We start from the raw sequence: 56,576 nt of genomic DNA on the forward strand, positions 1-56,576 counted from the left end.
CGCATTCCCACGCTGAGCACGACGAACACCTCGATCGAGGAGATCTCGAGCAAGGTGCTGACCACGCTGGGGATCCATCGCGAGATGTTCTGAACGAGCCGTTCAGCGGTCCGGGCGGCAGCGCGCGCCGGAAAAACGTTCACGAGGAATGCTTACCGTAGGCCTACCGCGGCCATGCGTCAACGCTGCCGCGTGGCGCTTGTGCCGTGTAGCATCGGCTCCATATCGATGCCTATGTCCATGTCACTCGCTACCCGCCGCGCACGCATTCCCCGCCTCAGCCGCTTCGGCTGGCTGATGGGGCTGTACGCGGAAAACCACGTGCGCTTCGATCGGCTTTTTCCCTCGGCCCAACTGGCGGTCGGAACGTACCAGTCCAGCGTCGGCGACGGCCTGGACCTGCAGCTGGACGTGATCGAACGCCATCCGTACACCACCGAGCTGCGCCTGACGTACGCGTTGCGGGATCCGGTGACCGGCGAACAGGATCCTTCCGCGTTTTTGCGTGCCTACCACGATGCGCGCCAGCTGGAAGTCACCAACTGCTACGTGGGCCGTCGCTGGCAGGACGTCATTGGCATGTACCCGCCGGCGGCGGAGGTGCTCGACCACCGCACGCGGATGAATACGTTTCTCGGAAAGTGGCTCGAGTATCTAGCGGAGCGGGGACACGGTGTGGCAACATTGCGCCCCGTTGACGCCGGCACCAGCACCGGCGGTCACGACGAAAAAAATCTGGCAGCGAACGCTTGACGACATCGCTGAACGCCCGCTAGAATTTTCGTCTTTCCAGCAGCACGTGGGGCCATAGCTCAGCTGGGAGAGCGCCTGCATGGCATGCAGGAGGTCGCCGGTTCGATCCCGGCTGGCTCCACCATCTCTCCGGAGATGTTCGCTGCAAGTTGTTTCAAACCAGTTTTGTCCCCATCGTCTAGAGGCCTAGGACATTACCCTTTCACGGTAGCGACCGGGGTTCGAATCCCCGTGGGGACGCCAAACAGAACGACGCAGGGCTCCGGAAACGGGGCCCTGTTTCGTTTTGGGCGTTCGATGCGTCGGGCGATGTGAAGGCGCGTGACGGTCATTTCGCGCGATGCGAATTGGCGGGTTTGTTGCGCGCATGAATCGCATGCATCGCACACCGGGCGGGAGCCGCGGTGTTCGTGCGTCACTGCGGCGTGTGCGTTTCCGCCGACCCCATCGCCAGGTCATCGAGGATCGGGCATTCAGGGCGCTCGTCACCGTGGCAGCGCCGCGCGAGGTCCTGCAGCGTGCGCTGCATGGCCTGCATTTCCTCGATCTTCCGCGCCAGCTCGTCCACGTGCTGTTGCGCGACCCTCTTCACTTCCGCGCTCGCACGCGAACGGTCGTCCCACAGGCCCAGCAGGGCTTCGATCTGCTTGATCGAGAATCCGAGCGAACGCGCACGCCGGATGAAACCCAGCCGATGCACGTCGGTGTCGCGATAGAGACGGTAGCCGGCAAACGTGCGCCCGGCCGCGGGAATCAGGCCGATGCTCTCGTAATGCCGGATCATCTTGGCGTTGACGCCGCTGAGGCGGGCGGCATCGCCGATGTTGTGCAGGCCTTCCTGGCGGGCATCGGCGAGTTCGGGGCGTGCAGTGCGTGCCATGGGGCTACCTCCGGGTTGCAACGGCGGGCGAGGGCTGCCAGCGGCGCAGGAGCAGGGTATTGGACACCACGCTCACCGACGAGAACGCCATGGCCGCGCCGGCGATCACGGGATCCAGCAGGCCCAGGGCTGCCAGCGGAATGCCCACGATGTTGTAGACGAACGCCCAGAACAGGTTCTGGTGGATCTTGCGCGTGGTGCGACGCGAGATATCGATGGCGTCGGCGACCAGCCCCGGTTCCGGACGCATCAGCGTGATACCGGCGGCATGCATCGCCACGTCGGTACCCGTGCCCATCGCGATGCCGACATCGGCCGCGGCCAAGGCAGGCGCATCGTTGATGCCGTCGCCGACCATCGCCACGGCGCCGTCTCCGCGCAATTGCGCAATCGCATCGGCCTTGTCCTGCGGCAGCACGTTGGCGCGCACCTCACCGATGCCCACCTGTTCGGCAACCGCCCGCGCGGCGCCTTCGTTGTCGCCCGACATCATCACCGTGCGAACGCCCAGGCGATGCAGGCGCGCCATCGCCTCGCGCGCGCCGTCGCGCGGGCGATCGCGGAAGGCCAGCAGGCCCAGCAGGCGAGGCGCCGCGTGACCGGTTTCCTCGCCCACCCACGACACCGTGTGGCCGCTCGCGGCAAGCGCCTGGGCACGTGTCGCCAGCGGAGTGGGGTCGATGCCGGATTCGCGCATCAGGCGCTCGTTGCCGAGGACGAGGCGATGCCCATCGACCACCCCGCGCAGACCCCGGCCCGGAACGGAATGCACGTCGATCGCATCCGGCATCGGCGGCAACGTCGCTGCGGCCTGCACTACGGCTTTCGCCAGCGGATGTTCGCTGCCGCGTTGGACGGCCGCCGCCTGCGCGAGCAGTGTGTCGATGTCGCCGTCGACCGACACGCTTTCGGCGAGCACCGGGCGTCCTTCCGTGAGCGTGCCGGTCTTGTCGAAAACGACGGTCGCGACCTTGTGCGTGATTTCCAGCGCCTGCGCATCCTTGATGAGGATGCCGGCGCGCGCGGCCACACCGGTGCCGGCCATGATCGCGGTGGGCGTCGCCAGGCCCAGCGCGCACGGGCACGCGATCACCAGCACGGCCACGGCGTTGAGGATGGCCTGGTTCCAGTCGCCGCTGATCGCTCCCCAGGCCAACAGGGTCAGCACGGCGACGCCGACGACCACGGGCACGAATACCGCGCTCACGCGATCGACGACGCGCTGGATCGGCGCCTTCTTCGCCTGCGCGTCCTCGACCAGCCGGATGATGCGCGCCAGTGCGGACTCCGCGCCGATGGCCACGGTTTCGACCAGGATGCGTCCCTCGCCGTTGACGGCGCCGCCGGTGACGCGGTCGCCGTCGTTCTTCGCAACGGGCAGGGATTCGCCGGTGATCATCGACTCGTCCGCGTGCGTGCGTCCTTCGACGATGCGCCCATCGACCGGAAAGCGTTCGCCGGGGCGCACCACCACGATGTCGCCCACGCGAACCTGCGCGATCGGCAGGTCGATCTCATCGCCATCGCGGCGTACGCGCGCCGTGGCGGGGCGCAGCGCCTGCAGGGCGCGGATGGCCGCGGTGGTCTGCCGCTTGGCGCGGGTTTCCAGCCATTTCCCCAGCAGCACCAGGGTGATGACCACAGCGGAGGCTTCGAAATAGAGCGGCGCGGCGCCGTGGTGCGTCGGGGTGGCCAGCAGGTGGTAGACGCTCAGGCCGTAGCCCGCGCTGGTGCCCAGTGCGACCAGCAGGTCCATGTTGCCGGTGCGGGCCTTCAGCGCGCTCCAGCCGGCGCGGTAGAAGCGCGCGCCCAGCCAGAACTGCACCGGCGTGGCCAGCGCGAACTGCAACCAGGCCGGAAGCATCCAGTGACGGTCGAACGGCAGTGCCAGCATCGGCAGCACCAGCGGCAGCGACAGCACGATCGCCAGCAGCAGCCGCACGGTTTCGCGTTGGTCCGACGCGAGGCGGGATGGCTCCGTCGTGGCGCCGGAATCCGCGGCTTCGGCGGGCAAGGTCGCCCGATAGCCCGCAGCGATGACGGCGCGGATCAGGTCATCGTCGGCGACGCCGGCCAGCGCACGGACCTGGGCCCGCTCGGTGGCCAGGTTGACGCTGGCTTCCAACACGCCGGGAACCGCACGCAGGGCTTTCTCGACCCGGCCTGCGCACGACGCACAGGTCATGCCGCCGATGACCAGGCCCACGCTGCGTTCGGCTACGGAATAGCCGCTTTGGGCCACGGCCTGCGCCAGGGTGGGCAGGGCGACGGTGCCGTCGGTGCGGACTTCCGCGGTCTCGGTGGCCAGGTTCACGCTGACCGCGGTGACGCCGGGCACGGCGCGCAGGCCGCGTTCCACGCGTCCGACGCAGGAGGCGCAGCTCATGCCGCCGATGCCGAGGCGCAGCGGGGCGGGTTCGGTCGAAGTGGGGGAAAGCACGGAGGCCATGGCAACGTCCTGGTCGGGGTTTCGATGGCGACAAGGTGGACCTTCCCATGATGGGAAGGTCAACCCTGCGTTCCAACGCCTCGCCGCACGGCGCCGCCGGGAGGGCCTGCGCCGTCCGCGCGTCAGGGCGTGCCGTGGCGCGCGAACACCGTCGTGGTGCCGTCCAGGGCCACAAGTTCGACCGTGAAAGGCTGTGTCCGTCCGTCGGGCGACTCCATGCCCGGCGAACCGGCCGGCATGCCCGCGACGACCAGGCCCTTCGCCGCAGGCTTCTCAGCCAGCAGGCGTTTCACGTCCTCCAGGGGCACATGTCCCTCGAGGAAGTAACCGCCGATTTCCGCGGTATGGCACGAGCCCTTGCCGACCGGCACGCCCAGGCGTTCCTTGATCGGGTAGGGGTTCTCGACGTCGTGCACTTCGACCTCAAAGCCTGCATTGCGAGCGTGCTCGACCCACGCGCCACAGCAGCCGCAAGTCGGGCTCTTCGTGACACGCATGGAGGGGAAGGGCATGGCAGCGACTGCCTCCATGCGGGGAGTGGAATTCCTCATGTCGGCGCTGGATGGCGACGAACAGGCCGCGGTGGCGAACGCCAGCACCAGCGGCACGAAAAGGATGGCATGTCTCATTGCATCCTCCTCAGAACCACACGCGCAGGCCGGCGACGAAACGCGTGTCGCCGGCGTCCTCGCCGTGATCGCGTCGCAGGTCCGCCGTACTGCCGAAAGCGCGCTCGTGCACCACTCCCACGTACGGCGCGAACTGGCGCGTGAACTCGTAGCGCAATCGCAGGCCTGCTTCGCCGGCGGACAGACCGGAGCCCACGTCGCGCGCAGGATCCTCCTTGCCATACAGCGTGAGTTCCAGGCGGGGCTGAAGGATCAGACGCGAGGTCAGCAGCAGTTCGTATTCGGCTTCGACGGTGGCCGCTGTGCGCCCCGATTCGCCCACGTAGGCGGTCGCTGCGAGTTCGAACTTGTACGGCGCCAGCCCCTGTATGCCGAACGCGGCCCAGGTCTGGGAGTCGCCGGGCTTGAAGTCGTGTTTCACGCCGGCCATGACATCCCACCACGCCGACACGCTGCGCCCGTAGAGCGCTTCAAGATCGGCCGATTCGGTGGTGCCGCGCGCGCGTTCGCCTTCACTGCGCAACCACAGGCGGTTGAGGTCCGAACCGAACCACGCCTGCGCTTCCCAGGCTTCACCGCGACCATGGTCAAGGTCGACGGCCTCCAGGCGATCGAACAGCACGTATCGGTTCGAATCGCCGCCGTGTTGCATCGCGTGCGCAAGCTCGGGAAACGCCGCGGCGCGGTCCGCATCGGTGAGCGGCGGAATCGGCTCGCGTGGTGCGCTGGGCGTGCTGTTGCCGTGCCCCATGGACGCATGGTCCATCGCGCCGTGGTCCATCTTCGAATGGTCCATCTTCGAATGGTCGATCGGCGGCGTTTCGTCCGTTGCTGGCGCCTCGGACGGCCGAGGCTGACCGTGCTGGGCATGCGCATCGACGGGTGGCGACGGTGGCGTAGCCTGCGATGGATGGGCATGGTGATCGTGCTGCGCCCACGCAGGCGCGGCGACGATGGCCAGCGCAATCGCCAGTGCGTTGTGCGGAAGAGTCCGATGGTTCATGCGCGTTCCTCCACGCGCACTTCGCGCATCATCCCGGCTTCCATGTGATAGAGCAGGTGGCAGTGGTAGGCCCAGCGGCCCAGTGCATCGGCGCGCACACGGTAGGCGCGTTTCGTGCCCGGCGGCATGTCGACGGTGTGCTTGCGCAGATGGAATTGGCCGCGTTCGTCTTCCACATCGCTCCACATGCCGTGGAGGTGGATCGGGTGCGTCATCATCGTGTCGTTGACCAGCACGATGCGCATGCGCTCGCCGTAGTTCAGTCGCACCGGCTCGGCGTCCATGAATTTCTGCCCGTTGAAGGACCAGGCGAACTTCTCCATGTGTCCGGTCAGGTGCAGTTCGATCTCGCGCGTGGGCTCGCGGCCGTCCGGGTCGTCGAACAGGCTCTTCATCGCAGCGTAGGTGAGCACCGTGCGGCCATTGTCGCGAAGGCCGATGCCCGGATCGTCCAGCTTCGGCGCAGGCGACATCGTCTGCATGTCGACGAGTGGATTGCCCTGCTCGCTGGCGGGGTGCGACTGCATGCCGCCGCCATGACCCATCGATGCCATGTCGTGGCCCATGCTCGCGCCGCAGCTGCCTTCCATGCCCTTGCCGCCGTGCGCGCCGTGGTCCATGCCGCCGTGGCCCATGTCGTCCATGGTGAGGATGGGGCGCGGGTCGAGCGTGGGCAGCGGCGCTTCCAGGCCATGCCGGACGGCCAGCGTGCCGCGCGCGTAACCGGTGCGTCCCATGTCCTGGGCGAAGATCGCGTACGCGTCCTGGCCGGACGGTTCGACGATCACGTCGAAGGTCTCCGCGACCGCGATGCGGAATTCGTCCACGGTGACCGGGTGGATGTACTGGCCGTCGGCGGCGACCACCGTCATCTTCAGCCCCGGAATGCGCACGTCGAAGTACGTCATCGCCGAGCCGTTGATGAAACGCAGCAGGACTTTCTCCCCGCTGCGGAACAGGCCCGTCCAGTTGCCGGCCGGTGCCGCGCCATTGAGCAGGTAGGTGTAGGTATGCGAGTTGACGTCGGACAGATCGGTGGGCGTCATCCGCATCCGGCCCCATTGGCCGCGGTCTTTCAACGTCGCCGGCAGTCCGTCCTCGCGCGCGTCGCGCATGAAGTCGCCGACGGTACGTTTGTAGAAGTTGTCGTGCTCGGCCATCTTCTTCAGGCGCCGGAACAGCGCCGCCGGCGCCATGTCGGTCCAGTCCGACAGCAGGACGACGTGCTCGCGGTCATGATGGAAGGGCGCCGGCTCGCGCGGGTCGATCACGATGGCACCGTACAGCCCCGCCTGCTCCTGGAACAGCGAATGGCTGTGGTACCAGTAGGTGCCCGACTGGCGGATGTCGAATCGGTAGGTGAAGGTCTCGCCGGGGCCGATGCCGTCGAAACTCAGGCCGGGGACACCGTCCATGTTCGCGGGCAGCAGGATGCCGTGCCAGTGGATCGAACTCTGGACGGGCAGGCGGTTGGCCACATGCACGGTCACGGTATCGCCTTCGCGCCAGCGCAGGATCGGCGCGGGGAGCGACTGGTTGACGGTGACGGCCGGGCGTACGCGACCGGTGAGGTTCACCGGCGCGGCATCGATGGCGAGCTCGAAGCGTGTGCCCGAGAGCGTCGGCGGCGATGCGCTCGAGGGGTTGGCGGCCGCTGTGGCCGTGCGCCATGCACCGGCGCCGGCGGCGACGCCACCGGCCGCCAGTCCGGTGACGAAACGACGGCGCGAGGGCGAAGGCGCGCCGGGACGGAACGGATCGAATGTCATGAAGTACTCCGTGCGAAACGGTCGAAATGCATGGCTTCACCGCGTCTCGCGGCATGCCATGCGTCGGATCGACGGCACCGTGCGGTGCCCGCGGGGTACCTCAGGCGATCGGAGGTCGGAACAGGTTTGGCAGCAATGGCGGCACATGGGCGGCATGCATTTCGCGCGCGATGCCTGCGTGCATTGGCACCCCCGCCACCACGACTGCCATCGACGTCGCCGCGCTGGCGTGCTGCAGGCAATCGCAACTGCAACTTGGGGACTCACAGCAGTCTGCCGGTGCGGCGGGCGTGGCGCTGTGCGCAGTGCAGCCCGCGACATCGACGGATTCCCCGGTCGCCGGGATCTGGCCGGAGCCGTGACAAGGCTGGGCCGCGTGGTGCATCGACGACGACATTCCATGCGCCAGCGCCATCTGCGTCGCTGCGATGGCATAGCCCGATCCATTGAGGACCAGGGTCAGGCACAGCAGCAAACGGAGCACGAGCGCGCGGAGCGACATGCGACACAGTCTAACCGGTCCGCATCGCCACGGCCGGATTAACGGGACATGGCCGTGCGAGGGGGGCGGAAACTACCCTGAACGGGTAGCGATATAATCAACGCGTGCCTTCGGGCATGAGCGAAGCATTGGAACAGGATCGTTTCATCCCAGCATCAAGGAACCGCGCGTGGCTTTTCGCATCGTTCTCGCAGATGACCACCCCATCGTTTCTCGCGGCGTACGCATGCTGCTGGAACAGGCGTCGGGGCTGCGCGTGGTCGCCGAAGTCGCGTCGCCGGACGAACTGATGACCGTGCTGGCGGCCACGCCGTGCGACCTGCTGGTGACCGATTTCAACATGCCCGGCGAGCAGGCCGACGGCCTCAACCTGCTGCAGCTGCTGGGGCGTCGCTGGCCCGAGCTGCCCGTCGTGGTGCTCACACAGCTGGGCAATCCCGGAACGCTGGGCAACATCTCGCGCTTGTCCAACGTGCGCGGGGTGGTGAGCAAGGCCGATGCGGTCAAGGAGCTGCATGTGGCGATCAATGCAGCCGTCGCGAACCGCAATTACGTCAGCGCGTCGGTCAAACGCCAGCTGGACCTTTCCGGTGCCGATGCCTCCGATGCCACGGCAGCGCTGTCCAAGCGCGAGGCCGAGGTCATGCGCCTGTTCGCCTCCGGGCACACCGTCTCGGAGATCGCGCGGCAGCTCAATCGCAGCGTGAAGACCGTGAGCAGCCAGAAGGTCGAGGCCATGCGCAAGCTGGGCGTGACCAGCGATCTGGAACTGTATTCCTACGCACGCGAACACGGCCTCACGTTCTAGGTCACACCGACCATCACACGATCTCGCCGCCGGCGTGCGGCATCATGCGTGGCATGCGCTATCCGCTGGCCATCTTCGATTTCGACGGCACGCTCGCCGATTCGTTTCCCTTCTTCCTGCGGGCGCAGGCGACGCTGGCGCAACGTCACGGGTTCGCGCCTATCGAGGAAACGCGCATCCAGGCCATGCGACGCCTGGGGACGCGTGAGATCCTGCGCCAGGCAGCCATTCCGCACTGGAAGCTGCCCATCGTCGCCACCGACTTCATCCGGCTGATGCGCGCCGGACCGCCCGTTCCGTTGTTCGCTGGCATCGGCGATGCATTGCGCGAGCTGCGCGCCAAGGGCGTGCGGCTGATGGTGCTTACCTCCAATGCCGAGGACAACGTGCGCCGGTCGATGGGCGCGGAGCTGACGTCGCTGGTGGAAGCCATCGATGGCGGCGCTCACATGCTGGGCAAGCAGCGCCGCATCGCGCAGCTGTTGAAACGATCGCGTGCCGACGCCTCGTCGGCCATCTACATCGGCGACCAGCTCAGCGATGCCGAAGGCGCCCGTCGCGCCGGCGTGGCCTTCGGCGGCGTGGCATGGGGTTACGCGCATCCGGATGCCCTGCGCGAAGCGCGGCCCGAGGAGTTCTTCGACAGCGTCGCCGATCTTCTCCGCATCGCCAGTCCGCGCTGAGCGGAAACCGCGACGATCAGACCGGTGCGCCGGGTGATCGGGAACGGAACGCTTCCAGCTGGTCGATGAGTGCGTGCGGGTCCACCGGCTTGACCATGTGCGCATCGAAGCCGGAGCGCGCGGTCCGCTGCACATCCGCCTCCTGGCCCCAACCGGTGACGGCGATGATGCGGATGCCGCTTCCGCCGTTCATGGCGCGGATGCAGCGGCAGGTCTCGAACCCATCCATGCCCGGCATGCCCAGGTCGATCAACACCACGTCCGGCACCCGCTCCGACACGGCGGCCACGGCCGCGGCGCCGTCGTAGCAGGTGCGCACGTCGTGGCCGAGGCAACGAAGGAACTCGGCCAGCGAATCGGCGTTCTCGTGGTTGTCGTCGACGACCAGGATCGACGAACGCCCGTGAGCAAGGGGTACGGCCTGCGGAGTCGGTCCTGCGACCGCACCGCTGGCGATGCGCGGCAGGTACACGACGAACTCGCTGCCACGGCCGATGCCTTCACTGAGCGCCGCCACGCTGCCGCCGTGCATCGCCACCAGGCTGCGCACGATGGTGAGTCCGATGCCTAGTCCGCCCTGGGAATGACGGCGGCTGTGTTCGCTCTGGGTGAAACGATCGAACACGCGCTCGCGCATCTCCGAAGGCAGGCCGATGCCGTTGTCGCGCACGCAGATACGTACCTGCCCGTCCTCGGAAACGGCCTCGACCTGGATGCGCCCACCCGGCGGCGTGTACTTGGCCGCGTTGTTGAGCAGATTGGTGAAGACCTGCGCCAGTCGCACCGCGTCCACGTCGAGCAGCAGCGGTTCGGACTCGATGGACACGCGGACCTGGTGCCCGCCGGCCTGGATGAGCGGATGCGCGGTTTCCAGCGCCGTCGCGATGACCGAGCGAAGATCGACCGGCGCGCGGCGAAGCTCGATCTTGCCGCCGGTGATGCGCGAGACCTCCAGCAGATCGTCGACCAGATGGATCAGCTGGGCCAGTTGTCGTTCCATCATGCTGCGAAGGCGCCGGCCCTCCTCATCGTCGATGTCGCGCAGGCGCATGATCTGCAGGCAGTTGCTCAACGGCCCCAACGGATTGCGCAGCTCGTGGGCGAGGGTGGTGAGGAACTCGTCCTTGCGCGCGTCCTCTTCGCGCAGCGCGTCGCGGCTGGCCTCGATCGCACGGCGCGCCTGTACCTGCGCGGTAACCTCCTGGAAATAGCACACCACGCCGAATCCGCCGTCCGGCAACACGATGCGGTGTGCGCGCCAGTCGTAATACTCGGTCACGCCGCGGTCTGACTGGAAATCGGGGTATTCCAGCGCGATGAAAGGCTCGCCGGTGTGCAGGGTGCGGTGGAAGATGGCCAGCAGCTCGCGCGCGCGTTCCTGGCCCGAGAGGCCGCTGATCACCTCCGCGAAATCGCGCCCCACCGCATCGCCCAGCGCCGGACGCGCGATCGGATTGACGTGGCGGATGCGGAACGCGGAGTCGAGCAGGTAGATGCCCAGCGGCGCGGCCTCGAGCAGGGCATCGACCTGCGCGCTGTGATTGCGCAGGGTTTCCTCCGCATTGCGACGGTCGGTGACGTCGCGCGTGGTGCCGGCGATGGCCTCGACCTCGCCGTGCGCATTGAGCACCGGCACGAAGATGTAGTCATACATGCGCCGGCCGAACGTGCCATTGAACGGCACCTCGCCACGCACCGGCATGCGGGTGGCGATGACCTCCTCGATCTCGCGGTCGTGCATCTGCGCATGCCAGGGTTCGTACCCCAGTTCCAGGCAGGTCTTGCCGATCGCCTCGGCCCAGCTCTTGCCCCACATGCGCAGCAGCACGTCGTTGGCATAGATGAAGCGGTGCTCACGGTCGAAAACGTACGCCAGATCCGGCGTGTTGGTCAGGATCGCTTCGTACAGCCGATGCTGGCGCTCCGCTGCGGCCTCGCTGTCGCGCAGGGCGGCTTCCGACTGGCGTCGTTCGACCAGGTCGGCCGCGAGCCGCGCGAGCACGTCCAGCAGATCGAGTTCACGCTGCGAAGGGTGGTGCGCGCGCGACCAGTGCGTCGACAGCATCCCCACCAGGCGCCCGTCGCGCGTGCGCAGCGGCGTGGTCTGCACGGCACGGATGCCCGCGCGCGCATACACCTCTCGTTCGACCGGATCCTCGATGAAGGTGGAAATGTCGGGAACGATGATCCGCCGGCCTTCCCGCAGCGCGTCGCCGCACACGCAACCGGTATCCATGCGCACCTGCCGCCAGTGCGTGGCGGCTTCGTCGCTGAAGCCGCGGTTCACGTGTAGGTGTAGCAGTGGGCCGTCCTCGCGTCGTTCCAGCAGCTGGAAGCTTCCGAACTGCGAATGCATGAGGATGATCGCGGTATCGAGGATCTTGCACGACAGCGCGTACTCGTCGGGCTCGCGCACGATTTCGGCGCTGATCTCCTGCAGCAGACGCGCATCGGCCAGGTCCTCGGCCAGTTGCGCTTCGTTGTGGAGAACCCGCGAAACCGTGCGTTCGCGCTCCAGGATGATGCGGGCGACGTTGGCGCCGAAGTCGCAGATGCGCTGCACCCATGCATCGGACTCGCGCGCCTCGGACAGCGCCAGGACGAACCATCCGGCGGTATGTCCGTTCGGGTCCACCACGGGAGCGCAGTGTAGCGATCGGATCTCGTTGCGCGTGCACAGTTCGCGCAGGACGGGCGAGGGCAGGGTGTCCGTGGCAACGTCGGCGCAGGGTGCGATGTGCTCCACCGACAAACCCGCCAACGTCTCGCCAAAGGACATCGGCAGACCCGCGACGTGGACCGCCGCGATCCGGCGGCCGTCGCCGTCGGCGAGCACCACGCACGAGCGCGCATCCGGTTCCAGGTGCGTCACCGCCTCGCACAGGGCTTGCATGCACGGGTCGTGCGACAGGCCCGTGGCGATCATCTCCAGCAGGCGCGTCTGTTCGCGGGCCAGGTGCTCGGCGCGCTTGCGGTCGGTAATGTCCAGTGTGACGCCGGACAGATGGGCGCCATTGCCGTCGATGCGTCCACGGGTCTCGATCCAGTGCCAGGTGCGATCGGGCCAGCGGACGCGGTACTCGACGGCGAATTCGCCCGCATCGTCGATGGCGCGTTGTGCGGTCTGCTTGATGATCGGCCAGTCGGCGCGGAACACCGCCGCCTTCCACTCGGCGAACCCGAAGCCGGAGTCCGGTGGCAGGCCGAAGTGCGCCTTGCACGTGGCCGAACACTGCAATTGCGTGCCCGCCACATCCAGGTCCCACGCGCCGACCCGGCCGGCGTCCATCGCATAGCGCAGGCGCGCTTCCTGACCGCCGGTTCCGGTGGGCTCGATGGGCGCGGCGGTCTCGGGCAATCCGGTCGCGCTCACGGAACAGGACCCTCCGATCCGGAGGGGAGCAACCACAGGATGGTGAACCGCACCGCGTCGTTCAGCACTGGATCCTCGCGCGGCCCGCCATTGGTGGTGGGCGTCGCGCCTTTATATCGTGCCAATGCCGCGGCGTCCGTGAAGGCCCCCCGACGTGGCACGCCATATCTCAGTGGCGTTTGAGCATCGAATCGCGCGCGTGTTCGGCGCGCGATTCGACTACAACGTGGATCGAATGAACCGGATGCTCACTGCGGTTTCGCACTGGCGGACAGGCACGCCCACGGGTAGGGTGCGCGCCATGGGAACCCTGCACAGCCTCATGGACCGGCTTGCCAGGCGCGCGCAGCCGGAAGCGCCGGTCGTGAGCGTGGGCGCGCACGGGTTCAGCGTCGGCGACGCCTTCGTGTCGTGGCAGTCGGTCAGCGAGATCCGCGCCTTCAAGACCGACCGGATCACCGCCGATGAGGTTCTGTTCCACATCGAGGCAGCCGGACGGACCGTGGTGGTCAGTGAGACGTCGCCCGGTTTCGAGGCGCTGGAAGCGGCGATGATCGCGGTGTTTCCGTCGACCTCGGCGTGGCGCGCGGCCGTGATCCAGCCGCCGTTCCAGGCCAATCCGACCGTGCTCTATCGCAGGACCTGAAGCCTTCCACCTTCGTCGGAGGGTGGAACGGCGATCAGGCCGCCTTGCGCTTGCGTCCCTTCGCCGCGGGCGGCTTGTTCGAAAGACGCTGCGGCTCCCGGCTGGCGGCACCTTCCTCGCCGTGCAGCGTCATCAGCGACTGCATCAGCTGCTCGTCGGCGCTTGAGCACACGCCCAGCAGCACCACTTCCTCGCAGCCTTCGGCGGCCACGTATGCGTGGCCCATGTTGGAGTCGATGTAAACGGACTCGCCGGCTTCCAGCACGATGGGGTCGTAGAACTCGGTGTGGACCTCGGCGCGGCCTTCGAGCACGTAGATGTACTCCTCGCCCGAATGGCGGACCAGTTCGCCGAACTCCGCGATGCTCTTGGCGCGCACGCGCGTCACCACCGGGATCATGCGCTTGCGGCGCAGTTCCGGGCACAGATAGAAGTAATCGTAATTGGGCGTGGTGACGCGGATGGCGTCGTCCACCCGGCCGATGCTGCGGCGTGCGGTGACGGCTGGCTCGGTGGCGCCCGCGTCCTCGGCGAACAGTTCCGACATGCGGATGTTCAGGCGCTGGCTGAGCTGCAGCAGCTTGTCGTAGGTCAGGCTGAGGCGGTCGTGCTCCACCTTGGACAGGGTGGACAACGGGATCCCGCACCGCTCGCTCATCTCCTTGAGGGTCCAGTCGTTGCGCGCGCGCAGGGCGCGCAGCAGGCTTCCGATGGTGGGGTGTTGCGGGGTCATGCGCGGGGGCTCCTGCCGGTATGGGGGTCATGATCCGGGTTTGCCGGCAGCCTTGCCAGCCCGGTTGACAATTCTCCAATCAGGATCATTAATTGCCATAACGAAAACATGGACCAGTCCTGGGGGACACGTGGCACTTCACCGGAATGCTGTGTTGGCGGGGTTGATGGGCTTTGCGACGCTGGGGGCGCCCGCGTACGCCGCCCCGGGCCAGGAACTCAAACCGCAGGTGGCGGTGCCGCCGGTCGTGCCTGCTTCCGCGGCGTCGACCGCCGACCTGCCGGCGTCGGGGACGGCGCGCCTGACGCAGGCCGATGCCGAAGCCTGGCTCGACGGCTTCATGCCGTACGCCATGGCGCGCGGCGACATCGCCGGCGCGGTGGTGGTGGTCGTGAAGGACGGCCAGGTCCTGGTGCAGAAGGGCTACGGTTACTCCGACGTCGCCAAGCGCAAACCGGTGGACCCGGAAACCACGCTGTTCCGCCCGGGCTCGGTGTCCAAGCTGTTCACCTGGACCGCGGTGATGCAGCTGGTGGAGCAGGGCAAGCTCGACCTGGACCGCGACGTCAACGATTACCTCGACTTCAAGATCCCCGCGCGCGACGGCAAGCCCATCACGCTGCGCCAGGCGATGACGCACACCACCGGCCTGGAAGAGACCGCACGTGCGCTGATCACCTCCGATCCGAAGGAGGCGCTGGCGCTCGACGCCTACCTCAAGCACTGGGTGCCCACCCGCATCTACGACCCGGGCGTCACGCCCGCGTATTCGAACTACGCCACCAGCCTGGCCGGTTACATCGTCCAGCGGGTGTCGGGGCAGGGCTTCGACGACTACATCGAACAGCACCTGTTCCAGCCGCTGGGCATGAAGCACGCCAGCTTCCGCCAGCCGCTGCCGGCCGCGCTGCAGCCGCTGATGTCGCAGGGCTACAAGCTCGGTTCCGACGACAAGCCGCAGGGGTATGAAATCGTCAATTCCGCGCCGGCCGGCAGCCTCGCCGCCAGCGGTGCGGACATGGGGCGCTTCATGATCGCGCACCTGCAGAAGGGTGAGTTCCAGGGGAACCGCATCCTGCAGGCCGCCACCGCGGACAAGATGCACACCACCGCGCTGGACATCCTGCCGCCGCTGAACCGGATGGAGCTGGGCTTCTACGACTCCAACATCAACGGCCACCGCTCCATCGCGCACGCCGGCGACACGCAGTGGTTCCACAGCGCGCTGCACCTGTTCCCGGACGACAACGTGGGCCTGTTCGTGTCGGTCAACAGCTCGGGCAAGGAAGGCGCTCCAGGCGTCATCCGCACCGCGCTGTTCGAAGAGTTCGCCGACCGCTACTTCCCGGGTCCCGTCGCGGAAGGCAAGGTCGACGAGACCACCGCGAAGGAACACGCCGCGCAGATCGCCGGTCGTTACGACAACAGCCGCCGCTCCGAAACGGGCTTCGTCGCGCTGGCCTACCTGATGGGCCAGGTCACCGTGCAGGCCAACGAGGACGGCACCATCACCGTGCCGGCCCTGACCGGCGCCAACGGCCAGCCGAAGAAGTGGCGCGAGATCGCACCGTACGTGTGGCGCGATGTCATGGGCGGCGATCGCATCGCGGCGAAGGTGGTGGACGGCAAGGTCGTGCGCTTCAGCGCCGAGCCGATCTCGCCCTTCATGGTGTTCGATCGCACCCCAGCGTGGCGCTCGGGCGGGCTGCTGCTTCCGCTGCTCGGCGTGGCGCTGCTCGCGCTGCTGCTGACGGTGCTGGCATGGCCGGTCTCGGCGATGGTGCGCCGCCACTACGGTGTGTCGTATCCGTACAGCGGTCGTGATGCGCAGTGGCATCGGCGCATCCGCTGGACGTCGCTGGTCGTTTTCGTCACCACGGTGTTCGGCATCGGCCTGGTGCTGTGGATGATGGAAAGCCTGGAGATGCTCGGGCCGCGCAGCGACAACCTGGTGCATGCGATCCGCCTGCTGGCCGCGATCGTGCTGCCGCTGGGTGCGCTGGTGTCGCTGGGCAACGCGTGGGCCGTGCTGACCTCGCGTCGCAGCTGGAAGGCCAAGCTGTGGAGCGTGGTACTCGCGGCTTCGTGCCTGGTCATCCTGTGGGTGGGCTTCGTGTTCAACCTGATCGGGTTCAGCGCCAACTACTGACCGTGGCGCCCCTCGCGGGCGCCGTCGCACTCCGTCACACCGCCGACACTGCGGGGCCTCCATGGCCCCGCGGACTCCCGGCACTCGTCCTGGGAAAGCCGCATGAGCGCAGTACGTACCCTCCAGCTTGACGTCCGCAACGAACCGCTGCGGCTGGTCACTCCGTTCCGCATCTCCGGCCATGTCTTCCACGAGTCGCCCGTGACCGTGGTGACCCTGAGCGACGGCGTGGCACGCGGCCGCGGCGAGGCCGCCGGCGTGTACTACCTCAACGATCATCCCGCGACGATGCGCGAGACGATCGAGCAGCATCGTGCGGTGATCGAAGGCGGTATCGACCGCGAGCAGGCGCGTCGCCTGTTGCCGCCGGGCGGTGCGCGCAACGCGCTGGACTGTGCGCTGTGGGAGCTGGAAGCGCAGCGCACCGGCACTCCGGTGTGGAAGCTGGCCGGGCTGGATGCACCGCGGCCACTGATCACCACCTTCACGCTGGGCGCGGACGATCCGGCGGTGATGGCGCGCGGTGCGGTGCGTTACGACCACGCGCGTGCGATCAAGATCAAGCTCACGGGTGAAGTGGACCTGGACGGCGCCCGCGTACGTGCCGTGCGCGCGGCGCGACCGGATGTGTGGATCGGCGTGGACGCCAACCAGGGTTACGTGCCCGACACGCTGCAGCGCCTCATCCCGGTGCTGGTGGAATGCGGGGTGTCGCTGCTCGAACAGCCGTGCGCGCGGGGGCGCGAAGCGGACCTGGACGGCATCGACTGTCCGATTCCCATCGCCGCTGACGAAAGCGTGCAGGGGCTGGACGAAGTCGCGGCGCTGGTCGGCCGTTTCGACGTGGTGAACATCAAGCTGGACAAGTGCGGCGGCCTCACCGAAGGCCTGTTGATGGCCACCCGTGCGCGTGAGCTGGGTCTGCAGGTGATGGTGGGCAACATGATCGGCACCAGTTGGGCGATGGCGCCGGGTTTCGTGCTCGGCCAGCACTGCGACATCGTCGATCTCGACGGCGCGCAGTTCCTCACCCACGACCGGGAGCCGGGCGTGATCTACGCCGACGGCCATGTCCGCAGTCCCGACGCCGTGTGGGGTGGGGCGGCATGAACCCGCCCGTGAGCGGACGCGACCTGTGGGGCCAGCCGCGCGGCCTCACCGTGCTGTTCCTCACGCAGACGTGGGAGACGTTCTCCTACTACGGCATGCGGGCGCTGCTGGTCTATTACATGACCAAGCAGCTGCTGTTCGCACAGGAACAGGCCTCGATGATCTACGGCCTGTACACCGCGACGGTGTACTTCACGCCGATCGTCGGCGGCGTGATCTCCGATCGCTGGCTGGGTCGCCGCGCCGCGGTGATCATCGGCGGTTCGGTGATGGCGCTGGGCCATTTCCTGATGGCGTCGGAAAGCCTGTTCTTCTTCGCGCTGGCCGCCATCGCGCTGGGCAACGGGTTGTTCCTGCCCAGCCTGCCCAGCCAGATCGACGGCCTGTACGCCAAGGACGATCCGCGTCGCGGCTCGGCCTACAACGTGTACTACGTGGGCATCAACCTGGGCGGCCTGCTCGCGCCGCTCGTGTGCGGCACGCTGGGCGAGCTGTACGGCTGGCACTGGGGCTTCGGGGCCGCAGGCATCGGCATGCTGGCGGGTCTGGCGATCTACGTACTCGGCGGACGCCATCTGCCGGAGGACGTGCGGCGTCCACGGGGAAGCGTGGACGCCCGGCCCACAACGAGCGCATTGCCGGCGCATGCACTGCGCCAGCGAGTGATCGTGCTGGCGGCCATCGCGCTCATCGTGATGCTGTTCCGCGGTGCGTACGAACAGGTCGGCAACACCATCGCGCTGTGGTCCGACACGGGGGTCGACCGCGCGCTTGGTGGGTTCGTCATTCCGATGACCTGGTTCCAGGCCCTCAATCCGCTGCTGGTCATCTCGCTCACGCCGGTATTCGTCGCGCACTGGACGCGACAGGCGCGTCGCGGCGCCGAACCGCCGGCCGCTCGCAAGATGGCACTGGGCGCGCTGGGCGTGGGCAGTGCCTACGCGATGCTCGCGGTGGTCAGCGCGGTCGCGGCGCCGGGGCAGGCGCACTGGCTGTGGCTGGCGTTGTTCTTCGTGATGCTCACGGCGGGCGAGCTGTTCATCCTTCCCATCGGCCTGGGCCTGTTCGCGCGCCTGGCCCCCACCGGCCATGGCGCTACCACGATCGCCGCGTGGTTCTTCGCCACGTTCGGCGGAAGCCTGCTGGCCGGATTCCTGGGCACCGCATGGACCCGCGTCGGCCCGACCCGCTTCTTCGTCCTCATGACCGCCGTCGCGGCCACCGCCGCGCTGCTGCTGCGTCTGCTGGACGGGGCCACGCGGCGGATCGAGGCGCAGCACATCGAAGCCCGGCGGCAGGACCAACAGAACACCGTCGCGACCGGATGTTGCGAGGCAGATTGACAATTCTCTGATTAGGATGATTATCGCCTGATCAGGAGATTTATGGCAGGGAAGGGAAAACGAAGGCCAGCTTTGGCCGCCATGCGGTACACCAATCGGGGAGAAAGGCATGAACCAGCATCGCGTGCGCGTCGCCGCCATCCGGCGACGTTCCTTGTCCTTGGCCATCGTGGCGAGCCTCGCCCTGGCCGCGCCCGCATTCGCGCAGGTCGCGGCCGACGCGCCGGTCGATGACGCCGCCGCACCTGCGGATGCCGCGTCCGACGGTTCGTCCCCGCAGCGTGCCCACGACCTTGGCGCCGTCATGGTCACGGCCAACAAGCGCGTGGAGAACATCCGCGAAGTCGCGTCCTCGATCAGCGTGCTGGGCAGCGAACAGCTGGAGAACATCGGCGCGACGCAGATGACCGATTACGCCAGCTATCTGCCGGGCCTGCAGGTGCAGTCCAACGGCTCGCCGGGCCAGTCGCAGGTCTCGATGCGCGGCATCGCGGCGATGTCATCCGGTTCCACCGTCGGCACCTACATCGACGAGACGCCGATTGGCTCCAACGGCATCTACCAGCAGGCCACGCTGTTCGCCCTGGACCTGTTCCCCTACGACATCGACCGCATCGAAGTGCTGCGCGGCCCGCAGGGAACGCTGTATGGCGCCGGTGCGATGGGCGGCCTGCTCAAGTACATGACGCGCCGGCCGGATGTGTCGCAGACCGAGTTCCGCATCGGCGGCGGCGTGTCCGATACCGAAGGGGCAGGCGACCTGGGCTGGAACTATCGCGTCGGCATGAACGTGCCGCTGGTGCAGGACAGCCTGGCGCTGCGCGCCAGTTATGCCAGCAACGAGATTGCCGGCTACGTCGACAACCTCGTCGACGGCCGCAAGGACATCAACGAAGGCGAGCAGACCAGCGCCCGCGCCGCGCTGCTGTGGCAGGGCGACGTGGCCAGCCTCGAGTTCTCCGTCATGCGGCAGGAGATCGACAGCGACAACAACGCCATCATCGCGCTGGACGCGGAAACGCATGAGCCGATCGCCGGCCTGAGCAACTACGTCTACGTGGACGAGCCGTTCGAGAAGAACCTCGACCACTATGCGCTGACCGCCAACTGGGACCTGGGCTTCGCCGATTTCGTGTCGGCAACGGGCTACTCCGACACCCACACCTTCATCCGCACCGACCAGACGCTGGCCTACGGCGAGTACACGCTGTTGCTGGGAATGCCCGACCCGGGCAGCGCCTACCTGGACTACACGCTCGACCTCAAGCAGATCACGCAGGAATTCCGCCTGACTTCGAAGTCCGGCCAGGCGTTCGAGTGGATGCTGGGCACGTTCTACTCCGATGAAGACGGCGACAACCACCAGTTCGTCGGCCTGAACCAGCTCGACGGCACGCCGCTGCCGGGCCTGCGCACGCTGGGCGAACTGTTCATCCCGAGCACGTACGAGGAAACCGCGGTCTTCGCCAACGGTTCCTACCGGTTCAACGACCGTTTCAAGCTCGGCGCCGGCGTGCGCTTCTCGCGTAACGAGCAGGACTTCGCGCAGATCGTCACCGACGGCCTGTTGCTGCCCATCGGCCGCGACGAGAACAGCTCCACCGAGAACGTGTTCACCTGGAGCATCACGCCGCAGTTCCAGATCAACAAGGACGTGATGGTCTACGCCAAGGCCGCCACCGGCTACCAGCCCGGCGGCCCCAACGTATTGGTCACGGGCCTGCCGCCCGTGGTCGATTCCTCGATGCTGACCAGCTACGAGATCGGCATGAAGTCGGCCTTCTCCGACGACCGCGTGCTCTTCGACCTGGTCGGGTACCAGATCGACTGGGAAGACATCCAGGTGGCCTCGCAGGTCAACGGTGTCAGCGGCCTGGTCAACGGCGGTGAAGCGACCAGTCGCGGCATCGAGGCGTCGTTGACGCTGCGTCCGATCGAAGGCCTGAGCCTGGGGCTCAACGCCGCCTACAACGACGCCAACCTCGACGAGGATTTTCCGACCATCATCGTCCCGGCCGGCGCTGCGCAGGTGGAACTCAACACCGGCCTGAAGGACGACCGCATGCCGTACGTGCCCGACCTGACGTGGTCGCTCACGGCCGACTACTACCTGCCGCTGGGCGGCGACTGGAGCGCCACCTTCGGCGGCGGCGTGCGCTGGGTGGACGACCGCACCAACGGCACCACGCAACGCCAGGTGGTGCGCCTGCTCGATCCGCCGACGGTGCTGGACACCGAAATCACCGAACCGCTGGTGATCGACAGCTACTACGCCGTCGACCTGTATGCCGCGTTCTCCAACGAGAACTGGACGCTGCGCGCCTACATGAAGAACGCCACCGACGAGCGCGCGTTCTCGACCATGAACGACATCACCAGCGCGGTGACCGGCGTGACGCACCACACGGCGGCCACACCGATCCAGCCGCGCACGTTCGGCCTGGAGGTCGACTACCGCTTCTGATGTGCATGCAACAGGTCGTCGATTCCGCCGGGGTGATTCGCTTGAAGTCCGAAGTCGTTCTACCGCAACCCTACCTGCTGTTCCTCGGCGACACGACCGAGCCCGGTTACGCGAAGACCGCCTTCGGTCTTCGCGACTGGGCCGGCGACCGCTGCCTGGGCGAGTACGCCTGCGACGGGGCCAGCGTCACCACCGGCCTGCCGTTCCTCACTCCGGAGGAGGCGGCCGCGTCTGGTGCGGAAGCGCTGGTGATCGGCGTGGCCAATGCGGGCGGGTTCATTCCGCCCGGCTGGATCCCCGCGCTGCTGCGGGCGATGGAGGCGGGGCTGGACCTCGTCGGTGGCATGCACGCACGCTTGCGCGACATCGAACCACTGCGCGAGGCTGCGCAGCGGCTTGGCCGGCGCCTGATCGACGTGCGCGAGCCACCGGCCGGTATCCCTGTCGCGTCCGGCCGTCGGCGTTCCGGCAAGCGCCTGCTCACCGTGGGCACCGACTGTGCGCTGGGCAAGAAGTACACGGCCCTGGCATTGGCGCGCGAGTTCACCTCGCGTGGCGTGGACGCGACGTTCCGAGCCACGGGGCAGACCGGCATCCTCATCGCGGGCGGTGGCATTCCGATGGACGCCGTGGTCGCGGATTTCGCCGCCGGTGCGGCGGAAATGCTCACGCCCGATGCGGACCCGGCGCACTGGGACGTGATCGAAGGGCAGGGGTCGCTGTTCCATCCGGCCTACGCCGGGGTCTCGCTGTCGCTGTTGCACGGCAGCCAGCCGGACGTGATCGTCGTGTGCCACGAACCGGGTCGCGACGCGACGCTGGGCTATCCCGACTATTCGCTGCCCGGCATCCAGGACACCATCGACCTCACGCTCGCGCTGGGCCGGCGCACGCAACCGAACATCCGCTGCGCCGGCGTCAGCCTCAACACCGCGCGGATGGACGCGGCCAGTGCGGAACGACTGATCGAAACCGAAGCCGGACGACTGGGTTGCCCCGTTGCCGATCCGTTGCGCGGCGGTCCGGCGCTGGAACGCCTGGTGGATGCATGCCTGGCCTGAACCTTCCCTCGCGCACACACGCGACGCCACACACAGGAGTGAACACCACGATGCCCGGACGTATCCATCCGCTGCGCAGCGCCGTGGCGCTGGCGCTCGCGCTGAGCGGCGGCGTTGCCTGCGCCGCACCGCCGGAGAACCTCGATGCGCGCGTGGAGCAGGTCATCCACGACATCGGCATTCCCGGCATGGCCGTCACCATCGTCGAGGACGGCAAGGTCGTGCATGCCAAGGGCTACGGCGTGCGGCGGCTGGGTTCGCCCGAGCCGGTGGATGCCGACACCATCTTCCCGACCGGTTCCACCGGCAAGGCCATCACCACCGCCGCGCTGGCGGTGCTGGTCGACGAAGGCAAGATCGGCTGGGACGACAAGGTCACCGACCACCTGCCGGGTTTCCAGATGTACGACCCGTGGGTCACGCGGGAGATGACCATCCGCGACCTGCTGGTCCATCGCAGCGGCCTGGGCCTGGGCGCGGGCGACCTGATGTTCGTCCCGCGCTCTTCGCTGAGCCGCGCCGAAACCGTGCGCCGCCTGCGTTACATCAAGCCGGCCACCAGCTTCCGCAGCGGCTATGCGTACGACAACGTGTTGTACGTCGTCGCAGGGCAGTTGATCGAAGCGGTGTCGGGCAAGACCTGGGAGCAGTTCGTGCGCGAACGCGTCCTGCGCCCGGCCGGCATGAACGTCTCCACCACCGACGACGCCAGCCGCTTCGCCACCGCCAACCGCGTGCAGCCGCACGCGCGCATGGACGGCGGCATGCGTGGCGTGGGCACCCAGGAGGTGCTGGACGAACGACGCAGCCTGGGCTCGAACGCGGCGCCGGCGGGCGGTGTGTCGTCCAGTGCGCACGACATGGGCCGCTGGCTTTCCATCCAGCTGGCGCACGGTGCGTTGCCGGAAGGCGGGCGCCTCTTCAGCGAGGAGAGCTCGGAGCAGATGTGGACACCGCAGGTGCTGATGCCGATCCACGGCTATCCGGGTCCGCTGGCCGCGACCACGCCGCAGTTCTCGGCCTACGCGCTGGGTTGGGACGTGCGCGATTACCGTGGGGTGAAGGTCATCGAGCACGGCGGCGCGGTGTTCGGCGTGCAGACGATGGTGGTGCTGATCCCGGAGAAGAACATCGGTTTCTCGCTGCAGATCAACTCCGAGGACGGCGTGGCGCTGCGCGGCCTGCAGTACGAACTGCTCGACCATTACCTGGACGCGCCGAAGCACGACTGGGTCTCCGACTTCGCCGCTTTCCGCGCGGGCAACGTCGACAAGGCCAAGGCCGCGCTGCGCGAGGCGAAGGTGGACGCGAAGCCCTCGCGTCCTTCGCTGACGCCGGCCCAGTACGCCGGACGTTACAGCGATCCGTGGTACGGCCCGATCGACATCACCGCCGACAAGGGGCGGATGCGCATCGACTTCAAGCAGACACCGGACATGGCCGGCACGCTCAGCCACTGGCAGTACGACACCTTCAAGGTGGCCTGGGACGACCGCAGCCTGGAGCCCGCCTATGTCACCTTCAACCTGGGTGCGGAAGGCAAGGTGGAGCGGGTGACGATGAAGCCCGTCTCACCGCTGGCGGATTTCAGCTACGACTACCAGGACCTGCTGTTCACGCCGGTGACGGCGAAGTAGGGCGGTCCCGTGCCGCGTTGACCTGCGAGGTCAACGCGGCCGGCTAAAGATTTCGATAGTCTCCCCGTGGCGGTGCAGGTTCACTGCACGATCCGGACAGGGCGCCTGGCGGTGCCCGTCCGTTCGCGACCACGGATGCCTTCTTCGGATGTCGGAATTCACCGTCAACCCCTTGCTGGACACCGGTACCGTCACGGTGAAGGACGTACGCTGCCGCGGCACCTGCCGCCATCGCAGTGCGGAGGAATGCGCGCGCGCCACGCACCTGGTGTTCCCGTATCGCGGGTTGTACCTGCGCCATGTGGGCAACGAGCAGTCCGTCGCCGATGCCAACCATGTGCTGTTCTTCAATGCCGGCGAGGGCTACCGCGTCAGCCATCCCATCGACGGTGGCGATTCGAGCTTCGTGCTGGCGGTGTCGCCGGAGTTGCTGCGCGAGCTGGCGCCGGCGGACCTGCTGCAACGCCCCGACGATCCCGCGTTCCGCACGCAATCGCTGCGCATCGATCCGCGCGCGCAGGCGCTGGTCGCGCTGCTGCGCCACAGCCTGGACCACGGCACCATCGAGCCACTGGAAGCCGAAAGCCTGGCGCTGACGCTGGTCTGCCGCAGCCTTGGCCCACGCACCACGCACGCCACCTCCGCCACGCATGTGCGGCGCCATCTGGTCGATCGGGTGAAGGTGCTGCTGGCGTCCGACCTGGGACGGCAATGGAAACTGGCCGAGATCGCAGCGGAGATCGGCGGGTCGCCGGTGTACCTCACGCAGGCCTTCCAGCAGGTGGAAGGCGTGCCGCTGCACCGCTACCACCTGCGACTGCGTCTGGCGCGTGCGCTGGACCTGCTGGCGCGGTGCGACGACATGTCCGCATTGGCGATGGACCTGGGATTCTCCAGCCACAGCCATTTCGCCGCCGCGTTCAAGCAGATGTACGGGCGCACGCCGTCCGAGTTCCGCGCCTCGGCGCTGGCCAAGAGCGCGTGACAGGTCGCTAAAGATTTCGACAGCCGGCCGCGCGCCGCGATGGTCTCCTGTGCCTGCCCGGATGTCGGGCCACAACAGGAGCGTGTCATGAGCGAGAAGACCTGCGCGGTGTGCGATTACCCGCTGGACGAGAATGCGGTGGCAGTGACCATCGGCGGCCGTGCCGTCGAGGTGTGCTGCGAAGAATGTGCGCAGAAGCTGCGTGAAGCGGAAGCGGGTGCCTGATGGACGCACGCACCCATACCAACGACTACAAGTCCGTGGCCACGCCGTCGGGAGTGATCGGTTACGTCGAGCGCGGCCAGGGACCGGTCGCACTGTTCGTCCACGGCGTGCTGCTCAATGGCTACCTCTGGCGCCATCAGCTGGATGCACTGGACGACGTACGTCGCTGCATCGCCGTCGACCTGCTGGCCCACGGACGAACGGAAGCTGCCGATGGGCAGGATGTCTCGGTCACGGCGAACGCACACATGCTGGCGCAGTTCCTCGATGCGCTGGGCATCGATCGCATCGATCTCGTCGGCAACGACAGCGGCGGCGGCATCTGCCAGATTTTCGCTGCGCTGTATCCGCAGCGACTGCGCAGTCTCACGCTGACCAACTGCGACGCCCATGACAACTGGCCGCCCGAAGCCTTCCAGGCGTTCGTCGCCATGGTGGCCGCCGGTGGCCTGCAGGGAACGTTGAAGGCGATGTGGTCCGACCACGACGTGTACCGGCAGGCCCTCGCGCCGGCGTACGAGCGCCCGGCGGACGTCAGCGACGACACCATCGCCACATACCTGCGTCCGTTCATCGAGTCCACGCGTCGTCTGCGCCAGCTGGAAGCGTTCGTCAACGCATTCGACTGCCGGCACACGCTGGCCATCGAAGATGGCCTGCGCCGCCTGCAGACACCGACGCTCATCGCCTGGGGCACCGACGACGTGTACTTCCCGGTGGAGTGGTCGAGCTGGCTGCAGCAGACCATCCCCGGCACGCGCCGGCGCATCGAGTTCGAAGGTGCGCGCATCTTCTTCCCGGAGGAACGGCCGTCCGAGTTCAACGATGCATTACGCGCGCACTGGCTCGCAGCCAGCACGGTGGAAGTGGACGAGGCGGCCCGCGAACAGGCGAACGCGTGAACGGCATGGGCACCGTGGAAGCGACGATGAAACCGGGCCCGATCGCCGTGTATGGCGCCTACGGCCACACCGGACGATTCATCGTCGACGAGCTGTTGCGGCGCGGCTGGACACCGATCCTGTCCGGTCGCGACGCAACGAAACTGGCCGCACAGGTCGCCCGCCACCGACATCTGGAAGGTCGTGTGGCGGGCATCGACGATCCCGCCTCGCTCGACCGCGCCGTCCACGGTGCCGTTGCGGTCATCAACGCGGCGGGGCCGTTCCTCGAGACGGGCGAGCCGGTGCTGGAGGCGGCGCTGCGGGCTGGCGCCCACTACTTCGACACCAGCGCCGAACAGTGCGCCGCGTGGTCGGTGTACGAACGCTTCGACGAACGTGCACGCGAGGCCGGCACCGTGGCGATGCCGTCGGTGGCGTTCTACGGCGCATTGGCGGAACTGCTCGTCATGGCGGCGATGGACGACTGGAGGGAAGCCGACGGCATCGACATCGCGGTCGGACTGGACAGCTGGCATCCCACACAGGGCACGCGCGTGACCGGCGAGCGCAACCATTGGCCGCGCTGGATCGTGCGCGACGGCTCGCTCCAGGTGGTGCCCAGTCCGCCGCTCACCCGAGCCTGGCGCTTTCCACCGCCGTTGGGCGAGCAGGAAGTGACCATGCTGCCGCTGTCGGAGATCGTCGCGATCGCGCGTCACGTGCGTTGCCCGCGTGTGCATTCGTACATGAACTCCGCGCCGCTGCGCGACCTGCGCGATCCTGCCACACCGACCCCGCAGGCCGTGGACGAACGGGGTCGCTCGGCACAGACATTCATCGTCGACGTGCACGTCCAGCGGGGCGCCGTCACACGTCGCGCCACGGTGCAGGGCCGCGACATCTACGCCGTCAGCGCGCCGTTGATCGTGGAGGCGATGGAGCGCGTGGTGACCGGAAGCGTGTCCGCCCGCGGCGCACGGTCCGCGGGGCAGCTGTTCGATGCACGTGCATTCCTGGCATCGCTGGCGCCGGAGCCCTTCGTGCTGGAAGTCGGAGCGTGACTGCCACGGATCACCCGTCGCTAACCGCGCCGTCGCTACAGTGCCGTCCTTGAAAACGCGTGTGGTAACGCGCTCAAGGAGAACGTGGATGAAGATCCTGATGGTGCTCACCTCGCATGACCGGCTCGGAAACACCGGCGAGAAGACCGGCTTCTGGTTGGAGGAATTCGCGGCGCCGTACTACGTGTTCACCGACGCCGGTGCGGACGTGGCGGTGGCCTCGCCGCAGGGCGGGCAGCCGCCGATCGATCCCAAGAGCGACGACCCCGCGAACCAGACGCCCGCGCAGGACCGCTTCAAGGCCGACACGGCGGCGCAGGCAGTCCTGGCGCATACCCATCGGCTGGATGCAGTGTCGGCCGATGACTTCGATGCGATCTTCTATCCCGGTGGGCATGGCCCGCTGTGGGATCTCGCGGAAGACGAGGCATCGAAGCGGCTCATCGAGGCGTTCTACGAGTCGGGCAAACCGGTGGCTGCCGTCTGCCATGGCCCCGCGGTACTGCGTCACGCCATGTACGAGGGCGCGCCGATCGTGAAGGGAAAGCGCGTCACCGGCTTCACCAATTCGGAGGAAGCCGCAGTGAAGCTGACCGATGTGGTACCGTTCCTGGTGGAGGACGAACTCAAGCGTCTGGGCGGAAAGTTCGAACGCGTGGACGACTGGCACAGCTTGGCGGTGGTCGATGGTCGCCTGATCACAGGGCAGAACCCGGCTTCGTCCGAAGCGACGGCGAAGGCGCTTCTGAAGGCGTTGGGCTGACATCACGCGGTCGGGTGCACGGCATCGATCCTTCACCCGGACCTCACCGGCCGGCGCGATGATGGCGCGGGCTTTTCAGGTGGATGCGTGCCGTGTCCCATTGCCAGCGCGATCGCAGCTCGCCGGAGGTACGCCACGTGGGTCGTGCGCTGATGTTGGGTGCACTGCTGGTCGTCGCCGGTTGTGCCACCACATCTTCACCACAGTTCGAGCGCTCATCCGCGCCGCATGCGCTGGAGCGGCCCGAGCGCATCCTGGTCTACGACTTCGCCGGCACCCGCGGCGATCTGCCGCCGGACTCGCCCATCACCGGCTACTTCGAACAGAGCGAGACCGCACAGTCCACGCAGGAGGTGGAGCTGGGCAGGCAGCTTGGGCGCCAGGTCGCGCAGCAGGTGATCACACGATTGCGCGAGGCCGGGATCGATGCCTATCCGGTCGGCGCGGGCCCCGTGCCGAAGGTGGGTGACGTGGTGCTGCGCGGCGAGTTCGTCTCGATCGTTCCGGGCAGCCGGACCATGCGCGTACTGGTGGGGTTCGGGGCCGGTCGAGGCGAGCTGACCACCGTGGTCGAAGCGTTCCAGATCACGGCCACCGGCCCGCGTTCGCTTGCGACCGCGCAGGCCGACACCCGCGGCGGCGCCTTGCCCGGCATCCTGCTGCCGCTGGGAGTGACCGGCGCCGCGGCAAGCACGGCGGCGGTATCGGGCACGTCGAATGTGCTGCAGGAGCGCGGCCCCGAATCCATTCGTGCTGCCGCGCAACGCACCGCCGACAGTATCGCTAGGGCAATCGTCGACCTTTATCGCGAGCGCGGTTGGCTGGGTTCCACCTGAGGCACCACGGCGCTCCGACGTCCGCGCACCGCACCGCCATGGGGAGCATCGCGATGCAAACGTCCGACCTGCCGCCGCCGCTGCGCCTGGCCGAATGCATGTGGCGGCCGCTTGCGACCGTGGGCGTGTTGCTGGGCACGCTGTTCTTCGCGGCCTCGCTGACGCCCAGCCTCATTCCACGCACGCCGATGATGCAGGGCGTGCTGGCCGGAACCTGCATGGCGGCCGGGTACGCACTGGGCGTGATGCTCTGCTGGGCCTGGCGATACCTGGAGCTGCCGTTGGCGCGCGAGGACCTGCGCAGGCGCGCGCGCAGGATCATCCACGGCCTCTGCCTGCTGCTGGCCCTCTGCGCGCTGTGGCGCGCGCCGCACTGGCAGAACATGGTCCGCGGCGTGTTCCACATGCCGATGGTCGGCCATGGGGTTTCGCTGCAGGTGGGTGTGATCGCGCTGGTGGTGTTCGTAGCCCTCCTGGCGTTCTCACGTTTTCTGCGGGCGATGGCAAGGCGCCTTTCGCGCCTGCTGGCGCGGGTGTTTCCGCGTCGCGTCGCGAACGCGCTAGGTGTACTGGGTGTGGTGCTGCTGGTCGTCGCGCTGACCAATCAGGTGGTGCTTCGCATCGCCATGCACCTCATCGATTCCTCGTTCCGCCAGGCCGACGCGTTGATACCGCCCGACACCGCGCCACCAACGGAATGGGACCGCAGTGGCGGACCGGATTCGCTCATCGCATGGGACAACCTTGGGCGCATGGGGCGGCGGTACGTCGCGTCCACGCCGACGGCCGAGGCCGTCGCCACGATGGCCGGTGCGCCTTCCCAGGCGCCATTGCGCGTGTACGCCGGACTGCCTTCGGCGCCCTCGGCAGAGGAGCGCGCGCAGCTGGCGCTGGCGGAACTCAAGCGCGTGGGCGGATTCTCGCGCGCGGCGCTGATCGTCATCACGCCGACCGGAACCGGATGGGTCGACCCGGCCGCGATCGAACCGGTCGAATACCTCTACCGCGGCGACATCGCCAGCGTCGCGATGCAGTACTCCTATCTGTCCAGCCCGCTGTCGCTGATCATCGAGCCCGAGTACGGCAGGGAAACCTCGCAGGCGCTGTTCCGGGCGGTCTACGGTTACTGGCGGACACTGCCCAGGGACAAGCGGCCGCGTCTGTACCTGCACGGCCTCAGCCTGGGCGCGATGAATTCGGAGCGCTCGCTCGATCTGTTCGACGTTCTCGGCGATCCGCCACACGGCGCGCTCTGGAGCGGGCCACCGTTCGCGGCGAGCCACTGGCGTGCGATCACGCTGGCGCGCAATGCCGGTACGCCGGCGTGGCTTCCGCAGTTCCGCGATGGCGCGTTCGTGCGCTTCATGAACCAGCACGGCTCACCCGTTCCGGCCGACGCCCCGTGGGGCGTGATGCGCATCATGTACCTGCAGTACGCGAGCGACGCGGTGACGTTCTTCGACTACCGCGATGCCTTCCGCTCGCCGATATGGCTGTATCCCACGCGCGGACCGGATGTCGCGCCGCAGATGCGCTGGTACCCGGTGGTGTCGATGGCGCAGCTGGCGCTGGACATGATCCTGGCCAACGAGGCGCCGATGGGCTACGGGCACGTGTACGCGCCCTCGCATTACGTCGACGCGTGGCTGCAGGTCACGGGCGTGGAGGGGTGGTCGCCGCAGGACCTGTCGCGGCTCAAACGCACGCTCGACGAACGCCGCGCCGCGGAACTGTCCGGCGACGAGAACGAAGGCGGCGGTTGAGGCCAGGCCTCAATCCGACGGCGTGTCCGGTGCTTCCGGCGGTGCGGCGTTGAGTTCGATGTAGTTGGCTTCGCGCAGCTCGCGTTTTGCGTCACGCAGCGCACGTCCATCGATGGGGCGGATGGATTCGATACGGCACGAGCTGCCGGTGGGCCCGGCTGCGGTACGTGGCACCACCCGGTCCATGCGGGCGGTCACCTGTCCCATCGTGTTGGTGATCGACAGGCGCGGCGACATCATCATGCCGGGGCAGCGCGAGCGCAGTTCCAGCAGATGGCCGCGATTGGAACTGGTCCAGATCACCAGCGACTGGTCGCCCAGCGCCGTCCAGTTGTGCATGCCGCCGATATGGTCCAGACGGAACGACAGGACCGGCGCGCCGGCGTGCTCGCGGTACAGCGCCAGCCGTTCCTGCGGGGTGAGGGTAGGGCCGGTCGCGCACGCCGCCAGCGCGGCGGCGAGCACCAGCCAGGACAGAGCGTTGCGCATGGTGTGGCCCGTCGTGGTTCGGGTGGGGAAAGGCACGCAGCGCGAGGGTGTCACCCCCGCGCCGGTGCGGTTGTAATCCAGTGCATCAGCGCGTCACGCGCGTCGTGGTGCCGTCGGAGGACACATGCACACGGTCGCCGACGCGGAAGTCGCGACTGGTGCCATCCTGCGTGACCGCGATGGTTCGGCCGGATTCCAGTTCGACCGTGATCTCGACACCCGCACGGCTGCCGCGCGCCATCGTGTTGCCTGCCGCGCCGCCCGCGGCCGCGCCCGCGACCGCACCGGCTGCATTCGCACGGCTGCTGCCGCCGATGGTGCTGCCTGCGATACCGCCGAGCACCGCGCCCGTGGCGGTGGCCACGCCGCGCGAATCGTTCTGGATGGTGACGTCTCGCAGCCCGCGGATGGTGCCCCATTCCACGGTGCGTGCCGTGCCTACTTCCGACCGGTTGAACGTACTGGGCGTGGAGTGCGTGGCGCACCCGGCTGCGGTGAGAACCCCAACGACGATCAACGCGGCTGCCTTGCTGTTCATCTCACGGTCTCCGTTGTCCATGGCGAATTCGCGTCGGACTCACAATCCGTAACGTCCGGCGACGAATCGGTGGATTACGCCTTCCACGGTGAAGTAGCGGTGAACCCGATCCTTCGTATCGATGACATGGACTTCACGCAACCGCGACACTGGCTGAACGACATTTCGCGCCAGTCGTGCGCGTGGCGAACGCGGTAAGGGCGCTGCTTCCGGCACCCGGATCCGACGGCAGGATGCGCAGCGTTCGCACGGGACGTATCGAGAGGACGGCGCCGTGACGGATCCCGCGATTCCCCTTGCACTGGCATCCTCGCGCAGTCGCAGCGGCTGGCGCCGCTGGGGGCTGACGGTCGCGATTGGTGCGCTGCTGGTTCCCCGTGCGCACGCTCAGGATTCGTTGATGGGCACCGTGCTGGACGAACCCGGCAGCGCGGGGCTTGGCTTCATGATCCGCGCCGAGTCCTCGCCGTACGTGGACGGCGACACGCGCGACGACTTCCTGCCGCTGTACCTCTACGAGGGCGAACGCTTCTTCCTGCGCGCCAACGAAGCCGGCGTGCGGGTATGGAACAACGAGACGATGGGCGTGGAAGGCTTCGTGGAACGCCGCCTGGAAGGGTATCCGGAAGACGAGGAGCCCTCGTCGCTGGATGGCATGCAGGTGCGCAATACCGGGGCGGACCTGGGCGCACGTTTCTACCTCGAACACGGCGCCTCACGCTGGGCGCTGGCCGTGCGGCACGACATCGCCAGTCTCTCGCACGGCACCGAAGCGCGGGCCGCCTACGCCTACACGGTGGAATCGGACCGGTGGCGCCTGCAACCGATCGCGATGGTGTCCTGGCGCAGCGGCGACCTCAACGACTACTACTACGGCGTCGCATCGTTCGAGGAGCGGCCCGATCGGCCCGCCTACGACGCGGGCGCGGGGTGGAACGCGACGCTCGCACTGTACGGAAAGTACCGGATCCTGAAGCACTGGAACCTGGTGGGCGGCGCGTACGTGACGAAGTTGTCCTCGGAAATCCGCAACAGCCCCGTGGTGGACGACGACCTGCAGTGGGGCGTGATGGCAGGCGCCGCCTATGACTTCGGCGACGGCCAGGTGCGCTGGGACGAGGACTCGGCACCCACCTACGTCAAGGTCTTCTACGGGCGCGACAGCGAAAGCGGCTGCCATCTGGTTCGTATCATGACGCTGCAGTGCGTGGGCCTGAACGACGAGGATCCGACCGACATCGTCGGCGTGCATGTGGGACGCCCCTTCGTTTCGCGCCTCAACGGCTGGCCACTGGACCTGATCGGGTACGTCGGATTGCTTCACCACGACGAGAAGGGCCTGCAGCCGGACGGCTGGCAGATCGATGCGTACATGAAGGGGTTCTATTACGGATTCCCCTGGAGCCATCGTGTCAACACGCGACTTGGATTCGGCATCGGCCTGTCGTACGCCGAGCGCGTTCCGTACACCGAGGTCACCGCGCAAGCCGAGCGCGAGCGCAACACGTCCAAGCTGCTCAACTACCTGGAGCCGAGCATCGACGTGAGCGTGGGCGACATCTTCGGCAGCGAGCGATGGCACGACGTGTACTTCGGCTTCGCCGTGTCGCACCGGTCCGGCATCTTCGCAAGCTCGCAGCTGCTGGGCACGGTGGACGGCGGTTCCAACTACATCTACGCGTATGTCGAAGCCGCGTTCTGAAGAACTTCGTACGCGATGACGATGCGACGCGCCCGGACGCCGCTCGTACCGCTGCTGGGCGCCTGCGGCGTGTTCGTGGTTCTCGCGGCCTTGTACCTGGGGCGATCGCTGTTCGCGCCGGTGTTCATCGCGGTCTTCATTGTCGCCGTGGTGTGGCCGCTGCAGCGCGAAGCGGAACGGCGCATGCCGCGCGTTCTGGCGATGGTGGTCACGGTGATGGCCACCGCCGCCGTCGTGGTGGTCATGGCCAGTCTGGTGATGTGGGGGCTCAACCGCGCGGCACAGTGGGCCATCGCCAATGCCGCCGGTTTCCACGCCCACTACCAGCGCATCGAAACCTGGCTGGAAGGACACGGCCTGTACCTGGCCAGCGAGTTCATCCACAACTTCGACCCGCGCTGGCTGTTCGCGATGGTGCAACGCCTGGGCGTGGGCCTGCAGCAGATCGCCAGCTTCCTGGTGATAGCGCTGGTGTTCGTGGTGCTGGGCCTGCTGGAAGTGGAATCCATGCGCCAGAAGCTGGTGCGCGCGGGGCGGCCCGACGTCATCGGCGCGTGCCGCGAGACCGCGTCGAAGTTCCAGCGCTACATGCTCATCCGCACGGTAATGAGCGCGGCGACGGGGTTGGCGGTGTGGGCACTGGCGTACGCGTTGGGACTGGATCTTGCGATGGAGTGGGGCACGATCGCCTTCGCGCTGAACTTCATTCCGTTCCTCGGCCCGTTGTTCGCGACCGTGCTGCCGACGTTGTTCGCACTCGTGCAGTTCGGCAATGGGATGGTTCCATTGGCGATCTTCGCCGGGCTCAATCTGGTGCAGTTCCTGTTGGGGAGCTATCTGGAACCGCGCATCGCCGGCCAGCGGCTGTCCATCTCGCCGTTCCTGGTGCTGTTCGCGGTGTTCCTGTGGAGCATGCTCTGGGGCATCGCCGGCGCGTTCATCGGCGTGCCCATCCTGATCGCGCTGAAAACCTTCGCCGAGCATCACCCCGCCACACGCGCATGGACGCCACTGCTGGCCGGCGAAACCACGGCCGAGCGCGCCCCGACCGATTGATTGTCACTCCCACGCCCAGGAGGGCCCCATGTACCGGATGATCCTGTGGATTGCGATCGGCATCGTGCTTGCGCTGGTGGCGGTCAACCGCATTCCCAGCTGGCCCACCGCACGCACGGAGGGTTCGGTCGAGAATTGCCCGGGCATGGACGAGCCGGTGACGCGCGCCGTCGCGCGGCAGGAGCTCGAACGCCGCCGCCGTGCGTTGCAGGGCGACGCAGGCGCCAGCGGAACGGACGCGGCACGGTTGTCGCAACGCACCGGCGAAGTCGCCGAGGCCCGTCGTGCAGGCGCCGTCTACAGCGCTACGCGGCAGAACGAACTGGCCGACTCGCGCTGCATCCTGGAGCTGCAGAAGATCGCCAGCGGTGAGCGCCTGCGTGCCGCGCGTGGCGAGTGGGTACGCGTGACCAGCCTGATCCTCATCATCAGCATCGGGTTGCTCATCGCACTGTATTTCGGTCGCATGGCGGCGCTGCGCCGTGGCTGGTTCCGGCGATGATCAGGCACGCGCGCTAGCGGTGGGCGCTGTCCTGCGCCGCCATCTGCGCGAACTGGCGGGCCACGTCCCGCGCCGCCGCCACCGTGCCGCCGCTCATGCGCACCTTCGCGTACGCCGCCGCGACGGGTGCCATCGCCGGCACCTGCTCCGGTGCGATGCCATCGGTCGCGAACAGCGTGGCATCCAGGACGTCCAGCACGTCTTCGGGGCGCTCCCTGGCGATCAGGTTGTGCGTGGTCAGTGCTACGTCGGACACCTGTTCCTTGCTCATGCGGAAACGGCCTGACGCGCGGGTGATGAGGGCATCCGCGCGTGGGATACGCGGCGCGTTGGCAGGCAACGTGCGCCCGGCTTCCTGGTTGAGCAGGCGATGACCTGCCGACATGCCGCGTTCCTGCGGCGACGTCAGCGTGCCCGAGTCGGTGCCGTGCCTCTGGTAGAGCGAGAAGAACAGGATCGCGGCGAGGGCGGCGATCACGATGATCACGAGGGTCTTCCGGTCGGCCGTGCCGTTGCCGGACACGGAAGATGACAGTGCGGCGAATGCCCGAGAGCGACGCATCATGGCGAGCCTCCTGGAGAGAAGATGGGCATCCTCATGGCTCAACCGGGTGCAGCGTTCCTGTCTGCACTGCCGCCGACGCAGGGATGGGGCTGATCAGCAGGATGGGGCAGGCCGGGCGCTGCAGCGGTCGCGATCCTGCCATGGAGAGTACGCGCACACTGTCCACGCGCGAACGCACGCGGCCATCCGCCTGGCTGATCTGGATGGCGCGCGCGTCGTCCAGGCCCGGGCAGGGTGACGCCATCTCCAACAGATAGCCGGCACCGCGCGAGGGCCAGATCGCCAGCGCCTGGTCGCCCAGCGCCTCCCAACGCAGGTTGCGCGCGTAGGGAAAGCTGGCCACGGGCGGCTCGGCGATACCGCGGTAGCGCGCCAGACGCTCGCGCGGGTCGCCCGGCGCATGCACACAGGCGCACAGCGCGGCCACGACCGCCACTGCCATCAGGCGGAACGCTGCGTCAGTTGCCTTTGCGCGCATGGGTACAGGCATCCGTCGAGCTGTCGTTGGCGACGCGACGAGAAGCGCCACGACGATCGTGCGGCATCGCGACGCACGGAGTTACTTAGCATGAGCGGGTGGCCGGACGTCTCCACCGATCCTTCACGGGTCCATGACGTGTGGCACGCCATCGTCCGCCTGCGCTGCGTCACCCACATTCGCCGACAGGATTTGCCGATGCCGCATGCCGCACACCGCGACCCTCCCATCGCCTCGCCGGCCACGGCGACGACGGCGGGCGAACGGTGAGGGGAGGGCATCCATGACGTACGCGGATTCGCACCTGCTGTCCTTCCTCAAGGACCTCGCGCTGATCCCGATGACCCTGTTGCCGATCATCAATCCGCTCAGCTCGGCCCCCGTCTTCGTGGCCGCGATCCGGCGCAACCCGCAGTCGGCGACGCGCCTGGCCCGGCAGATCGCCATCAACAGCTGGTTCGTCATCGTCACTTCGATGCTGATCGGCACATATGTCCTGCAGATCTTCGGAATCTCGCTGCCCACCGTGCGCCTGGCCGGTGGTCTGTTGGTCGCCGCGGCCGCCTGGCGCATGCTCGGATCGAACGACGAAGACGAGATGCGCAACGCCGCGGCCGACGAAGCGCGTGCACTGACGAACCAGCAGATCGTCAGCCGCAGCTTCTTCCCGATGACGTTTCCGCTGACGACGGGCCCGGGCACCATCGCCGCGGCCATCGCACTGGGCACCGAGTTCCCGATGACCTCGCCAGCGCTCTACCTGGCCGGCGCCGCCGTGTCGGCGGGTGGCGCCACGCTGGTCGCCATCGTCCTGTACTACATCTTCAAGAACGCCGCTGCGGTGCTGGGGAAGCTTGGACCCGTCGGCACGATGGTGATGGTTCGGCTGATGTCGTTCATCCTGTTGTGCATCGGCATCCAGATCATGTGGAACGGCTGGGCCGAGCTCAACGGCATCAAGGGATGACCCGCCTCAGAACGCCCTTCGAACGTTGATCCACGCCTCGGTGGAGCTGTAGTTGAACGTCACCGAGTTGCTCTGGTCGCGGATGTACAGCAACTCCGGCCGCAGCGACCACTTCGGTGCGAAGGTCCATATCAGTCCCGCGCCACCTTCGTAGAGGTTGTCCTCGCGCCGCAGAACCACGGCCTGGTCGAGTGCGTCGGGATGGAAGTGGACGGCGTCGGTGTTGAACGAGTCGCGCTCCCACCAGACGAAGAGGAAGCCGTCCAGCGAATCGTTGAAGGTGTAATCGAAGCTGGCCGTCGCACCGAAGACGTTGGACTCGCCGTCCGGCCGGCTGGTGGCGTAGTTGCGGCCGCCGTGCGCGGTCAGGGAGAAGCTGCCGGCACCACCGGCGAGCGAAGTGGACCAGCCCACCGAGGCGGTCGCGGTGGTGCGGCTGCGGTCGCGCAGCGGCCCCTCCGGGTACCTGCGCCGGCGCACGTCGAGTCCGAGCGTCAGCTGGTTGTCGGTGTTGAGGTTGCGCGTGTAGCTGGTGAAGCCGCTCACATCGTTGCGGTAGTCGCCATTGCCGCGATAGCTCACGCGCCCCCGCAGACCCAGCGCCAGATTGTTGTCGCCGAAGCTGTTGCTGCCTGCGATGCTCCAGCGAAGGTCGCGATCGTCGCGCGTGTCGCTGTCGTCGTAGATGCGGTGGCGGTAATCGAGCGTCCCATCGATGGCGTAGCCGTTCTCGAACGAGTGGTTGAATCCGCCGCTCGCGCGCAGGTTGTAGAAAGCATCACTTCCCCCATCGCCGAAAATCGCCGTCGAACGCGTCGAATTGACGCGATACACGCCAACCCCCAGCTCGGCATAGCCGAACGCCGTCGTGCTTCGACCTTCCTCCAGCGACTGGCGGGCCGCCTCGTCGTAGATCTGCACCTGCGACAACAGGTCGGGCGGAAGTCCATCGAATCGCAGCGCGATCTCGAACTGGTCCCGCGCCAGCGCGTACTGGTCCAGTGCGTAGTAGGCGCGACCCAACGCGAGATGGGCATCGGGCGAGTCGGGATTCAGCTCAAGGCTGCGGGCAAGCGCCGCGCGCGCCTTCTCGGCGTCGCCTGCGCCCAGCGCGGCACGACCGATCAGGTAATGGAACTGCGCGTCGCCCGAATGCGCCGCCTCCATCGGAGCCAGCACTTCGAGCGCCTGCGCGTACTGGTGCTGATCCACCAGCGACCGTGCGCCATTGAAGGTCGCGTCCTGTGCACTGGCTGCGCACACGATGAACAGAAACGCCAGACAGGGGAATGTACGCACGGCCCGCTGGACAGCGGCCGGGGAACGGAAGCGGCGCCGCATATCACCTCCTTGCTGATGTCCACGTGACGTCATGAACAGGCGCGTGCGACACCACTCGAACGCGCAACGTCACGCAGCCAGGCTCGTCAACGAACTGCGCTTATAGCAGAGCTATTACGTCGCGTAGTGAAAGCGAAGTGGAGGGCATTTGACAGTTCGATCACATCCACGATCCAACTTCATCACGCTGCGAGAACACCGAGTGCGCAATCGTCCGATCCGGTTGTTCAGGTCATGGACAGGAACCGCTATGGCTAGCAGCGAACAGAAGATGTCGCGCGCCCAGCTGACCGCAATGGTCGTGGGCGGAATGGTAGGCGCCGGAATCTTCTCGCTGCCACGAACCTTCGCCGGAGCGACAGGGCCGCTGGGCGCCGTGATCGCATGGCTCATCGCCGGCACCGGCATGTACATGCTCGCGCGTGTGTTCCAGTCGCTGGCCGAGCGCAAGCCCGACCTTGATGCCGGTGTATTCGCCTATGCAAAGGAAGGCTTCGGCGATTACCCGGGCTTCCTGTCCGCATTCGGCTACTGGATGGGCAGCTGCATCGGCAACGTGTCGTACTGGGTGCTGATCAAGTCGACACTGGGCGCGTTCTTCCCCATCTTCGGCGAGGGAAACACCGTTGTCGCCATCGTCGTGGCGTCCATCGGCATCTGGGCGTTCCACTTCATGATCCTCAAGGGCGTGCAGCAGGCCGCCGCGATCAACAAGATCGTGACCATCGCCAAGGTGATTCCGATCCTTGTGTTCATCGTGATCGTGGCCTTCGCCTTCAAGGCCGATCTGTTCCGCTTCAACCTCTATGGCGGCGACCTGACCGGCAGCATCATGCAGCAGGTCAACGCGACCATGCTGGTGACCGTGTTCGTCTTCCTCGGCATCGAGGGTGCCAGCGTGTACTCCCGTTATGCGCGGGAACGCAACGACGTCGGCTTCGCCACCATCAGCGGCTTCTTCATGGTCACCACCATGATGGTACTGGTGACATTGCTGCCGTACGCCGTCCTGCATCGAGCGGAGATCGCGGGAATGCGCCAGCCTTCGATGGCGACCGTGCTCGAAGCGGTCGTGGGCCATTGGGGCGCGGTGTTCGTCAGCATCGGCCTGCTGATCTCGGTGCTGGGTGCCTACCTGGCCTGGTCGCTGATCTGCGCGGAGGTGATGTTCACCGCGGCGCGGACCAAGGACATGCCCAAGGTGTTCGCCACCGAAAACGCCAACAAGGTTCCCTCGGTCGCCCTGTGGGCGACGAACATCGTAGTGCAGCTGCTGGTCATCACCACGTACTGGTCGCGCGACGCCTTCGCTCTCATGCTGAACCTGACCAGCGCGATGGCGTTGATCCCGTTCCTGTTCGTCGCCGCGTACGGGCTGATGCTGGTACGCCGCCGCGAAACCTACGACACGATACGGCCGCAGGAGCACACCCGCGACCTGATCATCGCCGCGATCGCAACCGCCTACACCATCTTCCTGCTGTACGCCGGCGGGGTGAAGTTCATCGTGCTCTCCGCCGTGCTCTACGCGCCGGGGACGGCGCTGTACATCTGGGCGCGCCGTGAGCAGGGATTGCCGGTTTTCACGCGGGTATGGGACTGGGTCGTCTTCATCCTCGCGGTCGTCGGCGCCGTCATCGGCATCTACTGGCTGGCAACGGGCTACGTGGACGTCTGAACGCCGCATTGGATCACCAACCCACAGACGGAGGGCCGGACATGGCCTCAGCAGACAACGTGAAGTTCGGCGTCCATTCCGAGGTCGGGACGCTGCGCAAGGTCATGGTGTGCTCGCCGGGCCTGGCCCACCAGCGACTGACACCGACCAACTGCGACCGGCTGCTGTTCGACGACGTGCTGTGGGTCGACAACGCCAAGCGCGACCACTTCGATTTCGTCAACAAGATGCGCGACCGCGGCGTCGAAGTGGTGGAGATGCACAACCTGCTGGCCGAAACAGTGGACGTTCCCGAGGCGCGGCGCTGGATCATCGAGAACCAGGTCGTGCCCGATCAGGTGGGGTTGGGGCTGGTGGACGAGATCCGCGGCTACCTCAACGGCCTGGATTCGCGCACGCTGGCCCAGACGCTGATCGGCGGACTTTCCACGGACGAATTCCCCGAGAAGATCGGCGGCGACACGCTGAAGGTCATCCAGGAGGCCGCGGGCGAAACCGAGTACCTGCTGCAGCCACTTCCCAACACGTTGTACACGCGCGACACGACCTGCTGGATCTACGGCGGCGTGACGCTCAATCCGTTGTACTGGCCGGCGCGGCACGAAGAAACCATCCTGACCACGTCGATCTACAAGTTCCATCCCGACTTCGCCGGAAAGGTGAACGTCTGGTGGGGCGACCCGCTCAAGGACCATGGGCTGGCCACGCTTGAGGGCGGCGACGTCATGCCCATCGGCAAGGGCAATGTGCTCATCGGCATGAGCGAGCGCACCTCGCGGCAGGCGATCAGCCAGCTTGCCGCGGCGCTGTTCGAGAAGAAGGCCGCCGAGCGCGTGATCGTGGCGGCGATCCCGAAGATGCGCACCGCGATGCACCTGGACACCGTGTTCACGTTCGCCGACCGCGACCTCGCACTGCTCGCCCCGGAGTTCATCAACCAGGTGCGCACGTTCTCGTACTACCCCAGCAGTCATCCCAGCGGCGTGGAACTGCATCGCGAAAGCAAGCCCTTTGTGGACGTGGTTGGCGACGCGCTGGGCCTGAAGAAGCTGCGCATCGTCGAGACCGGCGGAACGGCCTATCAGCAGGAACGCACGCAGTGGGACAGCGGCGCGAACCTGGTCTGTGCGTCTCCCGGCGTGGTGTTCGCGTACGACCGCAACACCTACACCAATACGCAACTGCGCAAGGAAGGCGTGGAAGTCATCACGATCGTCGGTGCGGAGCTGGGCCGGGGTCGCGGCGGCGGTCACTGCATGACGTGCCCGATCATCCGCGATCCGGTCGAGTTCTGATGCCGACCGCGGACGGCGCCATGGTGGCGTCGTCCGGCACGGAAGGGGAGCCGGCTGCACCTGGAGGCTGACGCGGATTATCCGCGCAGCGGCAAGCAAGCCACGCCCGTTCCGTGCCGGTCACGGGCACGACCCAGGTGTCGACGAGGAGCAGGCGCGTGCATTCCACCGATCTTCCATCGTGCAGCCATCGGGCAACATCGCGAGCCTTGTGGCTATCGCTGGCGCTTGGCGTCATGGCCCTCGCGGCGCTCGCAGGGTGTCGTCGCGACAGCGACGAAGAGCAGGGCGAGGTGCGGCCCGTGCGCGTGCTGACCCTGGACAAGAGCGTCCGCGGCGACGTGTTCCAGCTGGTCGGCAACGTGCAGGCACAGCGCGAGGTGAACCTGTCGTTCCGCATCGGCGGACGCCTGGCGGATCGCCTGGTGGACGTGGGCGATGTCGTGCGGCCCGGACAGCTGATCGCACGGCTGGAAACGCAGGACGAAGAGAGCGGAATGCAATCGGCGCGCGCGCAGCTGAACGCAGCGCGGGCGCTGCAGGTCGAGGCGTCCAACAACTTCGTGCGCATGCGCGACCTCGTTGCGCAGAATGCGGTTTCGCGCGCACTGTTCGATCAGGCGCAGGCCAACCGTCGCGCCGCCGATTCACAGGTCGAATCGGCGCAGGCGCAGCTGAACCTGGCCGAGAACAGGCTGGGGTACACACGACTGGTGTCCGACGTGGGCGGCGTGGTCACCTCGCAGGGCGCCGAGCCCGGCGAAGTGGTCTCGGCGGGCCGCATGATCGTGCAGATCGCCGGCGAGGACGCGCGCGACGCGGTGTTCGACGTGCCGGCGCGCATCAAGGACAACGCTGCGCGTAACGCGACTGTCGAGGTACTTCTGACGGCCGATCCGAAGGTACGAACCAGCGGACGCGTACGCGAAGTCTCACCGCGCGCGGACCCGATGACCGGCACGTTCCGCGTGCGGGTCTCCTTGGCCGATCCTCCTCCGGCAATGCGTCTGGGCACCACGGTGACCGGTCGTCTCCCGTTGTCGGCAACGGTGGGGATCGCGGTGCCGACGACCGCGGTGATGCGCTCCGGACGCGAGCCGGCCGTGTGGGTGGTGGACCCCAAGGTCAAGACGGTGTCGATGCGTGTCATCCGCATCCAGTCGTCCGATCCGTATGAAGTCGTCGTCGCCTCCGGCTTGAACGCCGGCGATACCGTCGTGACGGCGGGCGTGCAGGCCCTGCGTCCCGGCCAGAAGGTGCGCCCGCTCGAGGCGGCGCGATGATCGGCCCCAACCTGTCGGAATGGGCGCTGCGGAAGACCTCGCTGGTGGTCTTCCTGATGATCATCGCGATCGTGGCCGGCGTCGTGTCGTTCATGCGCCTGGGGCGCGACGAGGACCCCGCGTTCACCGTGCGCACCATGGTGGTGGGCGCGGCCTGGCCGGGCGCGACCGTCGATGAAACGCTGCGCCTGGTCACCGAACGCATCGAACGCAAGCTGCAGGAAACCTCGCACCTGGACCGGGTGCGCAGCTACACGACGGCAGGGCAGACCACGATCTTCGTCGAGCTGGACCAGGCCACGCCACCCGACGTGGTGCCGGACATCTGGTACCAGGTTCGCCGCAACGTCAGCGACATCCGCGGCACGCTGCCCGCTGGCGTCGTGGGGCCATTCTTCAACGACGACTTCGGCGATACCTTCGGCATCATCTACGGATTCACCGCCGATGGCTTCGACTTCCGCGAACTGCGCGATTACGTCGACATGGCCCGCGAGCGACTGCTGCGCGTGCCGGACGTGTCGAAGATCGAAGTGCTCGGCACCCAGGACGAACAGATCTACATCGAGTTCTCCACCGAGAAGATCGCCGGCATGCGGCTGGACCTGGCCTCGATCATCGCCGCGATCCAGGCGCAGAACGTGCTGCGTCCGGCGGGCGTGTTCCAGACCGACAAGGAACGCGTGTTCCTGCGCATCAGCGGCGCGTTCGACAACGAGAAGGACATCGAATCGTTCAATGTCTCGCTTTCGGGGCGCATCATCCGGCTGGGCGACATCGCGCAGGTCCGTCGCGGCGACATCGACCCGCCGCAGCCGATGTTCCGCGTCAACGGCAAGCCGGCCATCGGCCTGGCCATCGCCATGCGCGAGGGCGGCGACATCCTCGCGCTGGGCAAGAACATCCGCAAGGAAATGGCGGCCATTCGCGCCGAACTTCCGATGGGAATCGACCCGGTGCTGGTGGCCGACCAGGCCGTCACCGTGGATTCGGCCATCAACGATTTCATGGCCTCGCTGTGGCAGGCCATCATCATCATCCTGGTGTGCAGCTTCGTCAGCCTTGGCGTGCGCCCCGGCACCGTGGTGGCGCTGTCGATCCCGCTGACGCTGGCGATCGTGTTCGCGGTGATGAACATGCTTGGCATCGACCTGCACCGCATCTCGCTGGGCGCGTTGATCATCGCGCTGACGCTGCTGGTCGACGATGCGATGACCACGGTGGACGCCATGATCAACCGGCTGGCGCTGGGCGACAGCAAGGACGATGCGGCCACCTACGCCTACCGCACGCTGGCCGCGCCGATGCTCATCGGCACGCTGGTGACCATCTCCAGCTTCATCCCCATCGGCTTCGCCCGCAGTTCGGCGGGTGAGTACACGTTCTCGATCTTCTCGGTGGTGGCGATCTCGCTGATCGTCTCGTGGCTGGGCGCGGTGATCTTCGCGCCGCTGATGGGCAAGGCGATCCTCAAGGCCCCGGAGCCGTCCACCACGAAGACGCCACCGAAGCCGAGCCGCGTCCTTGGCGCCTACACCCGGCTGCTGCAGGGCGCGATACGGGCGCGCTGGCTGACCATCGGCATCACCGTCGGGGCGTTCCTGCTCGCGCTGCTGCTGTCGCGGTTCGTGTCGCAGCAGTTCTTTCCCGCGTCCGACCGCCCCGAGCTGACCGTGGACATGACGCTGCGGCAGAACGCGTCGATCTACGCAACGCGCGAGCAGGCGCTGCGCCTGGAAGCGCTGCTCAACGGCAACCCCGACGTCGACCACTACAGCACCTACATCGGACGCGGTGCCATCCGCTTCATCCTCACGCTGAACGTGCAGCTGGCCAATCCTTTCTTCGCCCAGTTCGTGATCGTGGCCAAGGACATCGAGGCCCGCGAGCGCCTGCAGGCGATGCTCGACAAGGCGCTTGCGGAAGACTTCCCCGAGGTCGTTGGCCGTGTGTCGTCGCTGGAGCTGGGGCCGCCGGTCGGGTTTCCGTTGCAGTACCGCGTGAGCGGGCCGGACAAGGACCGCGTGCGCAACATCGCGCTGGAGCTGGCGCAGGTGATCGGTGCCGACACGCGGACGCACGGCATCAACTACGACTGGATGGAACCGGCGCGGCAGGTGCGCATCCACGTCGACCAGGACGAAGCGCGCCAGCTGGGTGTGAGTTCCGCCGCGCTATCCAGCGCGCTCAACGCCGCCATCACCGGCACGACGGTCACGCAGGTACGTGACGACATCTACCTGGTCAACGTCGTCGCCCGCGCGGTGGACAACCAGCGCGCTTCGTTCCAGACACTGGCCTCGTTGCAGGTGCCCACGCCCAGCGGGCGGATGGTGGCGATCAGCCAGTTCGCCACCTTCGCCGAGGAGCAGGAATACCCGCTGGTGTGGCGACGCAACCTGGTGCCCACGCTGACCGTGCGTGCCGATGTGGTGAAGGACGTCATGCCCGACGACGTGGTGGACGACCTGCAACCGAACATTGAAGCGTTCGCCGCGAAGCTGCCGCCGCTCTACCGCGTGGAGGTGGGTGGACTGCCGGAGGAGAGCGGTCAGTCCAGCGCGTCGGTGTTCGCGGTCGTTCCCATCATGATCCTGATGATGCTGGTGGTGATGATGGTGCTGCTGGTGAGCTTCCGCCGATTGGCGATGGTGGTGAGCGTGCTGCCGCTGGGCTTGATCGGCGTGGTCGCTTCGCTGCTCATCTTCAACCGTCCGCTGGGTTTCGTCGCCATCCTCGGCATCCTCGCGCTGATCGGCATGATCGCGAAGAACGCGGTGATCCTGATCGTACAGATCGAAACCGACCGCGCCAGCGGAAAGGGCGTGCTGGATGCGGTGGTGAGCGCGGCCACGTCGCGAATGCGGCCGCTCATGCTGACCGCCATCTCCACCGTGCTTGGCCTGATTCCGATCGCGCCAACGGTGTTCTGGGGGCCGATGGCGTTTGCGATCATGGGCGGCCTGCTGGTGGCGACGCTGCTCACGCTGGTCTTCCTTCCCGTGCTGTACGTGACGGTGTTCGGCAACGAGCCACCGCCCAAGGCGCCGGCCACGCCGGCTTCGGGGTGATCCGCCATGCGCCGGTTCTTCCACCCGATTGATCGGCTTCGCAGGCATGCGAGGGGGGCGGCATGAAGCGCCGTGCCGTGGAACTTGCCGCGCGCCAGCCGTATTCGCCGCGCGTTGCAGCGGCCAGCCGTGTCGCCGCGTTCGCATTGCTGTGGGTCGTGCTGATGCCGAGCGCGAACCTGGGAGATATCGCCGTAGGCCTGTTCGCCGCCATCTGCGCCTGCGCGACGAGTCTGTGGTTGCAGCCACCCCGACAGGGCCATCTGCGATTCTTCGTGCTGATCTCGCTGTTGCCGCACTTCCTCTACCAGTCGCTGCTGGCGGGATGGGACGTCGCGCGCCGTGCGTTCGATCCGCGCATGCCGATGCAAACGGGGCTGGTCGATTGCCCGCTGGACCTTTCACCGGGCCTGCCACGCAACACGTTCGCCACCATCACCAGTCTGCTGCCGGGCTCGGTGCCCTGCGGCGACAACGACGGCGCGCTGGTGTACCACTGCCTCGACGTGAGCCAGCCGGCCGTGCAGCAGCTCAAGGAAGAGGAGCGCCTGTTCGCGCGCGCACTCGTGGCCGGCGACGATGCAAGCCAGTCGACAGGAGGATCGTCGTGACCGCGTTCCTGCTCGCATCGGCCGCGTTCGTGCTGCTGACGGTCGCCATCGGGCTGGTCCGCATCCTGCGCGGTCCGGGCGATGCGGACCGCATGATGGCCGCCCAGCTGCTGGGCAGTGGCGGCATCGCCGCGCTGTTGCTGGCCGCTGCGACAGGGCCGTCGGCGGTGGTCGATGTGGCATTGATCCTGGCGCTGCTCGCCGCGTTCGCCTCGATCGCCTTCGTCAAGGCGGGGCAGGGGGATGACCCGGAATGAGGACCGTGCTGGACATCGTCAGCATCGTGCTGATCTGCGGCGGCGTGTTCTTCTTCCTCGCCGGCGCCATCGGCCTGTTGCGCTTCCCGGACACGATGACGCGCCTGCATGCACTCACCAAGGCCGACAACCTGGGCATCGGCCTGGTGGTGTTCGGGCTGCTGCCGCAGATGGACAGCGTGCTCAGCGGGTTGAAGCTGCTGGTGGTGTGGGTGCTGTTGCTGTGGTCTTCGGCGACCGTGTCGCAGTTGATCGCGCGTGCGGCGCGGCGAGGCACGTCGTGACCGGGCTGTTCGACATCGCGTTGTGCGCGCTGGTTCTTGGGCTGGCGACGTGGACCGTGGCGACGCACAACGCGTTCGCGGCGGTGACCGGCTACCTCGCGTACGGCCTGCTGCTCACTCTTGTGTGGGTGCGTCTTGCCGCGGTGGACGTGGCGCTGACCGAAGCCGCCATCGGCACGGGGCTGACCGGCGCGCTGCTGATTGGCGCCGTCGCGCGACTGCGGGCGCAGCGGCTGGTTCCGGAGTGGCGCAGCCGCAGCCTGCGCCTGCGCGTGCTTGCCGCGCTGGGGGCAGGCAGTGTCACGGCGGCGCTGGTGGCGTGCATCCTGCAGCTGCCGGATCCGGCGCCCACGCTGGCGCCCGATGTGATGCAGAACATCGCCGCAACGGGAGTGAAGAATCCGATCACCGCGGTGCTGCTGGCGTTCCGCGCGATGGACACGCTGCTCGAGGCCATCGTGCTGTTGTTCGCGTTGATCGGCGTGTGGTCGCTGTCCGCCGATCCGGACTGGGGACATCGGCCCGGCATCGTGCATCGCGCCGACCCGAACGGAATCCTGTCGTACATCGCGCGCCTGTTGCCGCCCATCGGCGTGCTGGTGGCGATCTACATCCTGTGGGCGGGCGCCGACCAGCCGGGCGGAAAGTTCCAGGGCGCGACCATCCTCGCAGCGATGTGGCTGCTGACGATCATGGCCGCGTTGACGCAACCGCCGCCCATCGCCAGCCGCTGGCTGCGTGTGGGCCTGGTGGCGGGGCCGCTCATCTTCATCGCCATCGGGACGCTGGGCATCGTGTTGGGCGTGGGGTTCCTCGGCTATCCGGAAGGCGCCGCGAAGCCGCTCATCATCGTCATCGAGTTCGCGCTGATGCCATCGCTGGCGATCACGCTGGCGCTGCTGCTGATCGGTGCGCCGCGGAGCGAGCCGCGATGAACACCACGGTCGTCTTCGGTACGTGCGCGGCGCTGCTGGTTGGGCTTGGCCTGTACGGGCTGATCGTGGAACCGCGGCCGTTGCGCAAGGTGCTTTCTTTCAATCTGATGAGCACGGGCGTGTTCCTGTTGTGCGCGGTCATCGCACGGCGCGCAGGCGCGAGCATCGCCGACCCGGTACCGCAGGCATTGCTGATCACGGCGATCGTCGTGGCGTTCGCAGCGTCGGCCCTGGCCGTGGCCGTGTTGCTGCGGCTGGCCGAAACCGCCGATTCGGTGTCTCTCGATCCGCAGGAGGACGATGGGGAGGCGCCGCCATGAGCACACCGCACTCCGTGCTGCTGGTGCTGCTGGTGCTGGTGCCCTTCGCGGCGGTTCTGGTCGGGCTGGTGCTGGGCGGGCGCAATGCCGAGCGGCTCGTGCTGGCGACGGTGGCGATCGGACTGCTGCTTGCGTTGGCGGTGGCCGCGGCGCTGATGCGGTCGCATGAAGCACTGGTGTATGTGCTCGGCGGCTGGCAACCGCCGCTGGGGGTGGCGTTGCGGGCCGATGGATTGTCGGCGGTGATGCTGGTCGCCGTGGCGGTGGTGATGGCAGGCATCGCGGTGTATGCACGCGCCAGCTTCGGCACGAAAACGGGCGAGGGCGAACGCCGCAGCGCGCTCACGTTCTGGTTGCTGCTGCTTTCCATCTGGGGCGCGCTGAACCTGGTGTTCGTCGCCGGCGACGTGTTCACGCTGTACGTGGCGCTGGAGCTGCTGACCTTCGCGGCCGTGCCGCTGGTGTGCCTGGACGGAACCGGCGACACGCTTCGCGCCGCGTTGCGGTATCTGCTGTTCGCGCTGGTCGGCTCGATGCTGTACCTGCTGGGCGCGTTCCTGCTGTATGGCGGTTATGGCGCGCTCGACATTCCCGTGCTGGCGATGCGCGTGAAACCCGAGCCTATCGCGTGGTCGGCCGCCGCATTGATGACCGCGGGGCTGCTGGCGAAGACAGCGCTGTTCCCACTTCATCTGTGGCTTCCGCCCGCGCATGCCGGCGCGCCGGCCGCCGCGAGCGCCGTGCTCTCCGCGCTGGTGGTGAAGGGTTCCTGGTTCCTGTTGTTGCGGTTGTGGATCGACGTGTTCCCGGACGTGGTGACGCTGGCTGCGGCGCAACTGCTGGCAGCACTCGGCGCGACCGCCATCGTCCTTGGCAACCTCACCGCACTGCGTCAGGTGCGTTTGAAGCTGCTGATCGCGTACTCGACGGTCGCACAGATCGGTTACCTGTTCCTGATGTTTCCGCTCGTCGCGGGTTTGCGCAGCAGCCCCATCGATGCTTCCACCGCCGTGACCGGCGGCATGCTGCAGACCATCTCGCACGCGACGGCTAAGGCGGCGATGTTCATGGCCGCGGGCCTGGTCTACACCACGCTCGGTCACGACCGCCTGACCGAGCTGCGCGGCGTCGGCCGGGCATTACCGATGACCACGGTCGCCTTCGCGCTGGCCGGGGCGTCGCTGATCGGGCTACCACCGAGCGGCGGCTTCCTCGCCAAATGGTTGTTGCTGTCGGCCAGCTTTGCTTCGACGCAATGGTGGTGGGCCTGCGTGATGCTGGTGGGCGGCCTGCTCACCAGTGTTTACGTCTTCACGTTCGTCGTGCGGGCGTTGGCGCCCGCCGAGGCCGGCTGGACGCCGAAATCGCGCGTGCCGGCGTACCAGCAACACGCAGTGCTGGCGCTTGCGTTGTGCTCGTTCGTGCTCGGCGCGGCGGCCTGGTTGCCGGGCGACCTGATGCGGATCGGCGCTCCGACGCCGGCGGGAGCGGCCCGGTGAACGGCCCCTTGTTGCTCACCGCTGCGCTGGGCATTCCGTTGGCGCTGTTGATCGCTTGCGCGATGCGACCGCTGCGTGAGCGGATGCTGCACGTGTTGCCATGGGCACCCGTGCCGGCTTTGTTGGCGGGTTTGGCAGGTATGTCCAGTGGTACCTGGACGCTGGGCACCTCACGTTTCGCGCTGGAGTTCGGCCTGGACGCACCGGGCGCGATGCTGCTGGCGGCCGGGGCGCTGCTGTGGATATTCGCCGCAATCCATGCCATCGGCTGGGCGCCGAGCCGCGGCAACACCGGCGCCTTCGCGGTGGCGTGGCTGATGACGCTCACCGGCTCCATCGGTGTGTTCGTGAGCGCCGACGTGGTGGGCTTCTACTTCCTGCTGGCCGTGTTGAGCGTGGGCGCAAGCGCGCTGGTACTGCAGGGTGCGCAGCCCGCGTCGCTGCGCGCCGCCGCGGTGTATCTGGGAGTTGCGCTGCTCGCCGAAGCATTCCTGCTGGCGGCGTTGGTGCTGATGGCCCAGTCGCCCGGCATCAGTGGCCTGCGGATCGATGCACTCGCCGCTGGCATCGCGCAGCATCCGCGTGCCGATCTCATTGTGTGGTTGCTGGTCGTCGGCCTTGGCATGAAAGCGGGTGTGGTGCCGCTGCACTTCTGGATGCCGATGGCCTACCGCGCCGCACCGACGCCGGCGGCCGCCGTGATGAGCGGTGTCGTGGTGAAGGCCAGCGTCATCGCGATGATTCGCCTGCTGCCGTTGCATTCGATGCCGTCGGCACCGGCCATCGCGCTGGTCGTGCTGGGGCTGAGCGGCGCGTTCTTCGGCGTGGCGATAGGACTGGGCAAACGCGATCCGGCGCTGATCCTGGCGTATTCCAGCGTCAGCCAGCTGGGTTTCATCGCGGCGATGGTCGGCATGGGGGGGGCGAAAGCTCTTGTTCTCGCCGCGCCGACGGCCGTGGCGTTCTATGCCATGCACCACCTGCTGGTGAAGGGGGCGCTGTTCCTTGCCGTGGGCGCGGCACCGTTCGCGCGCGTGCGCCTGCTGATGTGGCCGGCCGGCGTGATCGCGCTGGGTCTGGGCGGCCTGCCGTTCACTGGTGGCTGGCTGGCGAAGTACGCCAGCAAGGACCTCATGGGCGACGGCTTCGTCGGAGTGCTTGCCGTGCTCTCCTCGATAGCCACGACGATGCTGATGCTGCACTTCCTGCGGCACCTTCGCGTTTGCGCCGGGCGCGACGGCGTTTCGGATGCACGCAGGGCAGGGGCGGGGTTGATGGTCGCCACCTGGCTGGCGATGGCGTTGGCGTCGGTGCTGATGCCGTGGTGGATCTACCTCGCAACGGACCAACGCGGTGCGTTCAGCGCGTTCGCGGTGTGGTCGGCCGCATGGCCTGTCGCGATCGGCGTTGCGTTGTCCACGTTGATCTCGCGATGGGTGCGTACGCAGCACGGCGGCGATTCGGCGCAGACGCCGGCCTGGCTGACGTCGATGGAACGCGCCGGTCAACGCATGAGCATCGCCGGCGAGCACGTCGACACCTGGGTACGACGCTGGCCGGTCGCAGGTCTCCTGCTGCTGGGCGTGTGCGCCGCGACGTACTTCGCCTTGCGCACATGGCACTGAGGAGAGCGCAATGAATGCTCCCAAGGACCAGACACTTTCGTTCGGCGCGCTGATTTCGCTGGTCGTCGGTTCGATGATCGGGTCGGGCATCTTCGCCTTGCCGTCCGCGTTCGGCCGCACCACGGGCGCGGTGGGGGCGGTCATCGCGTGGATGATCGCGGGCATCGGCATGCTGATGCTGGCGTTCGTGTTCCAGACGCTTTCGCGACGCAAACCGGAGCTCGATTCGGGCATCTATGCCTATGCCAAGGCCGGCTTCGGCAACTACCTGGGGTTCGTGTCCGCGGTGGGGTACTGGATTGGCTGCTGCCTGGCCGATGTCGCCTGCCTGGTGCTGATCAAGGCGACGCTGGGTCAATTCTTTCCGGTGTTCGGCGACGGCACCACGCCGGTGGCCATCGTTTCGGCCTCGTTGCTGCTATGGGGCGTGCACGTGCTGATCCTGCGCGGCATCAAGGAAGCCGCCGCGCTCAACACCATCGCCACCATCGCCAAACTGGTTCCGATCGCCACGTTCATCGTGGTGGTCGTCATCGGCTTTCGACGCGACGTGTTCGCGCTGAACCTGTGGGGCGGCGAGCCGGCCACGGTGTCCAGCGTGGCCAGCCAGGTGCGGGCGACGATGCTGGTCACGGTGTTCGTGTTCGTCGGCATCGAGGGCGCCAGCGTGTACTCCCGCTACGCACGTCGTCGCGAGGACGTCGGATTGGCGACGGTGCTCGGCTTCCTGGGCGTGCTGTGCCTGTTGATCCTGGTGACGATGTTCTCCTACGGCATCCTGCTGCGTCCTGACCTGGCGGCGCTGGCGACACCGTCCATGGCTGGCGTGATGGAAGCGGTGGTCGGGCCGTGGGGCAGGGTGTTCGTCAGCGTGGGCTTGCTGATCTCGGTGCTGGGCAACTACCTGTCGTGGTCCTTGCTGGCTGCCGAAGTGCTGCATTCGGCCGCGCGCGACAGGACCATGCCCATCGGGCTGGCGCGCGAGAACGCCAATGGCGTTCCGGCCGCCGCGCTTTGGCTGACGAACCTGCTTATCCAGTTGTTCCTGCTGGTGACCTGGTTCGCCGAGTACGCCTTCATCCTGGCGCTGAAGATGACCAGCTCGATGACGCTGGTTCCGTACCTGCTGGTCGCGGCGTACGGACTCAAGCTGGCGTGGACCGGCGAGACCTACGCATCCGGTGAATCGAAGAGCCGGCGTGCCGGATTCGTGTGCGGCGCCATCGCCACCGTCTACGCGGCGGGCATGCTGTATTCCGGAGGTATGAAGTACCTGCTGCTGTCCGCCTTGCTGTACGCGCCTGGCTCGATCCTGTTCTTCCTGTCGCGGCGCGAGCAGGGACACCACCGCACCTTCAATCGTGCCGAACTGTTGCTGTTCGCCGTGCTGTGCGTGGCGGCGCTCGCGGCGCTGTACGGACTGGTATCCGGCACGCTGGTCATCTAGAGGAGGGCGCATCGTGAACAACGCATTGCCTGCCGGACACGGGATGCCCCGAATGCATGGTCTCAAGGTCTGCCTGTGCGCTGCCGTCGCCACGGTGCTGTTGTCGGGCTGCCTGCTGGGCCCCGACTACGTGCGCCCCGACGTCGACACACCTGAGCGCTGGCGCGTGGAGTATCCCGTCGCCGTGGAAGTGGCCAACACCGCGTGGTGGAAACAGTTCGACGATCCGGTTCTCGATGGGCTCATCGACGACGCGCTGCGCGAGAACCTTGACGTGCGGATTGCGGCCGCGCGCGTCGAACAGTTCATGGGGGTGCTCAACGCCACGCGTTCGCAGTTGTTCCCGCAGGTCGGCTACGACCTCAACGCCAGCCGCACCCGTGCCAGTCGTGAAGGCCAGCCGCCCATTCCGGCAGGGGCGGACCCTTACTTCACGCTGTACCAGGGGGCCGTGGGCGCCGCATGGCAGCTGGACCTGTTCGGCCGCGTGCGCCGGCTGAACGAAGCGGCGCAGGCGAGGGTGTACGCCAGCGAACAGGCGCGTCGTGGCACCGTGCTCTCTCTGGTGACCACGGTGGCGGCCAGCTACATCACGCTGCGCGGGCTGGATCGCCAGCTGGAAGTGGCAGAGGCCACGTCGCACAACTTCGCGGAGACCGCACGCATCTTCGACCTGCGGTTCAAGGCGGGCATCGTGTCGTCCACCGAGGTCTCGCAGATCCAGTCGCAGTACCAGCAGACACGGGCGACGATCCCGCTGATCGAGCAGCAGATCGCCGCGCTGGAGAACCTGCTGTCGATCACGCTGGGGCGCAATCCCGGACCCATTCCGCGTGGAAAATCGATCGATGAACTGATCGCGCCAGCCGTACCCGAAGGCCTGCCGTCGGAGCTGCTGGAACGCCGCCCCGACATCATTCAGGCAGAGCAGAACCTGGTGGCGGCCAATGCCAACATCGGAGCAACGCGTGCGCTGTACTTTCCTTCGCTGTCGCTGACCGGGCTGTTGGGTTCGGTGAGCACCGCGGCCGGCAACTTCCTCACCGGACCTGCGAGCACCTGGCAAGCGGCTGCGGCGGTCAGCGGCCCCATCTTCACCTTCGGTGGCATCAAGGGGCAGGTTCGAAGCGCCGAGGCGCAGGCAGACGAAGCGGTATTCGTGTACCAGCGCACCATCCTCAACGCGTTCCGCGAAACCAACGACGCGCTCACCGGTGTCGTGCGCAAGGCCGAAGAACTCACGGCCCAGGAAGCGAGGGTGCGCAACCTGCGCGAGTCCGCGCGGCTGTCACGGTTGAAGTTCGACTACGGTGTGGTCGGCTACGTCGAAGTGCTGGTGGCCGACAACGAACTGTTCGCGGCCGAGATCGCCCTGGCACGCGTGCGCGCCGAACGCTATACCGAGATCGTCAACGTCTACCGCGCGGTCGGCGGTGGCTGGGTCGACACGGCGGCCGAAACGGCTGCGACGGCGTCCGTGCCAGGCGGTTCGCTATAGGCGACGCAGGGGAGGGGCCTTCGGAGAGCACAGAGGGCGCATAAGTTCGAAACCGGCACCGGGATCGCTTCCCCTCCTTCAGCGCCCGTCGGACACGTCCTGATTTCCCGCTTCGCCGACCACTTCCCGCCATACCCGGGTGTACAACGTCCACCGGATCGAGCCCGGTTCGGCCTCCTTGATGGCGCGCTGCAGGCGGGCGATGAATTCCGAGGCCAGTTCCGGCGGGCCGGACGCGACCGACAGCCCGATCAGGGCCGACAACGCGTTGACCGTCTCCTGCAGTTCGAACTCGTCGACCTTCAAGGTTCCCCCGACCGTAGTGCCCGGACCCTGCCGCCAATGAACGGCAGGTTCGCGGACTCTAGCGGAACCCTTCATGAACTCTTTGCCATCGGCGACAAGAAACAGGCCCGGATGGCCATCACGGGCGGTTTCTTGACGGCATGCAGGACGAGGCCGGCTCGCGGGGCGATCTTCCTGGGCTGACCGCGAACTACTGCGGCGCGAGGCACATCGCCTCGTCATTCGCTGCCGGCGGGAACATTCTCAACACGACATCGTCCGTCTGATCGAGCGCGTTGATGTGTTCATCCGCGAACGAGATTGCCAGCCGATACATGGCGGATCGGGCTGAGCCCGACTCGCTGGCGGAAAGCATGCCGCTGACCATGCTCGAGAACAGCTTTGCGCTCGCAGATCCGGAGAGCTCGATGGAAAGCTTGAGAACCTTGGTCAACGCCAGGATGGATTCGCAATTGTCGTACGGCTGCATTGAAGGTGGCCAAGGCGGGCCTCCGCATAGTGGCACTCCACGCGGTTGGTCGCGTGACGACGTCATCACTGCGGGTCTCATCGCAGCCACGCGGGTCGCGCCATCGCGATCTGAATAGCCGCACGCTGATGGGAAGCGACTCGGGCGCCGAGGTGCACCTACAGTTCGAGGGGAGGCATTGAAGTGCTTTAGAGATCTTGGCGACCGGTCAGTCTGTCCGCTTCTGGCCGATGACATTGGGGCAGGGCGGAAGACGGGGCTGGTGCTAATGTCCGCTTTCGACCCAAAGCGGTCATTCGCGACCGCAAGCGTCGGCGATACCATGCAACCTCTTGCTGCGGACGAGCAGCCCTCGATAGACCGATAGAGAGCATGTTGCAACGTTGCAAAATCGCACCCTTGGTCGCTCTGTCTCTCCTGTACGCGTTTGCAGCGCCATGCATTGCCTCGTCTTCCTGGGAGCCATCACCGGGGCACGAGCAAGTGCCCATCTGGCCTGGTCTCATTCCCGACGCAAAGCCATTAGACAAGCCGGAAGTGTCCGGACCGGCGACGAAGCGACTTGTTGGCGGGAAGCCGTGGGTGTTCGTGGCTCAGGTCGCGGAGCCGACGATGACGGTATACCCACCAAGGGCGCCGAACACCGGCGCTGCCGTAGTCGTGTTTCCGGGTGGCGGATACAACGTGCTGGCCATGGACCTGGAGGGTACTGAAGCCTGCGATTGGTTAACATCCAAGGGCATCACGTGCGTTCTGCTGAAGTATCGCGTGCCGTGCGAGAAATCAGGTCCGTATCGGAATTGCTTGACCGCACTGCAAGATGCACAGCGGACGGTGGGCTTGGTCCGCTTCCACGCATCTAAGTGGAACATCGATCCGCGAAAGATTGGTGTCATGGGGTTCTCGGCGGGCGGTCATATGGTTGTCGCGATGAGCACGCAGTTCGACAAGCGTCTGTATACAGCGGTCGACGCGGCGGACGCGGAGAGCTGCCGTCCCGACTTTGCCGTGGCGCTCTACCCGGGGCACTTGGCCGTGCCGGCGAAAGACTTCGCGCTCAACCCGGATGTGCGGATCAGCAGCCAGACCCCGCCGACGTTCCTACTCCACGCACAGGACGACCCGATCGACCCAGTCGAGAACTCGCTTGTCTACTACCTGGCGCTGAGGAAAGCGAAGGTTCCTGCGGAACTGCATGTGTTCGCAAAGGGCGGACACGCATTCGGGTTGCGAGCTACGGGGTCACCGGTTGACGAGTGGCCGACGCTCTTGGAGGGATGGCTGGGCGCGATTGGCATGACGCCGAGGTAAGTCGAACGTCCGCTTCTGGCCGATAGCGGACATTGTGGCGGGGTCAGGATGCGGCCATTCCTCGATGACGGTATTCGCCCAGGTCGACCACCAGCACTTTGACCTTGGGTCTATTGGCCGCATGGCGGGCTTCTTCGGCGGCCCGGCGGCTCGCGAAACCCTTGAGTCGAAGCTCCATCTTGTCGCGCCACATCAGGCCGCGCAGGCGTTCGATGGTCATACGCTGACCATCCTCAGAGACCAGGTGGCGACCGCGCAGCCGCCACCCGTACCAGTCGTCCTCGAAGTCGAAGTTCATGCGGGCACCCCCTGTGCCAGTAGCTGGGGGACAGCGTCCGGGCAGGGATGGCGGGTTGCCCTGAGGCGGGTCAAAACTTTGGCCCAAAGCCCGGAGAGCCAAGCCAGGCGGCGACCACGGCCATTTGACATAATGTCCGCTCCTGGCCGATAGCGGACATTGAGACGGGATCAGGACGCAGCCATTCCGCGATGCCGGTATTCGTCCAGGTCGACCACCAGCACCTTGACCTTGGGTCGGTT

The 56,576-nt window shown here is 67.0% G+C and carries 53 protein-coding genes and 2 tRNA genes (2 of these 55 running past the window's edge); 38 read left to right on the forward strand and 17 right to left on the reverse strand.

The features are described 5' to 3' along the window. From ppsR to QLQ15_RS12905, 4 genes are all read left to right on the forward strand, one after another. Positions 1-93, forward strand: partial view of a posphoenolpyruvate synthetase regulatory kinase/phosphorylase PpsR gene (ppsR, locus tag QLQ15_RS12890; protein WP_283213170.1) — the 3' portion only. It extends 729 nt beyond the left edge of the window; the window shows 93 of its 822 coding nt (coding positions 730-822); the start codon falls outside the window, past its left edge; its stop codon occupies positions 91-93. Between the two features lie 147 nt (positions 94-240). Continuing rightward, positions 241-753, forward strand: a complete 513-nt coding sequence (locus QLQ15_RS12895; protein WP_432277812.1) for a DUF1249 domain-containing protein — start codon at positions 241-243, stop codon at positions 751-753. Positions 754-801: 48 nt separating this feature from the next. Then, positions 802-877 (forward strand) — tRNA-Ala (locus QLQ15_RS12900). Between the two features lie 43 nt (positions 878-920). Continuing rightward, positions 921-996: transfer RNA gene (locus tag QLQ15_RS12905), tRNA-Glu, on the forward strand. A 172-nt stretch (positions 997-1,168) separates the two neighbouring features. On the opposite strand, the gene cueR is transcribed toward QLQ15_RS12905, so the two are convergent. From cueR to QLQ15_RS12935, 6 genes are all read right to left on the reverse strand, one after another. After that, positions 1,169-1,633, reverse strand: coding sequence for a Cu(I)-responsive transcriptional regulator (cueR, locus tag QLQ15_RS12910; protein ID WP_283213171.1), 465 nt, complete (start codon positions 1,631-1,633; stop codon positions 1,169-1,171). A 4-nt stretch (positions 1,634-1,637) separates the two neighbouring features. Then, positions 1,638-4,082, reverse strand: a complete 2,445-nt coding sequence (locus QLQ15_RS12915) for a heavy metal translocating P-type ATPase (RefSeq protein WP_283213172.1) — start codon at positions 4,080-4,082, stop codon at positions 1,638-1,640. Positions 4,083-4,204: 122 nt separating this feature from the next. Further along, positions 4,205-4,711, reverse strand: coding sequence for a DUF411 domain-containing protein (locus QLQ15_RS12920; protein WP_432277813.1), 507 nt, complete (start codon positions 4,709-4,711; stop codon positions 4,205-4,207). Between the two features lie 10 nt (positions 4,712-4,721). Then, on the reverse strand, positions 4,722-5,714 hold the full coding sequence (locus QLQ15_RS12925; RefSeq protein WP_283213173.1) for a copper resistance protein B: 993 nt from the start codon (positions 5,712-5,714) through the stop codon (positions 4,722-4,724). Further along, positions 5,711-7,483: a copper resistance system multicopper oxidase gene (locus QLQ15_RS12930; protein WP_283213174.1), complete on the reverse strand. Its 1,773-nt coding sequence runs from the start codon at positions 7,481-7,483 to the stop codon at positions 5,711-5,713. Before QLQ15_RS12930 ends, QLQ15_RS12925 begins: the two co-directional genes overlap by 4 nt. A 100-nt stretch (positions 7,484-7,583) precedes the next feature. After that, complete coding sequence (locus tag QLQ15_RS12935; protein WP_283213175.1) at positions 7,584-7,985, reverse strand: CopL family metal-binding regulatory protein; 402 nt, start codon at positions 7,983-7,985, stop codon at positions 7,584-7,586. 169 nt (positions 7,986-8,154) lie between these two features. On the opposite strand from QLQ15_RS12935, the gene QLQ15_RS12940 reads away from it, so the two are divergent. Together QLQ15_RS12940 and QLQ15_RS12945 are read left to right on the forward strand one after the other, a co-directional pair. Beyond that, positions 8,155-8,793 carry a response regulator gene (locus tag QLQ15_RS12940; RefSeq protein ID WP_283213176.1) on the forward strand — a complete coding sequence of 213 codons (639 nt, stop codon included), beginning with the start codon at positions 8,155-8,157 and terminating at the stop codon, positions 8,791-8,793. A 44-nt stretch (positions 8,794-8,837) separates the two neighbouring features. Continuing rightward, the gene (locus QLQ15_RS12945) at positions 8,838-9,476 is read left to right on the forward strand and encodes an HAD hydrolase-like protein (protein ID WP_283213177.1); all 639 of its coding nucleotides are present in this window, start codon (positions 8,838-8,840) and stop codon (positions 9,474-9,476) included. A gap of 16 nt (positions 9,477-9,492) precedes the next feature. Here QLQ15_RS12945 and QLQ15_RS12950 read toward each other — a convergent pair whose 3' ends face one another. Further along, positions 9,493-12,849 (reverse strand): ATP-binding protein, encoded by a 3,357-nt coding sequence (locus QLQ15_RS12950; RefSeq protein ID WP_283213178.1) that lies wholly within the window; start codon positions 12,847-12,849, stop codon positions 9,493-9,495. A 301-nt stretch (positions 12,850-13,150) separates the two neighbouring features. On the opposite strand from QLQ15_RS12950, the gene QLQ15_RS12955 reads away from it, so the two are divergent. Further along, on the forward strand, positions 13,151-13,495 hold the full coding sequence (locus QLQ15_RS12955) for a hypothetical protein (RefSeq protein ID WP_283213179.1): 345 nt from the start codon (positions 13,151-13,153) through the stop codon (positions 13,493-13,495). Between the two features lie 34 nt (positions 13,496-13,529). Here QLQ15_RS12955 and QLQ15_RS12960 read toward each other — a convergent pair whose 3' ends face one another. Beyond that, the gene (locus tag QLQ15_RS12960) at positions 13,530-14,228 is read right to left on the reverse strand and encodes a helix-turn-helix domain-containing protein (RefSeq protein WP_283213180.1); all 699 of its coding nucleotides are present in this window, start codon (positions 14,226-14,228) and stop codon (positions 13,530-13,532) included. A 166-nt stretch (positions 14,229-14,394) separates the two neighbouring features. On the opposite strand from QLQ15_RS12960, the gene QLQ15_RS12965 reads away from it, so the two are divergent. The 13 genes from QLQ15_RS12965 to QLQ15_RS13025 all read left to right on the forward strand — a co-directional run bounded on the left by QLQ15_RS12965 (position 14,395) and on the right by QLQ15_RS13025 (position 30,509). Next, a complete protein-coding gene (locus QLQ15_RS12965; RefSeq protein ID WP_283213181.1) occupies positions 14,395-16,377 on the forward strand; it encodes a serine hydrolase domain-containing protein in 1,983 nt (660 codons plus the stop codon). A 102-nt stretch (positions 16,378-16,479) separates the two neighbouring features. Further along, positions 16,480-17,487 (forward strand): dipeptide epimerase, encoded by a 1,008-nt coding sequence (locus QLQ15_RS12970; RefSeq protein ID WP_283213182.1) that lies wholly within the window; start codon positions 16,480-16,482, stop codon positions 17,485-17,487. Then, on the forward strand, positions 17,484-18,830 hold the full coding sequence (locus QLQ15_RS12975; RefSeq protein ID WP_283213183.1) for a peptide MFS transporter: 1,347 nt from the start codon (positions 17,484-17,486) through the stop codon (positions 18,828-18,830). The genes QLQ15_RS12970 and QLQ15_RS12975 overlap by 4 nt, the downstream gene beginning before the upstream one ends. A gap of 109 nt (positions 18,831-18,939) precedes the next feature. Next, a complete protein-coding gene (locus QLQ15_RS12980) occupies positions 18,940-21,294 on the forward strand; it encodes a TonB-dependent receptor (RefSeq protein ID WP_283213184.1) in 2,355 nt (784 codons plus the stop codon). A 32-nt stretch (positions 21,295-21,326) separates the two neighbouring features. Next, positions 21,327-22,355 (forward strand): N-acetyltransferase DgcN family protein, encoded by a 1,029-nt coding sequence (locus tag QLQ15_RS12985; protein WP_283214018.1) that lies wholly within the window; start codon positions 21,327-21,329, stop codon positions 22,353-22,355. 50 nt (positions 22,356-22,405) lie between these two features. Continuing rightward, a complete protein-coding gene (locus QLQ15_RS12990) occupies positions 22,406-23,992 on the forward strand; it encodes a serine hydrolase (RefSeq protein ID WP_283213185.1) in 1,587 nt (528 codons plus the stop codon). 148 nt (positions 23,993-24,140) lie between these two features. Continuing rightward, on the forward strand, positions 24,141-24,977 hold the full coding sequence (locus tag QLQ15_RS12995; RefSeq protein ID WP_283213186.1) for a helix-turn-helix transcriptional regulator: 837 nt from the start codon (positions 24,141-24,143) through the stop codon (positions 24,975-24,977). An 87-nt stretch (positions 24,978-25,064) separates the two neighbouring features. Further along, complete coding sequence (locus tag QLQ15_RS13000) at positions 25,065-25,202, forward strand: hypothetical protein (RefSeq protein WP_283213187.1); 138 nt, start codon at positions 25,065-25,067, stop codon at positions 25,200-25,202. Beyond that, positions 25,202-26,104, forward strand: a complete 903-nt coding sequence (locus QLQ15_RS13005) for an alpha/beta fold hydrolase (RefSeq protein WP_283213188.1) — start codon at positions 25,202-25,204, stop codon at positions 26,102-26,104. The genes QLQ15_RS13000 and QLQ15_RS13005 overlap by 1 nt, the downstream gene beginning before the upstream one ends. 26 nt (positions 26,105-26,130) lie before the next feature. Further along, a complete protein-coding gene (locus QLQ15_RS13010; protein WP_283213189.1) occupies positions 26,131-27,147 on the forward strand; it encodes a saccharopine dehydrogenase family protein in 1,017 nt (338 codons plus the stop codon). A gap of 88 nt (positions 27,148-27,235) precedes the next feature. Next, positions 27,236-27,910: a type 1 glutamine amidotransferase domain-containing protein gene (locus QLQ15_RS13015; protein WP_283213190.1), complete on the forward strand. Its 675-nt coding sequence runs from the start codon at positions 27,236-27,238 to the stop codon at positions 27,908-27,910. A gap of 137 nt (positions 27,911-28,047) precedes the next feature. Continuing rightward, positions 28,048-28,746 (forward strand): DUF4410 domain-containing protein, encoded by a 699-nt coding sequence (locus QLQ15_RS13020; RefSeq protein ID WP_283213191.1) that lies wholly within the window; start codon positions 28,048-28,050, stop codon positions 28,744-28,746. A 53-nt stretch (positions 28,747-28,799) separates the two neighbouring features. Next, on the forward strand, positions 28,800-30,509 hold the full coding sequence (locus QLQ15_RS13025) for an alpha/beta hydrolase (protein ID WP_283213192.1): 1,710 nt from the start codon (positions 28,800-28,802) through the stop codon (positions 30,507-30,509). 9 nt (positions 30,510-30,518) lie between these two features. On the opposite strand, the gene QLQ15_RS13030 is transcribed toward QLQ15_RS13025, so the two are convergent. Both QLQ15_RS13030 and QLQ15_RS13035 read right to left on the reverse strand, forming a co-directional pair. Further along, positions 30,519-30,998, reverse strand: a complete 480-nt coding sequence (locus QLQ15_RS13030) for a DUF6491 family protein (RefSeq protein WP_283213193.1) — start codon at positions 30,996-30,998, stop codon at positions 30,519-30,521. An 85-nt stretch (positions 30,999-31,083) separates the two neighbouring features. Next, positions 31,084-31,536 (reverse strand): outer membrane lipoprotein, encoded by a 453-nt coding sequence (locus QLQ15_RS13035; RefSeq protein WP_283213194.1) that lies wholly within the window; start codon positions 31,534-31,536, stop codon positions 31,084-31,086. Between the two features lie 274 nt (positions 31,537-31,810). Here QLQ15_RS13035 and QLQ15_RS13040 point away from each other — a divergent pair, with 274 nt between their 5' ends. Genes QLQ15_RS13040 through QLQ15_RS13050 form a run of 3 tightly spaced genes read left to right on the forward strand, consistent with a single transcriptional unit; the run spans position 31,811 to position 34,796 of the window. Continuing rightward, a complete protein-coding gene (locus tag QLQ15_RS13040; RefSeq protein ID WP_283213195.1) occupies positions 31,811-33,238 on the forward strand; it encodes a MipA/OmpV family protein in 1,428 nt (475 codons plus the stop codon). Between the two features lie 15 nt (positions 33,239-33,253). Continuing rightward, the gene (locus tag QLQ15_RS13045; RefSeq protein ID WP_283213196.1) at positions 33,254-34,294 is read left to right on the forward strand and encodes an AI-2E family transporter; all 1,041 of its coding nucleotides are present in this window, start codon (positions 33,254-33,256) and stop codon (positions 34,292-34,294) included. Positions 34,295-34,322: 28 nt separating this feature from the next. Continuing rightward, a complete protein-coding gene (locus QLQ15_RS13050; protein WP_283213197.1) occupies positions 34,323-34,796 on the forward strand; it encodes a hypothetical protein in 474 nt (157 codons plus the stop codon). A 13-nt stretch (positions 34,797-34,809) separates the two neighbouring features. On the opposite strand, the gene QLQ15_RS13055 is transcribed toward QLQ15_RS13050, so the two are convergent. Further along, positions 34,810-35,361 carry a hypothetical protein gene (locus QLQ15_RS13055; RefSeq protein ID WP_283213198.1) on the reverse strand — a complete coding sequence of 184 codons (552 nt, stop codon included), beginning with the start codon at positions 35,359-35,361 and terminating at the stop codon, positions 34,810-34,812. 31 nt (positions 35,362-35,392) lie between these two features. Then, on the reverse strand, positions 35,393-35,839 hold the full coding sequence (locus QLQ15_RS13060; RefSeq protein WP_283213199.1) for a DUF6491 family protein: 447 nt from the start codon (positions 35,837-35,839) through the stop codon (positions 35,393-35,395). Between the two features lie 283 nt (positions 35,840-36,122). Between QLQ15_RS13060 and QLQ15_RS13065 the strand changes: the two genes are divergently transcribed. Next, entirely contained in the window at positions 36,123-36,806 is a 684-nt protein-coding gene (locus QLQ15_RS13065) for a MarC family protein (RefSeq protein ID WP_283213200.1), read from the forward strand. Positions 36,807-36,812: 6 nt separating this feature from the next. Here QLQ15_RS13065 and QLQ15_RS13070 read toward each other — a convergent pair whose 3' ends face one another. Continuing rightward, on the reverse strand, positions 36,813-38,105 hold the full coding sequence (locus QLQ15_RS13070) for a surface lipoprotein assembly modifier (RefSeq protein ID WP_283213201.1): 1,293 nt from the start codon (positions 38,103-38,105) through the stop codon (positions 36,813-36,815). A gap of 292 nt (positions 38,106-38,397) precedes the next feature. Between QLQ15_RS13070 and QLQ15_RS13075 the strand changes: the two genes are divergently transcribed. From QLQ15_RS13075 to QLQ15_RS13135, 13 genes are all read left to right on the forward strand, one after another. Then, a complete protein-coding gene (locus QLQ15_RS13075; protein ID WP_283213202.1) occupies positions 38,398-39,825 on the forward strand; it encodes a basic amino acid/polyamine antiporter in 1,428 nt (475 codons plus the stop codon). A gap of 41 nt (positions 39,826-39,866) precedes the next feature. Then, on the forward strand, positions 39,867-41,120 hold the full coding sequence (arcA, locus tag QLQ15_RS13080; RefSeq protein WP_283213203.1) for an arginine deiminase: 1,254 nt from the start codon (positions 39,867-39,869) through the stop codon (positions 41,118-41,120). A gap of 236 nt (positions 41,121-41,356) precedes the next feature. Next, positions 41,357-42,403, forward strand: a complete 1,047-nt coding sequence (locus QLQ15_RS13085; protein WP_283213204.1) for an efflux RND transporter periplasmic adaptor subunit — start codon at positions 41,357-41,359, stop codon at positions 42,401-42,403. Beyond that, the gene (locus QLQ15_RS13090) at positions 42,400-45,474 is read left to right on the forward strand and encodes an efflux RND transporter permease subunit (RefSeq protein ID WP_283213205.1); all 3,075 of its coding nucleotides are present in this window, start codon (positions 42,400-42,402) and stop codon (positions 45,472-45,474) included. Before QLQ15_RS13085 ends, QLQ15_RS13090 begins: the two co-directional genes overlap by 4 nt. A gap of 62 nt (positions 45,475-45,536) precedes the next feature. Next, on the forward strand, positions 45,537-46,085 hold the full coding sequence (locus QLQ15_RS13095; RefSeq protein WP_283213206.1) for a Na+/H+ antiporter subunit E: 549 nt from the start codon (positions 45,537-45,539) through the stop codon (positions 46,083-46,085). Further along, positions 46,082-46,342 (forward strand): MrpF/PhaF family protein, encoded by a 261-nt coding sequence (locus tag QLQ15_RS13100; RefSeq protein ID WP_283213207.1) that lies wholly within the window; start codon positions 46,082-46,084, stop codon positions 46,340-46,342. The genes QLQ15_RS13095 and QLQ15_RS13100 overlap by 4 nt, the downstream gene beginning before the upstream one ends. Then, positions 46,339-46,626 carry a cation:proton antiporter gene (locus QLQ15_RS13105; RefSeq protein ID WP_283213208.1) on the forward strand — a complete coding sequence of 96 codons (288 nt, stop codon included), beginning with the start codon at positions 46,339-46,341 and terminating at the stop codon, positions 46,624-46,626. The genes QLQ15_RS13100 and QLQ15_RS13105 overlap by 4 nt, the downstream gene beginning before the upstream one ends. After that, positions 46,623-47,561 carry a hydrogenase subunit MbhD domain-containing protein gene (locus tag QLQ15_RS13110; protein ID WP_283213209.1) on the forward strand — a complete coding sequence of 313 codons (939 nt, stop codon included), beginning with the start codon at positions 46,623-46,625 and terminating at the stop codon, positions 47,559-47,561. The genes QLQ15_RS13105 and QLQ15_RS13110 overlap by 4 nt, the downstream gene beginning before the upstream one ends. After that, positions 47,558-47,881, forward strand: a complete 324-nt coding sequence (locus tag QLQ15_RS13115) for an NADH-quinone oxidoreductase subunit K (protein WP_283213210.1) — start codon at positions 47,558-47,560, stop codon at positions 47,879-47,881. Before QLQ15_RS13110 ends, QLQ15_RS13115 begins: the two co-directional genes overlap by 4 nt. Beyond that, complete coding sequence (locus QLQ15_RS13120; RefSeq protein ID WP_283213211.1) at positions 47,878-49,380, forward strand: complex I subunit 5 family protein; 1,503 nt, start codon at positions 47,878-47,880, stop codon at positions 49,378-49,380. Before QLQ15_RS13115 ends, QLQ15_RS13120 begins: the two co-directional genes overlap by 4 nt. 140 nt (positions 49,381-49,520) lie before the next feature. After that, entirely contained in the window at positions 49,521-51,005 is a 1,485-nt protein-coding gene (locus QLQ15_RS13125) for a proton-conducting transporter transmembrane domain-containing protein (protein ID WP_283213212.1), read from the forward strand. 10 nt (positions 51,006-51,015) lie between these two features. Beyond that, positions 51,016-52,452 (forward strand): basic amino acid/polyamine antiporter, encoded by a 1,437-nt coding sequence (locus QLQ15_RS13130; protein WP_283213213.1) that lies wholly within the window; start codon positions 51,016-51,018, stop codon positions 52,450-52,452. Between the two features lie 43 nt (positions 52,453-52,495). After that, positions 52,496-53,950, forward strand: a complete 1,455-nt coding sequence (locus tag QLQ15_RS13135) for an efflux transporter outer membrane subunit (protein WP_283213214.1) — start codon at positions 52,496-52,498, stop codon at positions 53,948-53,950. A gap of 78 nt (positions 53,951-54,028) precedes the next feature. Here QLQ15_RS13135 and QLQ15_RS13140 read toward each other — a convergent pair whose 3' ends face one another. Next, on the reverse strand, positions 54,029-54,331 hold the full coding sequence (locus QLQ15_RS13140) for a hypothetical protein (RefSeq protein WP_283213215.1): 303 nt from the start codon (positions 54,329-54,331) through the stop codon (positions 54,029-54,031). Positions 54,332-54,446: 115 nt separating this feature from the next. After that, a complete protein-coding gene (locus QLQ15_RS13145; RefSeq protein ID WP_283213216.1) occupies positions 54,447-54,725 on the reverse strand; it encodes a hypothetical protein in 279 nt (92 codons plus the stop codon). 372 nt (positions 54,726-55,097) lie between these two features. Here QLQ15_RS13145 and QLQ15_RS13150 point away from each other — a divergent pair, with 372 nt between their 5' ends. Continuing rightward, on the forward strand, positions 55,098-56,036 hold the full coding sequence (locus tag QLQ15_RS13150; protein ID WP_432277814.1) for an alpha/beta hydrolase: 939 nt from the start codon (positions 55,098-55,100) through the stop codon (positions 56,034-56,036). A 43-nt stretch (positions 56,037-56,079) separates the two neighbouring features. Here the strand turns inward: QLQ15_RS13150 and QLQ15_RS13155 are convergent, their stop codons facing one another. Then, complete coding sequence (locus tag QLQ15_RS13155) at positions 56,080-56,334, reverse strand: DUF3653 domain-containing protein (protein ID WP_283213217.1); 255 nt, start codon at positions 56,332-56,334, stop codon at positions 56,080-56,082. Positions 56,335-56,504: 170 nt separating this feature from the next. Beyond that, positions 56,505-56,576, reverse strand: partial view of a DUF3653 domain-containing protein gene (locus QLQ15_RS13160; protein WP_283213218.1) — the 3' end only. 183 nt of this gene lie beyond the right edge of the window; only the last 72 of its 255 coding nucleotides appear in the window; its start codon lies off the right edge, out of view; the stop codon is at positions 56,505-56,507.

Origin of the sequence: Lysobacter stagni, assembly GCF_030053425.1 — a bacterium.
GTDB classification, from domain to species: Bacteria; Pseudomonadota; Gammaproteobacteria; order Xanthomonadales; family Xanthomonadaceae; genus Lysobacter_J; species Lysobacter_J stagni.

What these genes read in the sequence shown, in the direction of transcription:
- QLQ15_RS13130 (WP_283213213.1), top strand. Translation starts at nt 51,016, where the DNA reads ATGAATGCTCCCAAGGACCAGACACTTTCGTTCGGCGCGCTGATTTCG.
- QLQ15_RS13015 (WP_283213190.1), top strand. Translation starts at nt 27,236, where the DNA reads ATGAAGATCCTGATGGTGCTCACCTCGCATGACCGGCTCGGAAACACC.
- QLQ15_RS13135 (WP_283213214.1), top strand. Translation starts at nt 52,496, where the DNA reads ATGCCCCGAATGCATGGTCTCAAGGTCTGCCTGTGCGCTGCCGTCGCC.
- QLQ15_RS12915 (WP_283213172.1), bottom strand. Translation starts at nt 4,082, where the DNA reads ATGGCCTCCGTGCTTTCCCCCACTTCGACCGAACCCGCCCCGCTGCGC.
- QLQ15_RS13090 (WP_283213205.1), top strand. Translation starts at nt 42,400, where the DNA reads ATGATCGGCCCCAACCTGTCGGAATGGGCGCTGCGGAAGACCTCGCTG.
- QLQ15_RS12935 (WP_283213175.1), bottom strand. Translation starts at nt 7,985, where the DNA reads ATGTCGCTCCGCGCGCTCGTGCTCCGTTTGCTGCTGTGCCTGACCCTG.
- QLQ15_RS13115 (WP_283213210.1), top strand. Translation starts at nt 47,558, where the DNA reads ATGAACACCACGGTCGTCTTCGGTACGTGCGCGGCGCTGCTGGTTGGG.
- QLQ15_RS13075 (WP_283213202.1), top strand. Translation starts at nt 38,398, where the DNA reads ATGGCTAGCAGCGAACAGAAGATGTCGCGCGCCCAGCTGACCGCAATG.
- QLQ15_RS13050 (WP_283213197.1), top strand. Translation starts at nt 34,323, where the DNA reads ATGTACCGGATGATCCTGTGGATTGCGATCGGCATCGTGCTTGCGCTG.
- QLQ15_RS12960 (WP_283213180.1), bottom strand. Translation starts at nt 14,228, where the DNA reads ATGACCCCGCAACACCCCACCATCGGAAGCCTGCTGCGCGCCCTGCGC.
- QLQ15_RS13085 (WP_283213204.1), top strand. Translation starts at nt 41,357, where the DNA reads ATGGCCCTCGCGGCGCTCGCAGGGTGTCGTCGCGACAGCGACGAAGAG.
- QLQ15_RS12895 (WP_432277812.1), top strand. Translation starts at nt 241, where the DNA reads ATGTCACTCGCTACCCGCCGCGCACGCATTCCCCGCCTCAGCCGCTTC.
- QLQ15_RS13005 (WP_283213188.1), top strand. Translation starts at nt 25,202, where the DNA reads ATGGACGCACGCACCCATACCAACGACTACAAGTCCGTGGCCACGCCG.
- QLQ15_RS13060 (WP_283213199.1), bottom strand. Translation starts at nt 35,839, where the DNA reads ATGCGCGCAAAGGCAACTGACGCAGCGTTCCGCCTGATGGCAGTGGCG.
- QLQ15_RS13120 (WP_283213211.1), top strand. Translation starts at nt 47,878, where the DNA reads ATGAGCACACCGCACTCCGTGCTGCTGGTGCTGCTGGTGCTGGTGCCC.
- QLQ15_RS12955 (WP_283213179.1), top strand. Translation starts at nt 13,151, where the DNA reads ATGGGAACCCTGCACAGCCTCATGGACCGGCTTGCCAGGCGCGCGCAG.
- QLQ15_RS12975 (WP_283213183.1), top strand. Translation starts at nt 17,484, where the DNA reads ATGAACCCGCCCGTGAGCGGACGCGACCTGTGGGGCCAGCCGCGCGGC.
- QLQ15_RS13140 (WP_283213215.1), bottom strand. Translation starts at nt 54,331, where the DNA reads ATGAAGGGTTCCGCTAGAGTCCGCGAACCTGCCGTTCATTGGCGGCAG.
- QLQ15_RS13065 (WP_283213200.1), top strand. Translation starts at nt 36,123, where the DNA reads ATGACGTACGCGGATTCGCACCTGCTGTCCTTCCTCAAGGACCTCGCG.
- QLQ15_RS13150 (WP_432277814.1), top strand. Translation starts at nt 55,098, where the DNA reads ATGTTGCAACGTTGCAAAATCGCACCCTTGGTCGCTCTGTCTCTCCTG.
- QLQ15_RS12990 (WP_283213185.1), top strand. Translation starts at nt 22,406, where the DNA reads ATGCCCGGACGTATCCATCCGCTGCGCAGCGCCGTGGCGCTGGCGCTC.
- QLQ15_RS12995 (WP_283213186.1), top strand. Translation starts at nt 24,141, where the DNA reads ATGTCGGAATTCACCGTCAACCCCTTGCTGGACACCGGTACCGTCACG.
- QLQ15_RS13105 (WP_283213208.1), top strand. Translation starts at nt 46,339, where the DNA reads ATGAGGACCGTGCTGGACATCGTCAGCATCGTGCTGATCTGCGGCGGC.
- QLQ15_RS12925 (WP_283213173.1), bottom strand. Translation starts at nt 5,714, where the DNA reads ATGAACCATCGGACTCTTCCGCACAACGCACTGGCGATTGCGCTGGCC.
- QLQ15_RS13055 (WP_283213198.1), bottom strand. Translation starts at nt 35,361, where the DNA reads ATGATGCGTCGCTCTCGGGCATTCGCCGCACTGTCATCTTCCGTGTCC.
- cueR (WP_283213171.1), bottom strand. Translation starts at nt 1,633, where the DNA reads ATGGCACGCACTGCACGCCCCGAACTCGCCGATGCCCGCCAGGAAGGC.
- arcA (WP_283213203.1), top strand. Translation starts at nt 39,867, where the DNA reads ATGGCCTCAGCAGACAACGTGAAGTTCGGCGTCCATTCCGAGGTCGGG.
- QLQ15_RS12970 (WP_283213182.1), top strand. Translation starts at nt 16,480, where the DNA reads ATGAGCGCAGTACGTACCCTCCAGCTTGACGTCCGCAACGAACCGCTG.
- QLQ15_RS12965 (WP_283213181.1), top strand. Translation starts at nt 14,395, where the DNA reads ATGGGCTTTGCGACGCTGGGGGCGCCCGCGTACGCCGCCCCGGGCCAG.
- QLQ15_RS12945 (WP_283213177.1), top strand. Translation starts at nt 8,838, where the DNA reads ATGCGTGGCATGCGCTATCCGCTGGCCATCTTCGATTTCGACGGCACG.
- QLQ15_RS13025 (WP_283213192.1), top strand. Translation starts at nt 28,800, where the DNA reads ATGCAAACGTCCGACCTGCCGCCGCCGCTGCGCCTGGCCGAATGCATG.
- QLQ15_RS12920 (WP_432277813.1), bottom strand. Translation starts at nt 4,711, where the DNA reads ATGAGACATGCCATCCTTTTCGTGCCGCTGGTGCTGGCGTTCGCCACC.
- QLQ15_RS12930 (WP_283213174.1), bottom strand. Translation starts at nt 7,483, where the DNA reads ATGACATTCGATCCGTTCCGTCCCGGCGCGCCTTCGCCCTCGCGCCGT.
- QLQ15_RS12980 (WP_283213184.1), top strand. Translation starts at nt 18,940, where the DNA reads ATGAACCAGCATCGCGTGCGCGTCGCCGCCATCCGGCGACGTTCCTTG.
- QLQ15_RS13035 (WP_283213194.1), bottom strand. Translation starts at nt 31,536, where the DNA reads ATGAACAGCAAGGCAGCCGCGTTGATCGTCGTTGGGGTTCTCACCGCA.
- QLQ15_RS13095 (WP_283213206.1), top strand. Translation starts at nt 45,537, where the DNA reads ATGAAGCGCCGTGCCGTGGAACTTGCCGCGCGCCAGCCGTATTCGCCG.
- QLQ15_RS13030 (WP_283213193.1), bottom strand. Translation starts at nt 30,998, where the DNA reads ATGCGCAACGCTCTGTCCTGGCTGGTGCTCGCCGCCGCGCTGGCGGCG.
- QLQ15_RS13155 (WP_283213217.1), bottom strand. Translation starts at nt 56,334, where the DNA reads ATGAACTTCGACTTCGAGGACGACTGGTACGGGTGGCGGCTGCGCGGT.
- QLQ15_RS13010 (WP_283213189.1), top strand. Translation starts at nt 26,131, where the DNA reads ATGAAACCGGGCCCGATCGCCGTGTATGGCGCCTACGGCCACACCGGA.
- QLQ15_RS13125 (WP_283213212.1), top strand. Translation starts at nt 49,521, where the DNA reads ATGTCCAGTGGTACCTGGACGCTGGGCACCTCACGTTTCGCGCTGGAG.
- QLQ15_RS13000 (WP_283213187.1), top strand. Translation starts at nt 25,065, where the DNA reads ATGAGCGAGAAGACCTGCGCGGTGTGCGATTACCCGCTGGACGAGAAT.
- QLQ15_RS13045 (WP_283213196.1), top strand. Translation starts at nt 33,254, where the DNA reads ATGACGATGCGACGCGCCCGGACGCCGCTCGTACCGCTGCTGGGCGCC.
- QLQ15_RS13145 (WP_283213216.1), bottom strand. Translation starts at nt 54,725, where the DNA reads ATGCAGCCGTACGACAATTGCGAATCCATCCTGGCGTTGACCAAGGTT.